This window comes from Nonomuraea harbinensis (assembly GCF_019396385.1).
GTDB lineage: Bacteria > Actinomycetota > Actinomycetes > Streptosporangiales > Streptosporangiaceae > Nonomuraea > Nonomuraea ferruginea.
This window is the reverse complement of sequence record NZ_JAHKRN010000026.1, coordinates 1-56,532: the sequence shown is the minus strand read 5'-3', so window position 1 is coordinate 56,532 and position 56,532 is coordinate 1. Positions and strand designations below refer to the sequence as shown.

General features: G+C 72.9%; 54 protein-coding genes and 1 riboswitch (1 of these 55 only partly in view). Of the genes, 28 read left to right on the top strand and 26 right to left on the bottom strand.

Translation table 11 applies throughout. The annotated features are described in order from the left end of the window. The 4 genes in view from KME79_RS25450 to KME79_RS25435 are tightly spaced (at most 32 nt apart) and all read left to right on the top strand, a layout consistent with a single transcriptional unit that may run on beyond the window. Positions 1-768, top strand: partial view of an extracellular solute-binding protein gene (locus tag KME79_RS25450; RefSeq protein WP_308249047.1) — the 3' portion only. 576 nt of this gene lie to the left of the window's left edge; only the last 768 of its 1,344 coding nucleotides appear in the window; its start codon lies off the left edge, out of view; its stop codon occupies positions 766-768. Continuing rightward, the gene (locus tag KME79_RS25445) at positions 765-1,694 is read left to right on the top strand and encodes a carbohydrate ABC transporter permease (RefSeq protein WP_261808536.1); all 930 of its coding nucleotides are present in this window, start codon (positions 765-767) and stop codon (positions 1,692-1,694) included. Before KME79_RS25450 ends, KME79_RS25445 begins: the two co-directional genes overlap by 4 nt. Before the next feature lies 1 nt (position 1,695). Beyond that, positions 1,696-2,592: a carbohydrate ABC transporter permease gene (locus KME79_RS25440; RefSeq protein WP_219546634.1), complete on the top strand. Its 897-nt coding sequence runs from the start codon at positions 1,696-1,698 to the stop codon at positions 2,590-2,592. A 32-nt stretch (positions 2,593-2,624) separates the two neighbouring features. After that, complete coding sequence (locus KME79_RS25435; protein ID WP_219546633.1) at positions 2,625-3,785, top strand: NAD(P)/FAD-dependent oxidoreductase; 1,161 nt, start codon at positions 2,625-2,627, stop codon at positions 3,783-3,785. Between the two features lie 19 nt (positions 3,786-3,804). Here the strand turns inward: KME79_RS25435 and KME79_RS25430 are convergent, their stop codons facing one another. Next, complete coding sequence (locus KME79_RS25430; protein WP_308249046.1) at positions 3,805-4,782, bottom strand: UbiA family prenyltransferase; 978 nt, start codon at positions 4,780-4,782, stop codon at positions 3,805-3,807. A gap of 307 nt (positions 4,783-5,089) precedes the next feature. Between KME79_RS25430 and KME79_RS25425 the strand changes: the two genes are divergently transcribed. The 8 genes from KME79_RS25425 to KME79_RS25390 all read left to right on the top strand — a co-directional run bounded on the left by KME79_RS25425 (position 5,090) and on the right by KME79_RS25390 (position 14,393). Beyond that, complete coding sequence (locus KME79_RS25425) at positions 5,090-6,133, top strand: type III polyketide synthase (protein ID WP_246640428.1); 1,044 nt, start codon at positions 5,090-5,092, stop codon at positions 6,131-6,133. Positions 6,134-6,137: 4 nt separating this feature from the next. Next, positions 6,138-6,665, top strand: a complete 528-nt coding sequence (locus KME79_RS25420) for an isoprenylcysteine carboxyl methyltransferase family protein (protein WP_219546631.1) — start codon at positions 6,138-6,140, stop codon at positions 6,663-6,665. After that, complete coding sequence (locus tag KME79_RS25415; protein ID WP_219546630.1) at positions 6,662-7,675, top strand: NAD(P)/FAD-dependent oxidoreductase; 1,014 nt, start codon at positions 6,662-6,664, stop codon at positions 7,673-7,675. Before KME79_RS25420 ends, KME79_RS25415 begins: the two co-directional genes overlap by 4 nt. 52 nt (positions 7,676-7,727) lie before the next feature. After that, a complete protein-coding gene (locus tag KME79_RS25410) occupies positions 7,728-10,106 on the top strand; it encodes an aminotransferase class V-fold PLP-dependent enzyme (RefSeq protein WP_219546629.1) in 2,379 nt (792 codons plus the stop codon). A gap of 11 nt (positions 10,107-10,117) precedes the next feature. Further along, entirely contained in the window at positions 10,118-10,909 is a 792-nt protein-coding gene (locus KME79_RS25405) for a carboxypeptidase-like regulatory domain-containing protein (RefSeq protein WP_219546628.1), read from the top strand. Between the two features lie 167 nt (positions 10,910-11,076). Then, the gene (locus KME79_RS46510; protein WP_219546627.1) at positions 11,077-11,403 is read left to right on the top strand and encodes an acyl-CoA thioesterase domain-containing protein; all 327 of its coding nucleotides are present in this window, start codon (positions 11,077-11,079) and stop codon (positions 11,401-11,403) included. Positions 11,404-11,411: 8 nt separating this feature from the next. After that, complete coding sequence (locus KME79_RS46505) at positions 11,412-11,681, top strand: thioesterase family protein (RefSeq protein WP_219546626.1); 270 nt, start codon at positions 11,412-11,414, stop codon at positions 11,679-11,681. A gap of 567 nt (positions 11,682-12,248) precedes the next feature. After that, positions 12,249-14,393 (top strand): hypothetical protein, encoded by a 2,145-nt coding sequence (locus KME79_RS25390; protein WP_219546625.1) that lies wholly within the window; start codon positions 12,249-12,251, stop codon positions 14,391-14,393. A gap of 49 nt (positions 14,394-14,442) precedes the next feature. Here KME79_RS25390 and KME79_RS25385 read toward each other — a convergent pair whose 3' ends face one another. Beyond that, positions 14,443-16,770: a rhamnogalacturonan lyase gene (locus KME79_RS25385; RefSeq protein ID WP_219546624.1), complete on the bottom strand. Its 2,328-nt coding sequence runs from the start codon at positions 16,768-16,770 to the stop codon at positions 14,443-14,445. Positions 16,771-16,888: 118 nt separating this feature from the next. Here KME79_RS25385 and KME79_RS25380 point away from each other — a divergent pair, with 118 nt between their 5' ends. From KME79_RS25380 to KME79_RS25365, 4 genes are read left to right on the top strand one after another with little or no spacing between them, the layout of a single operon-like run. Continuing rightward, positions 16,889-17,578, top strand: coding sequence for an ATP-binding cassette domain-containing protein (locus KME79_RS25380; RefSeq protein WP_219546623.1), 690 nt, complete (start codon positions 16,889-16,891; stop codon positions 17,576-17,578). Further along, positions 17,565-18,776 (top strand): hypothetical protein, encoded by a 1,212-nt coding sequence (locus KME79_RS25375; protein ID WP_219546622.1) that lies wholly within the window; start codon positions 17,565-17,567, stop codon positions 18,774-18,776. Before KME79_RS25380 ends, KME79_RS25375 begins: the two co-directional genes overlap by 14 nt. Then, positions 18,773-20,470 (top strand): ABC transporter permease subunit, encoded by a 1,698-nt coding sequence (locus tag KME79_RS25370; protein WP_219546621.1) that lies wholly within the window; start codon positions 18,773-18,775, stop codon positions 20,468-20,470. Before KME79_RS25375 ends, KME79_RS25370 begins: the two co-directional genes overlap by 4 nt. After that, a complete protein-coding gene (locus KME79_RS25365) occupies positions 20,467-22,911 on the top strand; it encodes a hypothetical protein (RefSeq protein ID WP_219546620.1) in 2,445 nt (814 codons plus the stop codon). Before KME79_RS25370 ends, KME79_RS25365 begins: the two co-directional genes overlap by 4 nt. A gap of 657 nt (positions 22,912-23,568) precedes the next feature. Here the strand turns inward: KME79_RS25365 and KME79_RS25360 are convergent. From KME79_RS25360 to KME79_RS25305, 14 genes are all read right to left on the bottom strand, one after another. Continuing rightward, positions 23,569-24,099 (bottom strand): OsmC family protein, encoded by a 531-nt coding sequence (locus KME79_RS25360; protein ID WP_219546619.1) that lies wholly within the window; start codon positions 24,097-24,099, stop codon positions 23,569-23,571. Between the two features lie 15 nt (positions 24,100-24,114). Further along, positions 24,115-24,729: a VOC family protein gene (locus tag KME79_RS25355; RefSeq protein ID WP_308249045.1), complete on the bottom strand. Its 615-nt coding sequence runs from the start codon at positions 24,727-24,729 to the stop codon at positions 24,115-24,117. Next, the gene (locus KME79_RS45275) at positions 24,726-25,292 is read right to left on the bottom strand and encodes an alkylhydroperoxidase domain protein (protein ID WP_308249044.1); all 567 of its coding nucleotides are present in this window, start codon (positions 25,290-25,292) and stop codon (positions 24,726-24,728) included. Before KME79_RS45275 ends, KME79_RS25355 begins: the two co-directional genes overlap by 4 nt. Continuing rightward, a complete protein-coding gene (locus tag KME79_RS45270; RefSeq protein ID WP_246640427.1) occupies positions 25,289-25,873 on the bottom strand; it encodes a CMD domain protein in 585 nt (194 codons plus the stop codon). The genes KME79_RS45275 and KME79_RS45270 overlap by 4 nt, the downstream gene beginning before the upstream one ends. After that, positions 25,870-26,862 (bottom strand): putative FMN-dependent luciferase-like monooxygenase, encoded by a 993-nt coding sequence (locus KME79_RS25345; RefSeq protein ID WP_219546618.1) that lies wholly within the window; start codon positions 26,860-26,862, stop codon positions 25,870-25,872. The genes KME79_RS45270 and KME79_RS25345 overlap by 4 nt, the downstream gene beginning before the upstream one ends. After that, positions 26,859-28,412 carry a dipeptide ABC transporter ATP-binding protein gene (locus tag KME79_RS25340; protein WP_219546617.1) on the bottom strand — a complete coding sequence of 518 codons (1,554 nt, stop codon included), beginning with the start codon at positions 28,410-28,412 and terminating at the stop codon, positions 26,859-26,861. The genes KME79_RS25345 and KME79_RS25340 overlap by 4 nt, the downstream gene beginning before the upstream one ends. Then, complete coding sequence (locus KME79_RS25335) at positions 28,409-29,206, bottom strand: ABC transporter permease (protein ID WP_148031493.1); 798 nt, start codon at positions 29,204-29,206, stop codon at positions 28,409-28,411. The genes KME79_RS25340 and KME79_RS25335 overlap by 4 nt, the downstream gene beginning before the upstream one ends. After that, positions 29,203-30,135: an ABC transporter permease gene (locus KME79_RS25330; protein ID WP_219546616.1), complete on the bottom strand. Its 933-nt coding sequence runs from the start codon at positions 30,133-30,135 to the stop codon at positions 29,203-29,205. Before KME79_RS25330 ends, KME79_RS25335 begins: the two co-directional genes overlap by 4 nt. Next, complete coding sequence (locus tag KME79_RS25325; protein ID WP_219546615.1) at positions 30,136-31,761, bottom strand: TIGR04028 family ABC transporter substrate-binding protein; 1,626 nt, start codon at positions 31,759-31,761, stop codon at positions 30,136-30,138. Positions 31,762-31,869: 108 nt separating this feature from the next. Continuing rightward, positions 31,870-32,256 carry an RrF2 family transcriptional regulator gene (locus KME79_RS25320; protein WP_219546614.1) on the bottom strand — a complete coding sequence of 129 codons (387 nt, stop codon included), beginning with the start codon at positions 32,254-32,256 and terminating at the stop codon, positions 31,870-31,872. A 72-nt stretch (positions 32,257-32,328) separates the two neighbouring features. Beyond that, positions 32,329-33,258 (bottom strand): sulfite exporter TauE/SafE family protein, encoded by a 930-nt coding sequence (locus KME79_RS25315; RefSeq protein WP_219546613.1) that lies wholly within the window; start codon positions 33,256-33,258, stop codon positions 32,329-32,331. 39 nt (positions 33,259-33,297) lie between these two features. Then, positions 33,298-33,852, bottom strand: coding sequence for an NADPH-dependent FMN reductase (locus tag KME79_RS25310; RefSeq protein WP_219546612.1), 555 nt, complete (start codon positions 33,850-33,852; stop codon positions 33,298-33,300). After that, positions 33,849-33,974, bottom strand: coding sequence for a hypothetical protein (locus KME79_RS46500; protein WP_271278875.1), 126 nt, complete (start codon positions 33,972-33,974; stop codon positions 33,849-33,851). The genes KME79_RS25310 and KME79_RS46500 overlap by 4 nt, the downstream gene beginning before the upstream one ends. Positions 33,975-34,008: 34 nt before the next feature. Beyond that, complete coding sequence (locus tag KME79_RS25305; RefSeq protein WP_308249043.1) at positions 34,009-35,325, bottom strand: lanthionine synthetase LanC family protein; 1,317 nt, start codon at positions 35,323-35,325, stop codon at positions 34,009-34,011. A 54-nt stretch (positions 35,326-35,379) separates the two neighbouring features. Between KME79_RS25305 and KME79_RS25300 the strand changes: the two genes are divergently transcribed. Continuing rightward, entirely contained in the window at positions 35,380-36,375 is a 996-nt protein-coding gene (locus tag KME79_RS25300; RefSeq protein ID WP_246640426.1) for a sulfotransferase family protein, read from the top strand. A gap of 22 nt (positions 36,376-36,397) precedes the next feature. On the opposite strand, the gene KME79_RS25295 is transcribed toward KME79_RS25300, so the two are convergent. The 4 genes from KME79_RS25295 to KME79_RS47490 form a co-directional block, all read right to left on the bottom strand. Continuing rightward, positions 36,398-37,306, bottom strand: a complete 909-nt coding sequence (locus KME79_RS25295; RefSeq protein WP_246640425.1) for a glycoside hydrolase family protein — start codon at positions 37,304-37,306, stop codon at positions 36,398-36,400. Between the two features lie 111 nt (positions 37,307-37,417). Further along, positions 37,418-38,086, bottom strand: coding sequence for a nitroreductase family protein (locus KME79_RS25290; protein ID WP_148031486.1), 669 nt, complete (start codon positions 38,084-38,086; stop codon positions 37,418-37,420). Positions 38,087-38,118: 32 nt separating this feature from the next. After that, positions 38,119-38,559 carry a hypothetical protein gene (locus KME79_RS47495; protein WP_372452468.1) on the bottom strand — a complete coding sequence of 147 codons (441 nt, stop codon included), beginning with the start codon at positions 38,557-38,559 and terminating at the stop codon, positions 38,119-38,121. Next, the gene (locus KME79_RS47490) at positions 38,556-38,810 is read right to left on the bottom strand and encodes a hypothetical protein (RefSeq protein WP_372452467.1); all 255 of its coding nucleotides are present in this window, start codon (positions 38,808-38,810) and stop codon (positions 38,556-38,558) included. Before KME79_RS47490 ends, KME79_RS47495 begins: the two co-directional genes overlap by 4 nt. A gap of 124 nt (positions 38,811-38,934) precedes the next feature. On the opposite strand from KME79_RS47490, the gene KME79_RS25280 reads away from it, so the two are divergent. The 3 genes from KME79_RS25280 (at position 38,935) to KME79_RS25270 (ending at position 42,937) form a co-directional block, all read left to right on the top strand. Further along, positions 38,935-39,531 carry a hypothetical protein gene (locus KME79_RS25280; RefSeq protein WP_219546610.1) on the top strand — a complete coding sequence of 199 codons (597 nt, stop codon included), beginning with the start codon at positions 38,935-38,937 and terminating at the stop codon, positions 39,529-39,531. Between the two features lie 173 nt (positions 39,532-39,704). Further along, entirely contained in the window at positions 39,705-41,798 is a 2,094-nt protein-coding gene (locus KME79_RS25275; protein WP_308249042.1) for a bifunctional polysaccharide deacetylase/glycosyltransferase family 2 protein, read from the top strand. A gap of 223 nt (positions 41,799-42,021) precedes the next feature. Next, positions 42,022-42,155: riboswitch (cyclic di-AMP (ydaO/yuaA leader) on the top strand. 11 nt (positions 42,156-42,166) lie between these two features. Further along, positions 42,167-42,937 (top strand): glycoside hydrolase family 25 protein, encoded by a 771-nt coding sequence (locus tag KME79_RS25270; RefSeq protein WP_219546609.1) that lies wholly within the window; start codon positions 42,167-42,169, stop codon positions 42,935-42,937. A 43-nt stretch (positions 42,938-42,980) separates the two neighbouring features. Here KME79_RS25270 and KME79_RS25265 read toward each other — a convergent pair whose 3' ends face one another. Beyond that, positions 42,981-43,358 carry a hypothetical protein gene (locus KME79_RS25265; RefSeq protein ID WP_219546608.1) on the bottom strand — a complete coding sequence of 126 codons (378 nt, stop codon included), beginning with the start codon at positions 43,356-43,358 and terminating at the stop codon, positions 42,981-42,983. Between the two features lie 71 nt (positions 43,359-43,429). Here KME79_RS25265 and KME79_RS46495 point away from each other — a divergent pair, with 71 nt between their 5' ends. Continuing rightward, positions 43,430-43,807 (top strand): MerR family transcriptional regulator, encoded by a 378-nt coding sequence (locus tag KME79_RS46495; protein ID WP_148031482.1) that lies wholly within the window; start codon positions 43,430-43,432, stop codon positions 43,805-43,807. On the opposite strand, the gene KME79_RS45255 is transcribed toward KME79_RS46495, so the two are convergent. Further along, a complete protein-coding gene (locus KME79_RS45255) occupies positions 43,804-44,184 on the bottom strand; it encodes a cupin domain-containing protein (protein ID WP_271279984.1) in 381 nt (126 codons plus the stop codon). The two genes, KME79_RS46495 and KME79_RS45255, sit on opposite strands and share 4 nt — an antisense overlap. A gap of 115 nt (positions 44,185-44,299) precedes the next feature. Here KME79_RS45255 and KME79_RS25250 point away from each other — a divergent pair, with 115 nt between their 5' ends. Beyond that, entirely contained in the window at positions 44,300-44,800 is a 501-nt protein-coding gene (locus KME79_RS25250) for a class I SAM-dependent methyltransferase (protein ID WP_219546606.1), read from the top strand. Here the strand turns inward: KME79_RS25250 and KME79_RS25245 are convergent. Beyond that, positions 44,790-47,156 (bottom strand): family 20 glycosylhydrolase, encoded by a 2,367-nt coding sequence (locus KME79_RS25245; protein WP_219546605.1) that lies wholly within the window; start codon positions 47,154-47,156, stop codon positions 44,790-44,792. The genes KME79_RS25250 and KME79_RS25245 overlap by 11 nt on opposite strands. 168 nt (positions 47,157-47,324) lie before the next feature. Here KME79_RS25245 and KME79_RS25240 point away from each other — a divergent pair, with 168 nt between their 5' ends. The 5 genes from KME79_RS25240 to KME79_RS25215 all read left to right on the top strand — a co-directional run bounded on the left by KME79_RS25240 (position 47,325) and on the right by KME79_RS25215 (position 52,934). Continuing rightward, positions 47,325-48,812: a sulfatase family protein gene (locus KME79_RS25240; RefSeq protein ID WP_261808527.1), complete on the top strand. Its 1,488-nt coding sequence runs from the start codon at positions 47,325-47,327 to the stop codon at positions 48,810-48,812. Positions 48,813-48,855: 43 nt separating this feature from the next. Further along, entirely contained in the window at positions 48,856-49,860 is a 1,005-nt protein-coding gene (locus tag KME79_RS25235) for an aliphatic sulfonate ABC transporter substrate-binding protein (RefSeq protein WP_148031478.1), read from the top strand. A gap of 48 nt (positions 49,861-49,908) precedes the next feature. After that, entirely contained in the window at positions 49,909-51,276 is a 1,368-nt protein-coding gene (locus tag KME79_RS45250; RefSeq protein ID WP_246640424.1) for an ROK family transcriptional regulator, read from the top strand. Between the two features lie 90 nt (positions 51,277-51,366). Beyond that, positions 51,367-52,167 carry an ABC transporter permease gene (locus KME79_RS25220; RefSeq protein ID WP_148031477.1) on the top strand — a complete coding sequence of 267 codons (801 nt, stop codon included), beginning with the start codon at positions 51,367-51,369 and terminating at the stop codon, positions 52,165-52,167. After that, positions 52,164-52,934: an ABC transporter ATP-binding protein gene (locus KME79_RS25215; RefSeq protein ID WP_148031476.1), complete on the top strand. Its 771-nt coding sequence runs from the start codon at positions 52,164-52,166 to the stop codon at positions 52,932-52,934. Before KME79_RS25220 ends, KME79_RS25215 begins: the two co-directional genes overlap by 4 nt. 39 nt (positions 52,935-52,973) lie before the next feature. Here KME79_RS25215 and KME79_RS25210 read toward each other — a convergent pair whose 3' ends face one another. From KME79_RS25210 to KME79_RS25200, 3 genes are read right to left on the bottom strand one after another with little or no spacing between them, the layout of a single operon-like run. Further along, complete coding sequence (locus KME79_RS25210; protein WP_219546604.1) at positions 52,974-53,579, bottom strand: TetR/AcrR family transcriptional regulator; 606 nt, start codon at positions 53,577-53,579, stop codon at positions 52,974-52,976. Positions 53,580-53,603: 24 nt separating this feature from the next. Continuing rightward, positions 53,604-54,329 (bottom strand): ABC transporter ATP-binding protein, encoded by a 726-nt coding sequence (locus tag KME79_RS25205; RefSeq protein ID WP_246640423.1) that lies wholly within the window; start codon positions 54,327-54,329, stop codon positions 53,604-53,606. Further along, positions 54,326-55,468, bottom strand: a complete 1,143-nt coding sequence (locus KME79_RS25200) for an ABC transporter permease (RefSeq protein WP_219546603.1) — start codon at positions 55,466-55,468, stop codon at positions 54,326-54,328. Before KME79_RS25200 ends, KME79_RS25205 begins: the two co-directional genes overlap by 4 nt. 227 nt (positions 55,469-55,695) lie before the next feature. Here KME79_RS25200 and KME79_RS25195 point away from each other — a divergent pair, with 227 nt between their 5' ends. Continuing rightward, a complete protein-coding gene (locus KME79_RS25195; protein ID WP_148031473.1) occupies positions 55,696-56,475 on the top strand; it encodes a sigma 54 modulation/S30EA ribosomal C-terminal domain-containing protein in 780 nt (259 codons plus the stop codon). Positions 56,476-56,532 lie beyond the last annotated feature (57 nt).

Here is a 56,532-nt window from a genome sequence, read left to right as displayed (position 1 = left end):
TTCAACGCCAAGGGCATCGCGCCGTTCTCGCTGGGCGGGCAGTCGCGCTGGACCAACATGATGTGGCTGGAGTTCCTCTTCGACCGCATGGGCGGCCCCGAGGTGTTCCAGGCCGTGTTCGACGCGGAGAAGGACGCCTGGTCCAACCCCGTCGCCATCGACGCGCTGACCAAGATGCAGGACCTGATCAAGGCCGACGGCTTCATCAAGGGCTTCTCCTCCATCACCGCCGACTCCAACGCCGACCAGGCGCTGCTCTACACCGGCAAGGCCGCGATGATGGTGCACGGCGGCTGGACGTACGGCAGCATGAAGCAGGACGGCGGCGACTTCGTCTCCAGCGGTAACCTCGGCTACATGAACTTCCCGCCGATCGACGGCGGCAAGGGCGACCCCGGCAACACCGTCGGCAACCCCGGCCAGTACATGTCGATCTCCGCCAAGGCCACGGCCGAGCAGAAGGAGATCGCCAAGAAGTTCTTCTCCACCGAGGTCGTCAGCGACAAGTCGGCCGAGGAGTGGGTGGGCACCGGCGCGGTTCCCGTGATCAAGGGCTCGGAGAAGTTCTTCACCGGCTCCGAGGACGCCGACTTCCTCAACTTCGTCGTCGGCATCGCCAACAACGCCAAGGTCTTCCAGCAGTCGTGGGACCAGGCGCTCAGCCCGACCGCCGCCGAGGTGCTGCTCGACAACATCGCCAAGCTGTTCCAGCTGTCGATCGGGCCGCAGGAGTTCGCCACCAACATGAACGCGGTCATCGGCAAGTGAGCACGATCGTCACCGTTCCACCCCGGGGGAGACCGCCCGCCGCCACCCGTGTGCGCGGCAGCGGCTCCCTGGTGTGGCTGGCCGTCCCCGCCCTGCTGGTCTTTCTCGCCTTCGGCGTGATCCCCCTGCTCGGGGTGCTCGCGCTGAGCTTCACCACGTGGGACGGGCTCAGCCAGGACATCTCCTTCAGCGGGCTCGCGAGCTGGAGCGCGGTGCTGAGCGATCCCGGGCTGCCGCACGCCCTGTGGGTGACGTTCCTCATCATGGCCCTGTCGTGGCTGGTGCAGACGCCGGCCAGCATCCTCATCGGGGTGTTCCTGGCGGGCCATCAGCGTTACCGCACGCTGATCGCCGTGCTGTACTTCATCCCGCTGCTGCTCAGCTCGGCCGCCATCGCGATCACGTACAAGGCGCTGCTCGACCCGAACTTCGGGCTCGGCGCCGGCCTGGGCCTGGACTTCCTGGCGCAGGACTGGCTCGGCGAGGGCCCTCTCGCCGTCGGCGTGGTGATCTTCGTGGTGTCCTGGCAGTTCATCCCGTTCCACTCGCTGCTCTACCAGGGCGGGGTGCGGCAGATCCCGCGCTCGATGTACGAGGCCGCGGAGCTCGACGGAGCCGGGCGGGTGCGCAAGTTCTTCAGCATCACCCTGCCTCAGCTGAAGTACACGATCATCACGTCCTCGACCCTCATGGTGGTCGGCTCGCTGACGCTCTTCGATCTGATCTTCGTGCTGACGGCGGGCGGGCCCGGCGACGCGACCAGGGTGCTCGCGCTCGACATGTACAAGCGGGGATACCAGGCCAACCTGATGGGCCCGGCCAGCGCCATCGCCGTCATCCTCGTCCTGGTGGGCCTGGCCCTGGCGCTCGTGCTGCGCAGGCTCGGCGGGCGCGACGCCAGTGCGAGCCAGCTTGAGGGGGCCTGACATGGCGACCACGCTGTCCGACAAGCCGGGCCGGACCGTGATACGGCCGTCCGGTCGCCGCCGCCGCAGGACGAGGCCGCGCGAGACCAAGAACTGGATCGGCGGGACGATCTCGTGGCTCTGGCTGGCGATCGTGATCATCCCGATCTACTGGGTGGTCATCACCAGCTTCAAGGCCCAGAGCGACTACTACCTGTCGAACCCGATGGCGCCGCCCACCGCGCCGACGCTGGACAACTACCAGCTGGTCATCGAGTCCGACTTCCCGCTGTACTTCCTCAACAGCCTCATCGTCGCCGTCGGCTCGGTGGTCCCGGCGGTGCTGTTCTCGTTCATGGCCGCGTACGCGATCGTGCGGGCGAGCACCAACCGCTTCCTGAAGTCGGTGAACTGGCTCTTCCTCATGGGCCTGGCCATCCCCCTGCAGGCGACGATCATCCCGATCTACCTGATCATCATCAGGCTGCATCTCTACGACAGCCTGCTGGCGCTCATCCTGCCGTCGATCGCGTTCGCGATCCCGCTGTCGGTGCTGGTCCTGGCCAACTTCATCCGGGACGTGCCGAAGGAGCTGTTCGAGTCGATGCGGCTCGACGGCGCGAGCGAGCAGACCACGCTCTGGCGCCTGGCCTTCCCGCTGACCCGGCCGGCCGTGGTGACGGTGTCGATCTACAACGCGCTGCAGATCTGGAACGGGTTCCTGCTGCCGGTGATCCTGACGCAGAGCCCCGACAAGCGGACGCTGCCGCTCGCGCTCTGGTCGTTCCAGGGGGAGTACAGCGTCAACGTGCCCGCGGTGCTCGCCTCGGTCGTGCTGACCACGCTGCCGATCCTGATCCTGTACGTGGTGGGCCGCCGCCAGTTGCTGAGCGGCCTGACGGCGGGGTTCGGCAAGTGATCTGAGTCCCGCGCCGGGGCAGGAGTCCTCCCATGGAGGACGTGTGGGATCTCGTGGTCGTGGGCGCCGGGCCCGCCGGTTCCGCGGCGGCGCTCGGCGCGCTGCGGCGGCGGCCCGGCGCGCGGGTGCTGGTGCTCGACAAGGCGGACTTCCCCCGGGACAAGGCGTGCGGCGACGGCATCGCGGCCCACGGGCGTGACGAGCTGGCCAGGCTGGGCGTGCCGGGGCTGATCGACGACTACCGGCCCACGCCCCGCCTGACCGTGGTCTCCCCCGGCGGCACGCGGGTGTCGGCGACCGCGGCGCGGCCCAACCACGTGGTGCCGCGCCGGGTCTTCGACGCCCGGCTGGTCGAGGCGGTCCGGGCGGCCGGGGGCGAGGTGCGGCGCCACCGGGTCAGGGAGCTGGCCGAGGCCGGGCCGGTGGTGGTGATCGACGGCCGGATCCGGGCGCGGGTCGTGGTCGCGGCCGACGGGGCCAACTCGGCGGTGCGGCGGCTGATCGGGCTCCCGGTCACGCCGGAGCGGCACACCGCCATCGCCGTGCGCGGGTACGCGGACGTGCCCGACGAGGACGACGTGCAGCTCATCGCCATGCAGCGGGCGGGCTGGCCCGCGTACGCGTGGTCGTTCCCCATCGGCGACGGCACCGCGAACGTGGGGTTCGGGATGCTGCTGCCCCGGCTGCACGCCACAGGGCTGCCGGGGCGGCAGGTGCTGCACGGCAGGCTCGCCGAGCTGCTGCCCGACCGGCCCGCCCGCGACCTGCGCGCCCACCACCTGCCGCTGTCCACCGGCCGGCCGGCTCCCGGTGCCGGGCGGGTGCTGCTCGCCGGGGACGCGGCGAGCCTGATCAACCCGCTGACCGGCGAGGGGATCTACTACGCGCTGCTGTCGGGGCGGCTGGCCGGCGAGGCGGCCTCGGACGCGCCCGGCGACCCGCTGCCGGTCTACCGGCGCGGCCTGCGCGCGGCCCTGGGGCGGCACCTGCGGACCACGGACGTGCTGGCCCGGCTGGCGCAGTCGCCGGGGTTCATCGACGCCGCCATCGCCACCGCCGCCCACCGCAAGGAGGTGTTCGACCTGCTGGTGGAGGTGGGGCTGGGATCGGGGACGGTGCCCGTCCCGCTGGCGTACGCGGTGGCCTCCCGCTGGCTGCGCGACACCGTCCGCCACCACCGACGCGGCCGTTGACAGGTGTATCCGCCCGCCATCAGCCGGTGAGGGAGGCGCCGCCGGTCAGCAGCAGCGCCACGTCCACGCCCGCCACCGCGATGGCCGCCGCGAACGGCACCCGGGGGTGGTTGCGGGCCAGCAGAAGCCCGGCAGCCGTCAGGACGACGGCCGTGGCCAGCGCGATCCAGCCCATCAAGCTCGTACGGGCGAGCCCGGCAAAAGCCGGACCGTCCGCTTCGTCGGCGGACGGATCCGTACCGGCCGGGGCCGATGGGGATGAGCCGTCCAGGAGCGCGGCGGAGTGGTCCGTGGCAGCCGGAGGTTCGGCGGTGGGAGGGGTCGTGGTGGAGGGGCCGAAGGCGAGCAGGCAGGTGGCGGCGAGGAGCGGGAGGGGGAGCAGGGCGCGCAGACGGGCGGCGCCGAGCCGCTGCGGCCAGCCGCGCACGCCGGTCACCAGGTCGTCCGCCAGGTCCGGCAGCACGTTGGCCAGGTGAGCCCCCACCCCGAGCAGGGCCGCCGCCGCCGTCGCCCACCAGGCGGGCCACGGCTCCCCCGGCAGCCCCAGCGTCACGAACGCGGGCAGCACCCCGAACCCCACCGCGTACGGCGCCCATGACAGCAGGGTCGCCTTCATCCCCAGGTCGTACGCCCAGGCCGCGAGCACCCCGGCGAGATGCGCGGAGCCGGCGAGCACCCCCGAGGCGAACGAGAGCGGCACACAGCACGCCAGCGCCACCGCCGCCGCGATCCAGAGGGCACGCGGCGTGATCGTGCCGTCCACCACCGGCTTGTCCGCACGCCCCGCCGCCACGTCGCGCCCGGCGTCGGCCGCGTCGTTGCACCAGCCGATGGACAGCTGGCCCGACAGCACCGCCAGGCCCACGAGCAGGCATCCGGCCGCGCCGTGTCCGGCGGCGGCGGCGAGCGCGGTGACCAGTGCCGTGACCGCCACGGTGGGCCCGGGATGGCAGCCGCGCGCCAGCCCGGCGATCATCCGGCGCCCGTCGTCCGTCACAGGCCGATGCTACTCGGGAGCTCCCCTCAGCAAGCGGATCAGCGGTCGCGACTTCGCGGAGCCGCCGGGCGAGCCCGGTCCTGCCCGCGACGGCTGACGACGACCCGCCGGCCGGCGAATTGACCGGGCCTGACCGGCCGATCTACAGGGAAGACCGTCCGCTGGGCTTAGCAGATCAACCTGGGGGGAACCGTGGCATCGACGAGTGTTTTCGGCCGCCCGCCCAGGGGAGCCCTCCATGACCCATATCGCCGCAGTTCGCTGCGCCTTTCCCCCGAATCGATACGCACAGGCCGAGTTGACCGACATGGCGGCCCGTGTCTGCCTGCCTCCGGACGCCGACCGCCGCCTGCTCGACCGGCTGCACCGCAGCGCCCGCGTCGAGTACCGCAATCTGGCCCTGCCGATCGAGGACTACGAGAAGCTCGACGGCTTCGGCGCGGCCAACGACGCGTACGTGACCGCCGCGGTCGAGCTGGGGCTGGAGAGCGTCCGCGCGGCGCTGGACGGCGCCGGGCTGGTCCCGTCCGACGTGGACATGATCATGTTCACCTCGGTGACCGGCATCGCCGTGCCGTCGATCGACGCCCGGCTGGTGGGCGCGCTGGGTCTGCGGCCCGACGTCAAGCGGCTGCCGGTCTTCGGGCTGGGCTGCGTCGCGGGCGCGGCCGGGATCGCCCGGCTGCACGACTACCTGCGCGGCTGGCCCGACCACGTGGCCGTGCTGCTGTCGGTGGAGCTGTGCTCGCTCACCGTGCAGCGCGGCGACGGCTCCCCCGCCGGCTTGGTGGCCAGCGCCCTGTTCGGTGACGGCGCCGCCGCCGTCGTGGCCTGCGGCGACCGCCGCACCACCGGCGACCCTCCGTACGAGACAGACGACCCGCCGAACGGCATGGCGAGTGACACGGCAGCGGCCGGGCCTGTCGTGGTGGCGACCCGCAGTCACCTGTATCCGGACTCGGAGCATGTGATGGGCTGGCAGGTGGGGGGCGACGGTCTGCGGGTGGTGCTGGACGCGGGCGTGCCGGAGGTGGTGCGCCGCTACCTGGCCGACGACGTGCACGCGTTCCTCGGCGATCACGGGGTGACGGCCGGCGAGGTGTCGGCCTGGGTGTGCCATCCGGGCGGCCCGAAGGTCCTGGAGGCCGTGTCGGACGTGCTGGACCTGCCGCCGGGCGCGCTCGACGTCACCTGGCGCTCGCTGGCGGACCACGGCAACCTGTCGTCGTCCTCGGTGCTGCACGTGCTGGGCGAGACGCTCGCCACGCGGCGGCCGGAGCCCGGCACGTGGGGGGTGCTCATCGCGATGGGCCCCGGTTTCTGTTCCGAACTCGTCCTGCTGCGCTGGTGACCCCATGACCTGGTATCTCGTCCTCATCCTGCTGGTCGGCCTGGAGCGCCTGGCCGAGCTGGTCGTCTCCAAGCGCAACGCCGCCTGGAGCATGGCGCGCGGCGGCGTCGAGACCGGCCGCGGCCACTACCCGTGGATGGTGCTCCTGCACACCGCGCTGCTGGCCGGGGCGCCGCTGGAGGTGTGGCTGGCCGGGCGGCCGTTCCTGCCGGAGCTCGGCTGGCCGATGCTCGTCCTGGTGGTGGCCGCGCAGGGGCTGCGCTGGTGGTGCATCACCGCGCTCGGGCCGCGCTGGAACACCAAGGTGATCGTGGTGCCGGGGCTGCCGCTGGTGACGCGCGGCCCGTACCGGCTGACCTGGTTGCGTCACCCGAACTACGTGGCGGTGGTCGTGGAGGGGTTCGCGCTGCCGCTGGTGCACACGGCGTGGGTGACGGCGCTGGTGTTCACCGTGCTGAACGCGGCGCTGCTGACGGTGCGCATCCGCACCGAGAACGCGGCGCTCATGCCGGCCGGGCGGCCCGCCACGTGATCGACGTGCTGGTCGCCGGTGGCGGCCCGGCGGGGCTGTCGACGGCCATCCACGCGGCGCTGCTGGGCATGGAGGCGGTCGTCGTCGAGCCGCGCGCCGGTCCGGTCGACAAGGCGTGCGGCGAGGGTGTCATGCCCGGCGGCGTGGCGGCGCTGGCCGCGATGGGGGTGACGGTGCCGGGGCGTCCGCTGCGCGGCATCCACTACCTCGACGACCGGCGCGGGGTCCGCGCGACGTTCGGCCCCGCCATGGGGCTGGGCGCACGGCGCGTCGCCCTGCACGCCGCGCTCGCCCAGCGGGCCGCCGACCTCGGCGTGAAGACCGTCACCGGCCGGATCGCGCACGCCGTCCAGGACCGCGACGGGGTCGAGGCCGCCGGGCTGCGGGCGCGCTGGCTGGTGGCCGCCGACGGGCTGCACTCGCCGCTGCGCCGGTCGCTCGGGCTGGACGCGCCGCCCGGCGGCGTGCGGCGGTACGGACTGCGCAGGCACTACCGGGTGGCGCCGTGGACCGACTTCGTGGAGGTGCACTGGTCGGGCCACAGCGAGGCGTACGTCACCCCGGTGGGCGACGAGCTGGTGGGCGTGGCGATCCTCAGCTCCGCGCGGCGCACGTACGACGAGCACCTGGCGGGGTTCGGCGCTCTGGCCGAGCGGCTGCGCGGGCCCGCCGTGACGCCGGTGCGCGGCGCGGGGCCGTTCCGCCAGCGGGCGCGGGCGCGGCGCGCCGGGCGCGTCCTGCTGGTGGGCGACGCGGCCGGGTACGTGGACGCGCTCACCGGTGAGGGGGTGTCGCTGGCCGTGCGTTCGGCGGAGATCCTGGCACGTTGCCTGGCGGAGGACCGGCCCGAGGAGTACGAGGGCGCGTGGCGGCGGTTGTCGCGCACCCACCGGCTGCTGACGGGCGCGCTGGTGCAGGTCGCGCGGCGGCCGGCCACGGCGCGGCTGGTGGTCCCGGCGGCGCGGGGGCTGCCGGGGGTGTTCACGTCAATCGTCCGGCTATTGGCCTGAAACCGGGTCGGTCCACCCTGCCCTTATGGCCGATATATGCACTTTTAGCGTTATGAGCCGGTTCTGTGGTCCTCCGGGGGTGGTGAACGGCGGATGGCTCTCCGGCCTGCTGGCGGGCGAGCTGGGCGCGGCGGGGCCGGTGGAGGTGACGCTGCGCGCCCCGGCGCCGGTCGACACGCCGTTACGGGTGGCGCACGCGCCGGACGGGCTCGGGCTCTTCGCGGGAGATCGGCTGCTGGCCGAGGCCAGACCCGCCGCCGGGGACCCGGTGCCGCCGCCCGCCGTGTCCCTGCGCGCCGCGGCGGAGGCCGAGCGGCGCTTCCCCGGCCATCGGAGCCACCCGTTCCCCGGCTGCTTCGTGTGCGGCCCGCGCGAGGACGGGCTGCGCGTCCATCCGGGCCCGACGGCCGACCCGGAGGTCTTCGCCGCGACCTGGTTCGCCGACCCGGAGCTGACCGGCGGGCAGGAGGTTCTGCCGCCCGCGTCGGTGTGGGCGGCGCTCGACTGCCCCACCGGCTGGACGCATCTCGCGCCGGGCGGCGCCGCGCTGCTCGGCAGGATGACCGCGCGGCTGCGCCGCCCGGTCAGGGCCGGCGTCACGTACGTGGTCGTCGCCCGCCGCGACGGCAGGGAGCGCCGCAAGCTGTTCGCCTCCGCCGGGCTGTACGAGCCGGACGGCACTCTGGTGGCCGCCTGCCGCACGACGTGGGTCGAGACCCGGGCCGCCCGCACCGGCGGCCAGGCCACGGGAACCGCCGTGGACCCGGGACTGCTGGAGCGCATCCGCAGCGGCGTCATCGGCGAGGACGAGGTCCTCGACGGCCCGTACGGGCCGCGCCGCATCACCTACGCCGACTACACCGCCTCCGGGCGGTCCCTGGGCTTCATCGAGGACTTCATCAGGGCCCGGGTGCTGCCGCGTTACGCCAACACGCACACCGAGAGCTCCGGCACCGGCCTGCAGACCACCCGGCTGCGGGAGGAGGCCCGGCGGATCATCCACGACGCCGTGGGCGCCGGCCCGGACGACGTGGTCCTGTTCTGCGGATCCGGCGCGACCGCGGCCGCCAACAAGCTCGTCGCCATCCTGGAGCTGCGCGATCGCGCCACCCGCGCGGGCGGCCGGCCGGTGGTGTTCGTCGGGCCGTACGAGCACCACTCCAACGAGCTGCCCTGGCGCGAGTCCGGGGCCGAGACCGTCGCCATCGGCCAGGACCACGACGGCCGCATCGATCTCGGCGAGCTCCGCGCCCAGCTGGTGCGGCACGCGGACCGGCCGCTGCTCATCGGCAGCTTCTCGGCCGCCTCCAACGTGACCGGCATCCTGTCCGACACCGAACCGGTCTCCGCGCTGCTGCACGAGTTCGGCGCGCTGTCGTTCTGGGACTACGCCGCGGCCGGGCCGTACGTGCCGATCCGGATGGCGGCGAGCGCGCCGGGGCGGGCCGACCACAAGGACGCGATCTTCCTGTCGCCGCACAAGTTCCCCGGCGGCCCGCAGACGCCGGGGGTGCTGGTCGTCCGGCGGGACCTGGTGCGCAACCGGGTGCCGACCACGCCGGGCGGCGGCACCGTGCGCTACGTGAGCCCCGGCGAGCACCGTTACCTGGACGATCCGGTCGCCAGGGAGGAGGGCGGCACGCCGGGGATCGTCGAGTCGATCCGCGCCGGGCTGGTCTTCGCGCTCAAGGAGGCCGTGGGCACCGGCCTCATCCAGGAGCGCGAGGAGCGCCTCCGGGAGCGGGCGCTGGAGCGGTGGCGGCGCAACCCGGACATCGAGATCCTCGGCGACGGGCCCGCGCGGAGGCTGCCGATCTTCTCGCTGCGCGTCCGCGCGGGAGACGGGCTCTACCTGCACCACAACTTCGTGGTCGCCGTGCTGAACGACCTGTTCGGCGTCCAGGCGCGCGGCGGCTGCTCCTGCGCGGGCCCGTACGGGCACCGGCTGCTGGGCATCGGCGCCGGCCGGTCGGCGGAGCTGCGCGACCAGATCGGGTACGGGTACGAAGGGGTCAAGCCCGGCTGGGCGCGGGTCACCTTCGCCTATTTCATGTCCGACACCGTGGCGGACTACGTCGTCGACGCCGTCGACCTGGTCGCCTCCCGGGGCCGGCGCCTGCTCCCCCACTACCGGTTCGACCTCCGTACCGGGCTGTGGCGGCACCGCGAGGCGGCCGAGCCCGCCGTCAGCCTGTCCGACCTGCTGTTCCACTCCGGCGAGCGGCCGGTCCCGGGTGCGCGGGCCGGGGAGGACGCGCTGGCCGGCTACCTGGCGCGGGCGCGCGAGCTGCTCGCGGCCCTTCCGGACGAGCCGGACGCGAGCCAGGCGCGGCTGCCCAGAGGCGCGGAGCGGCTGCGCTGGTTCGCGCTGCCCGCCGGGTGCGTGGCTCTGGAGGTGAGTTCCAAGTCGGTTGCAAGTCAGATGATCTAGGTTGGCCCGCCATGAGGAGATTGGTGCCGGCGGGCGCTCTGCTGGTGTGCCTGAGCGGCTGCGTGATCACACCCATGGCCCCGACGACCGCGGACACGCGGGCGGGAGAGCCGGTCGAGACCGCGCGGGAAGAGGGGGATCGCATGGGCGTCGAGCCGGGTGTGCTCAAGGGCAGGGTCGTGGGCGCCGACGGCAGGCCGGTCCAGGGCGCCAAGATCGTGGCCGACAACCAGTTGCTCTACAACAGCAACCTCATCGTGTCGACCGACGCCGACGGCCGCTACCGGGTCGAGACCGACATCGCGGCCACGTTCCACGTGACGGCCTCGATGACGGTCGAGCACAACGGCGCCTCGTACCAGGTCGACCTGTCGCCGGACGACGACTCCTCGTTCGCCGGCCCGACCGGCGCGATCAGGGACTTCACCTGGAAGCTCACCGGCGAGAAGGCCGACGGCCTGGGCCACTACGGCGGGTCGGTGCTGTTCCACCTGGACATGACCGACCCGCGGAATCCGGAAGCGTTCCTGGAGGACGAGAGGGTCGAGCTCACGCTCACGCCCGAGAGCACGCTGCTGGACGGCTCGCAGGGTCAGGTCATCACCCGCAGGGCGGTCCGCACCCCTGACGGGTCCGGTCTGGTGGACGTCCCCATCGCCCGTTACCGCGTCTCGGCGTCCTACGAGGGACGGCCGCTGCAGGTGCGGCTCCGCGGTCAGGAGGCGTACGCGGCCGAGATCGTCGCGGACTTCTCCCAGTACATCTCCAGCGTCTACTGGATCCAGCTCGAACTGAAGCTCTGACCTGTCACTTCCGGACTCCGCCCATGCCGGGGTCGGTGGTCATTTCACCTGAGGGCGCTTTACCTGCCAGGTCATCGACCGTGCGGGGAGTGCGCATGAAGATGGCCGAGGGAGCGATCACTACCGCTCGCGATGACCCGGCGCACCGCATGACCCCGGAGGAGACGATGACAGCACCATCCCTGTCCGCGTTCGATGTCGATTCCCGCACCGAGATCATCCGGACCGGGCGGCGTGCCGCCACGGGCCAGGTCGTGCTGTCGCAGGAGGGTAAGGAACGACTGCGGGCGACGGCCACCTTCGGCACCCTCGACCAGGCCGACGGGCGTACGCTCGTCACCGGCGAGCCGCCGGTGCTCCCGGACCCGGATGACTGCGTCGATCCGCTCGGCGGCAAGTCGCTGGACGGTGTCAGCAACACCGAACGTGTGGAGTTCCGGTTCGCCGAGGTGCCCGACTGGTGGCGGGGAAGCCCGCCGAGCATGCCGGAATAGAGTTCTGGATGCGCTTCCGGGACGGCCGCCACGCCGATCCAGACGCGTTGCCGTTGCTGCTGGATGCCGCACCTCCGGCCGTGCTGGCCGTCGGCGAGTTCGCTTCCGCCACGCTCGAGTTGACCGCGCATCTACGGGCCCGGCCCGCTCCTGGCTGGCTCGCCTGTCGCGCCACCACGCGTCACCTGATCAACGGATACCACGAAGAAGACTTCGAGATCTGGGACACCAAAGGCATTCTCGTCGCCCAGGGCCGGCAACTCGCCATGCTCCCGTAATCGGTGTCACGCATGCTGCTGCGTGCTTCTCCAGGGGCAGCCCCGCCGTCGGCGAGTTTCGCCAGCCCCCTCGCTCTCGGATCCGCCGGCGGCAATACATGGGGATGGCGTCACCTGAGTCGGCGTCGCTCATATTCGGGGACGGTCACCGCTACGGCGTGGCACATATCTGGCCGATATCCGCTATTTCCCATCCTGGATGGAGATCCAGCGATGTGGGGCGCCGTATCTCGCGCGCGCCCTTCACGTCCAGCCTTGACACAATTCGGATATATCAAGCATTTGCCACAATCACGATAAATCGGATGGTCACAAAACGACAACTTTCCGCCTGGAAGTGTCCGAAACTGGCCAGTGCGAGAACCCGTACAGAGGCGAGGGCGTCTCTTACTCGCGGCCGGATGACCATCCCCCGACATTCCACGTGCCGGGGATTCACCTGAGGAATTCCTCTATGAATGCAGGCGTGCGACACAGGACCTGTCGCGCATCCCGCGGACGCGTGGCCCTGGCGCCGACGATCGCCCATCTTCTCTACGGGGCGTGCCGCCGCCCGGGAGGAGGCTCGTGAACCGCTGTGTGATCCAGCTCGACCTGCGCTCCACCACCGGCGACGAGGCGGTCGCCAGGGCCGGGGCGCTGCTGTCGGACGAGGAGCAGCCCGATCTCCGGCTGCTCCTGCTGGTCGACGAGGCCCGGGCGCTGAAGGCGCATCAGCGCGCGTACGAGACGCTGACGTCCTCGGGGTACACGGACGAACTGCTGTGCGTCGCGGTCGGGCCGATCGACGGCAACCCCCCGAGACTGGAGGCGCCGGGCAGCCTCGCTCAGGGTGCGGGGATCATCTGGGTGCCGGACCCGTGCGGGATCGACTGGGAGCTCGCCGCCGCGGCTCCCGCCACGCGCAGGAAGCGGAGTCACGGGCCGGAGACCGAGCTGTTCCGGCTGCTCGACGTCCTGTCCCAGCCGGAGGTCTTCCACGGGACCCTCAGCCGCGTCCGGCGGACGCCGGACCTGATCGCCAACCCCGGCCTGCGGCTGGCGGGACCGAGCGGCGACGCGGGCGATCTCCAGCCGGCCATGGCCTCGGCCGCCGCCCGCATCCTGGCGCCGGGCAGAGGCCGGGCGCCGGAGCTCCCCGGCGGCGAGGAGCACGGGCAGAGCCGGCCGATCCGGCTCCGTTCCGGCGGGCCGCTGGCGGTCGCCGCCGACGAGGCCAGGACCGCCGTCGCCGAGGCCACCGCGGTGGCCGGCGAGCTGATCGACGGCGCCTCCTTGTTCACCGGCGCCCCCGGCGCCGAGGCGGTCGCGGCCGACGCCGGCCGCCACCTGAAAGCGCTGCGGGCGCGGCTCGAAGACCTTCTCTCCGCCGCGCACACCACCACGGGCCTCACCAGCCGTCAGCAGGAGTCGATCGAGCGGGCCGGCGTCGTCCTCCCCGGCTTCGAGGAGTTCGAGCCCGCGGTGGCGCGTGACGCCATCAGCCGCTACCTGACCCGCGGGCTGCGGGCGGGAGCGTCCCTGCCCGTGCTCATCGGCGGCCTGGACGGGTGGCAGGAGACGCTGACGCCGGCGGGCAGCGGAGCCCGTCTCCCCGACCTGCGCCGGGCCTGCCCCGACGAGCTCCTGACCCGGCTGCTCCGTCCTCTGCCGATGCCGGAGCCGCAGAGGTGGCTGCCGGTCATCGGGCTGGTGACGGCCGCGCTCGCGACGTTCACCCCCTTCGGCCCGGCCGGCGGGGTGCTGATGGCGGCGCTCTGGACCCTGCTGGTGGCGCTCACCGTGACGCGTGGTCCTGGCGGACGGCTCGGCGCCCGGGCCGACGCGCTCGTCGCGAACGCGACGGCGGGGGCGGCCGGGGTGGTATGCGGGACCGTGATCACCATCAGGGCGATTCCCGCGCCCCTGCCGCCGGCGATCTGGGCGCCGCTGCTCGTCGCGGCGCTGACCCTGGCGCTCGGGGCCGCGCGCGCCTCATGGCGGTCCAGAGCCGGCGCCTGGGCCCGGGATCGCGGGCTGGATTCGGCGGAGCGGGCGGTCGGCGACCTGCTCGCCGTCGCCACCGCCGCCGCCGGGGACTGGGCGCGGGCGGGGGCGCGGGCCGCCACCGCCGACGCGGCGGCCCGGATGGGCGCGGCGCTCGAACAGGTCTCCGCGGTGATCCGGAACCACGTCTCCTCGGCGCAGGTCATGCCCCGGCCGGACCCCCGGATCGAGCGCTGTCTCGCCGACCTGGTGGAGCGGGCGATGGCGCCGCGGGTGCGAGCCCTGGCGGCGGGTTCGACCGCCGAGCACGCCGAGTGCGCCCGCGTCGTGACCACCGAGTTGCTCGCCGTCTGGCACGCGCACGCGTCCGAGCACGGGGTGTACGCTCCACCGCCGTTCGCCCGCGAACGGGACGGGGAGGCGGCCGCCCTACCCGAGGAGGAACTGCCCGAGCTGATAGCGGCCGCCGGGGCCGACGCGCACGCGACCATGTGGCAGCTCTGCGCGGCCGAGGACCTGCCCCTGCTGGACCTCGGTTCGGCGCCCACCGCCGTGGTCCGGTTCGCGCCGCTGCGCGACCGCGCCGCCCTCGAAGACCTCCTGCCCGCCGGAACCGTGTGGACCCGGTCGGCCCGGCGTGCCGGCACCCTGCGCCTGGTCCCGGCACGGCCCGGTATCGCGTACCAGAGCCGGGCGGGCGAGGCGGAGCAGGAGGCCGGCCGCTGATGTCACCCCCCAGACGGCCGTCGCCAGGCCGGCGGAGGGGTCGCTTCCCCTACTTGCGCGGGGTGCGGATGCGCGGGATCGGCACCTTCGACCAGTCCATGTCCGAGGCGAGGTAGAAGCTCGGGTAGGCGGGCTGGTTGTAGGTGGTCTGCTGGCGCGCGACCTCGACGCGGTACTGCGGGTCGTGCATCAGCGTGTACAGCTTGCGGTCGGTGACCTCCGTGCTCAGGTAGATCCGTACGGCGGTGCTGTCGGCGGTGCGCACCAGCAGTTCCTCGCGCCAGTCGCCGAGCACGTCGGCGACCAGGCCGGGGTTGCCCTTGGTCCAGTTGTTGGTGAGCGTGCCCTCGGCGGTGAGCAGGGTGCCGCGCTTCCAGTCGTCGATGGTCGGCGTCTGCAGCACGGTGGTGGCGGTGCCGTTGACGACCTGGGTGGTCATGTCGGCCGCCCAGCGGATGCTCATGTTGGTGCCGGGCACGTTCCTGCCCAGGTGGTCGCCGCGGGCCGACCAGAGGCCGGCGTCGATGGCCTGGTCGGGCGGCATCGACGACCAGGCCTCCAGGCCGCGGACGGCGGGGTCGATGTCGCCGGCCATCCCGCGGCCGGTGTCGACGCCGCTGTAGCCGCCGAACAGCACCTCGCCGGTGGCGGCGGCGCGCATGGCCCAGCCGTACGGGGCCCACCGGCCGCCCTCGTGCACCGTCCAGATCTCCAGGCCCTCGCGGTCCGGGTCGAGGTCGGCGACGTGCATGGCGTCGCCGTGGCCGAGCCGCACGTTCTGACCGGGGACGGCGCTGCCGGGCGGGCCCTCGGCGAACGAGGAGTACAGCAGGCCGCCGTCGTGGTCGATGGTCGCGGCCCCGTACACGATCTCCTGCTTGCCGTCGCCGTCCACGTCGGCGGCGCTCAGCGAGTGGAAGCCCTGGGTGGTGAGGGTGGCGTACTCGGGGTCGGTGCCGTCGACGCCGTGCGGGGAGGCGTTGAACGGGTTGTCCATCGGCACGTGGCCGCTGTCGACGTACCAGGCCTCCTTGAGCCGCCTGCCGTCCCAGTCGTAGGCGACCAGCGTGGAGCGGGTGTAGTAGCCGCGGGCGAAGACCGCCGACGGGCGCTCGCCGTCGAGGTAGGCGACGGCGGACAGGAAGCGGTCGACGCGGTTGCCCGGCTCGACCCTGGCCATGGCGTAGTCGCCCCACAGGAGGCCGTCGTCGCCGCGGCCGGGCTTGTAGGGAATGGTCTGCAGTTCCCTGCCGGTGGCGCCGTCGAAGACGGAGAGGTATTCGGGGCCGGTGAGAATGAAGCCCTCGAATTCCCGCAACCGGTTGTTGCCACTGCGGGCGGGCGCGTACACGTCCACGAAGTAGGTCGCCAGGTCGGCGGCCGACTCGCGGGAGAGCGGGTAGGCGTGCCGGGGCTCGATGCCGAACGCCTGCTCCAGCGTGGCGGGCCAGCGTCCGGCCACCACCTCGGGGTGCTCGTGCCAGCCCTGGAACATCTCGACGAGGTGGTCGAAGTAGCCGGCGGCGCTCTTGCGGTAGTCGTCGGCGTGCGAGTATCCGGCCTTCACGTCCTTCTTGGGCATCGTGATGTGGCGCTCGGACAGCACGCGGCCGTCGCGGCCGTAGCGGGTGACCTTCGTGCCGGGCGCGGTCTTGAGCATGGCCTCCGAGCGGCCGTCGCCGTCGAAGTCGTAGACCAGGAACTGGGTGTAGTGGGCCCCCGCGCGGATGTTGACGCCCAGGTCGAGCCGCCAGAGCAGGGTGCCGTCGAGCTCGTAGGCGTCGATGTAGGCGTTGCCGGTGTAGCCGCGCTGCGAGACGTCCTTGGAGTTGGACGGGTCCCACTTGACGACGTACTCGTACTGGCCGTCCCCGTCGACGTCGCCGACGCTCAGGTCGTTGGCGGAGTAGGTGTACGCCTCGCCGGCCGGGGTGACGCCGTCGGCGGGCTTCTTCAAGGGAAGATCGTGAAACGATTCAACCCACGGCGTCACGGCAGGGCCGCGTGGCCCCTCCCGCCCCTTGACGATCGGGGCGATCCGGTAGGAGGACGTGGCGGTGCCCGCGCTGTCGAGATAGTTGGTGCTGTCGGTGACGGTGGCGATCGGCCGGCCGTCGCGGTAGACGCGGAAGTCGGTGCCGGTCATGCCCCACCGGCCGTGCCCGGTGACCTCGTCACCGAGCAACCGCCAGCTCAGGAACACGCCCTGACCTGTCGGGACCGCGACCAGGCCGCGGTCGAGGCGTTCGAGCTGGACGCCGCCGTGGCGGCCATGACCGTCGCGGCCCGCCTCGGCGGGCTGGGCGGCGAGGGTCAGCGAGAGCAGGGCGGCGGAGGCGGCCGCCAGGAACCGGCGGGCGCTGCTGGGGGGAGACATGCCCGGATTGAATCGATATAACAACCGTTTGTCAAGAGCGGGATTCCTCACGGCGACATTTCCGCAGGAATCGCTGTTCGGCTTCTCCATTGGATTTCGTTCGGGTAAATGTCAATTGGTGGACGGGACAGAGAGCAGTGCCCGGGAGCCGCTCGTACGGGTGAAAGGCCTTCACTGGGAGGCCGACGGCCGGCCGCGCGGCCTGACGCCCGACCCGCTGGCCGTGCGGTCCGGGCAGACGGCGGTGCTCGTCGCGCACGACGCCGAGGAGGCCGACCTGGTCGCCGACTTCCTGCTCGGCCTGTCCTGGGGCCACGACGGCGTGATCACCATCGGCGGCGAGCAGGTCACGCAGGCGACGTGGGAGCGCGAGATCGGGCTGGTGCCCGCCGGCGCGGGGCTGCTCCCCCACCTGACCGTCGAGAAGAACCTCGTGCTCACCTCCTTCGACGAGCGGGCCAGCGCCCGGGTCCAGGGCCGGGTCGCGTACATGGCCAGGCGGACGCAGATCGAGGGGTTCCTGCACGCCCGGCCGCACGAGCTGGCGCACGACGAGCGGCTCACCGTCGCACTGACCCGGGTGCTGTGCCGGCACCGCCCGGTCAAGGTGGTGGTGATCGAGGACCGTACCGGGTTCGGGCCGTGCCACGCGGCGGTGAGCGCCGCGCTGGGCGCCGACCCGGGGCTGGCGGTGCTGGTGATCACCGACGACCGCACCCGCGTGGCGAGCCTCGCGCCTCCCACGCTGTTCTGGGATGTCACCGACTGGGACGTGACCGACGAGGAGGTGGCGGGTGCTCAGCCGTAGACGGTTCCTCGCGGCGATCCCCGCCGCCGGGCTGGCCGCCGGGTGCGCCGGGACCAGGCCGCTGCGGGTCGCGGTGGTGTGGAGCGGCGACGAGTTACGCCGGTTCCTCACCGTGGCGCGCGACTACCCGCACCGGACGGTCACCGTCTACTCCGCGGGCGACAACATCGCCGCACTGCTGCGCGGGCCGTCGACGGAGGTCGCGCCGGACGTGGCCGTCATCCCCCGGCTCGGCATGCTGTACGAGCCCGGGATCCGGGCCGGGATCAGGCCCTTGGAGGACCCGCCGCCCCAGCCGGAGTTCTGGCGGCGGCTGGTGTCGCCGGTGCCGGGCCGGGTGCTCGGCGCCTGGTTCAAGATCGCGCACAAGTCGCTGGTGTGGCACCGCGACGACCATGGTCTCCCGCTTCCCGAGACGCTCGACGCGTGGACGCGGCCCCGGGGCACGCTGTCGATCGGCGCGGCCGACGGGTGGATGCTCAGCGACTGGTTCGAGAACGTGCTGCTGGCCCGCAGCCCCGGCACGTACCCCGAACTCGGCTCCCAGGCGGAGCTGTGGGGGTCCGCCGAGGTGACGGAGGCGCTGGAGCTGCTGGCGGCCGTCTGGCAGGCGGGCATGACCGCGGAGCAGGGCCGCCGGGCGCTGACCCTGCAGTTCCACGACTCGATCCTGGACGTGTTCACCTACCGCACCGCCGATCTGGTGGCCGCGCCCGACTTCGCCTGGCCGGTCATCGCCCGCTACGGCGCGGCGGGCGTGACGGCCGCGCACTTCCGCTTCCCCGCCGCCTCGGCCGCCGCCGGGCCGCCGCTGGTGGTGGGCGGGGACGTGGCGCTCGCGCTGAACGCGGGCGACCCGGACGCGGCCGCGTTCGTCACCTGGCTGACAGGCCCCGAACGGCCCGCTGCGCTGGAGGCGTGGGCCGGCGAGGGCGGGTTCCTCGCTCCGCACATCCCGCCGGAGGTGTCCCCGCCGGGGCTCCGGGGACCCGCGGGCGAGCTCGTCCAGGCGCGGAACGCGCGGTACGACCTGTCCGACCGGCTGACCGGCCCGCTCGCCGGGGGCGACGGGCGGGGGCTGTGGCTGATACTCACCGACCTGTTCACCGCGGCGACCGTGACGCGGGAGCGTCCGGCGGCGGCCGCCGCCGCGGCGGCCGCCCGGCTGGTGGCGACGGCCCGCAAGGGGGCGGCGTGAGCGAGGACGCGTTCCTGTACGAGGTGGCGCCGCACCACGACACCCGGGGCCCGGCGGCCCAGCACGGGATCGGCCGCTGGCGGGCGGCCCGCTACCTGCTCCTGGCGGTCCTGCTCGCGGCGGGGGTGCTGCTCGCGCCGCTGGCCGCCACGGTGCTGATCAGCCTGTCGGACGGGCTCGGCCACTACCGGGTGCTCACCGACCCCGACGTGCTGCGGGCGCTCGGCAACTCGCTGGTGTGGCTGGGGCTGGCCGTGCTCGTGTGCGCCGCCGGGTTCGGGCTCGCCTGGCTGGCACGCGACGTCGGCCCACGGCTCGGCGGCGTGCTCCGCGTCGTCCTGGTGCTGCCGGCGGTGGTCTCGCCGCTGACCACCGGCGCGATCTTCCGCCTGCTGTTCGACACCAACCCGCAGCGGGGCGCGGTCAACGCGGTGCTGGCGGCGTTCGGCGCCGACGTGGCCTTCCTCGGGCTCGGCTGGATCTGGCTGGTGCTGGGGCTGGCGTTCTTGTGGCAGTGGTCGGGAGTGGCGTTCCTGGTCTTCCACGAGGCGCTGGCCAGGATGCCGGCGAGCCTGCTGCGGATGGCGCAGGCGTTCGGGCTGGAGCGGCGCCGCCAGATCTGGTCGATCGTGCTGCCGTCGCTGGCCGGGGCGGCGTCGCTGGCGTACCTGCTGGCGGTGGTGGCCGCGGCCCGGGTGTTCGACCTGGTGCTGATGGGGGCGCCGGGCTCGATGCAGCCGTGGGTGGAGCCCGGCGGTCAGTTCTGGTGGCGGCACCACAGCGACCTGGGCACCGGGCCCGCCGCCGCGCTCGCCGTGCTGCTGTCGGTGCTGGTCGGGCTGCTCGCGCTGCCCGCGCTGGCCGGGCTGCGCCGGCAGGTGACCTGGCCGGAACAGCGGGCCGCCCCGCACGGGCGGCGCTCGCGCCGGCGGCTGCTGATGGGACCGCTGGCGGCGCTCTGGCTGCTGCCGTTCGTCGTGCTCGTGCTCACCTCGCTGCGCGCTCCGGAGGCGGCGGCCGTGTCGGGATGGTGGCACATCCAGGCCGACCTCCGCTCGTACGGGGACGCGCTCGCCGACAGCGGGTTCACCGGCGCGCTGCTGACGACGCTGGTGCGCACCGTGGTGGTGGTCGCGCTGGTGCTGCTGGCCGCGGTCCCGGCCGCGTACGTGCTCGCGCAGGAGCACCTGGTGCCCCGCAGGGCCTGGCGCCCGGTGCTCCTGGTGGCGGTGGCGCTGGCGGCGCTGCCGCCGCAGGCGTTCGCGGTGCCGCTGCAGGAGTCCCTCAGCCGGCTGGTCGGCTCCACCCTGGCGCTGGTCACCGTGCACGCGGCGCTGGTCATCCCGCTGGCCGTGCTGGTGCTGCACCGGGGGTTCGCGCGGGTGCGGGCGCCGGTGATGGCCCGGCACCGGTGGGCGCTCGTGCACGCGATGCGCGAGGGGTCTCCGTCGGTGGTGCTGGCCGGGGTGCTGGCGTTCGTGCTGGTGTGGAACGACACGCTGGTCGGGCTGCTGCTCAACTGGCCGGCGGGCGACCATCTGCCGCTGATCCTGCTGGAGCAGAATCGCCACTTCATGAGCACGGCCGGGACGCTGGCGGCCCAGTCGGTGATCGCGACCGCCGTGCCGGTGGCCCTGGTGATCGTCACCAGGCGCCTGTTGTACCGCGGGCTGACGGGCGGGGTGCGCGCATGACCGGGATGTCGCGCAAGGAGCGGCTGCGCTTCTGGCTGGACCGCACCTCCCGGCAGGCGCGGGCGCACCTGCCCGAGCTCGGCCTGTCCGGGCTGGTGACGGCCGGTGAGCTGGTGCTGCTCCTGCAGGACGAGTTACGCGGGAAGGCGATCGACGCCGTGGTGGCGGTGCTCCCCGCGCCGCTGCTCATCCCGCTCGCGATCGTCGCGCCCGTCGTGGCGGGGCTCGGCACGCACCTCACCCGGCGCCTGCGCGCCCGCGAGACGCCGCCGTCGCTGCCCGTCGGCGGGCAGATGTCCTTCCCGGACCGGGTGGAGCCGCTGCTCGGGCGGGGGGACAAGGTGCGCGAGGTGGTGGACCGGTCGCACGACAGCGGCGTCGTGGTGGTGCAGGGCGGGACCGGCACGGGCACGTCCACGCTGGCCGTGCACGCCGCCTGGGAGCTGGCCCCGGAGGAGAGCCGGCAGCGGTACGTGGACGTACGCGGCCCCGACCGGGACCGGCCGGAGACCGAGCTGAGCGTGGCCCAGCGGGTGCTGCGCGCCCTCGGCAGCCAGCCCGGCCTGATCCAGGAGCCGCACGACGCCGCGCCGCTGATCAAGGAGGCGCTCTCCGGCAGGGACCGGGTGCTGCTGCTCGACAACGTGAGCACCTGGAGCCAGGTCGCGTGGCTGCCGCCCCGGGTGCCGGACGCGCACATCGTGATCGCGGGCGAGCTGGCCGGAGAGCTGCCCCAGCACATCAAACCGGTCCAGGTGGGCCCGCTCTCTGCGGAGGACGGGGAGGCGCTGCTGGCCGCGCAGGTCCGCGACGACCGGGTGACCGGCGACCCTCTGGCGCTGCGGTCACTGGTGGAGGCGTGCGTGCGCAGCCCCGCCGAGATCGTCAAGCTCGGCCGGTGGCTGGCGCGGAACCCGGGCGTGACGCTCGCCGCCCTGGTCGACGACCTGAGCCGGCTGCCGGTGGACGAGAGGCTGGGGTTCGTGCTCCAGCGCAGCATGCAGGGGGTGGGCCCGGCCGCCAAGCGGCTGTTCGTGCTGCTGGCGGGCCTGCCGGTGGCCGAGGTCGACCACCGGGCGGCGGCCGCCCTGCTCGGCGTGCCGTCCGCGGACGACGCCATCGCCGAGCTGTCCGGGCGCGGCCTGGTGGAGAACGTGCGCATGACGCGCGTCCGGGTGATCGGCGCGTTCCACGACAGCGGCTCGGCCGACGACGCGGCCTGGCGGCGGCTGGTCGAGCACTTCGCCGCCCAGGCCGAGGCGTACGCCTCCCTGCTGCCCGACGATCCGGGCGCGGGCGCCTGGTTCGCCGCCGAGGACCGGGTGCTGCTGCAGGTGCTGGCCCGCGAGCAGCCCGTACGCAAGACCGCACGCGCGCTCGGCCGCATCGGCGCGGCGCTGGAGGCCTGGTTCGCGCTGGAGCAGCGGCACGAGGACCGGCTGCGGGCGGCCGCCCTGCTCGCCTGGGCGGCGTGGGAACTGGGCGACGAGCGCGTACGGGCGGCGGCCGAGCTGCGCCAGGCGAAGGCGCTGATCACGCTCGGCAATCCGGAGAAGGCCCGCCAGCACTTCAACCGGGCCGCGGCGGCGTGGGGCGCGGTGGAGGCGTGGCCGCCCGAGCTGCACCTGACGCACGCGACGATCCTGCTCGCCTCCGGCGACGAGTTCACCGCCGTGGAGTCCGCCCTGGTCCGGTACGGGCAGGCGCTCGCCCACGGTGACACGGCCGGCCACGCGATCAGGCTGGTCAACGTGGCCGCGCTGCTCCTGCGCCGCGCCCAGCCGCTGGACGGCGGTGAGGCGCGGCGCCTGTACGCGGACGCGCGGGCCGTCCTGTTCGAGGCGCTGCACCAGGCCGAGCAGAGCGCCGACGAGCGCACGCGGGCGCACGCCCACGAGCTGCTGGGGCTCGCCCACTGGCAGCTGGACCACGCTCGGGACGCCATGAAGCACTGGAAGGAGTCCGAGCGGCTGTACGAGCGGACGGCGGACGACATCGGCCGGGCCCGCTGCCGGGTGCAGCGGGCGACGGCCTGTGCGGCGGAAGCGGCCGCCCTGCCGGACCGGGCCGCGGCGCTGGCCGGGGAGGCGGCGCGGCTCAGACGGGAGGCGGCGGCGCACCCGGACCGGGCGGCGCGGCTGGAACGTGAGGCCGTGGCGGTGCTGGAGGAGGCGTCCGCCCTGCCGGCCCAGGCGGCCGCGCTGGAACGGGAGGCGGTCGCGCTCCTGCGGGAAGCCGAGCCGCGACTGCCACCGGAAGGCCTCACCACGGCACTCGCCCACCTGCAACTGGCCGCCCTCTGCCGCGCCGAGGCGGCCCAGCACCGCGCGGCGGGCCTGGCGGCGCTCGCGCCCTGGGACGGGATCGCCGAACCCCGGCAGGTGACCGAGATCCGCAACCGCCTCCAGCCACCCGAACCCCATCCGCCAGCCCCATCGTGACCTTCTACCGTCGCCGGATATCTGCGGGGACAGTTCGAGCGACCCCCACCACAGCCACAACCACCCGCGCACACCGGAAACCCGAGAGGACAGACCAAGCCAGCCCCACCACAACCACCCGCACACGCCGGAACCTCGATCGGGCCCCACGACAGCCACAACTGGCACAGGAGATCTGAGGAGGCAGACCGAGCGGGCGGCGTCCGTGAGCACCCGTGAGGGCTCGGCCCAGGCCGGACGCGCCTGATCCTCTGGATCAACAGGCGCCTGGAGGCGTGGTGGCACTCAGGAGCACGCCTGGTCCTCGTGACAGGCAGGCTCCCCCGCAGGCGAGGCAGATCGAGCGGTCGGCGTCCGCGAGCGCTTGCGAACGCTCGGCCCGGGCCGGGCGCGCCGGACCTTCGGGGCCGGCAAGCGCTTCCGCAGGCGCGGTGATGCTCGGAAACGCGCCTTAGCCCTCAGATCAGCAGGCGCGACTGGAGGCGCGGTCGCGCTCGGGAGCGCGTCTGATCCTCGGGATCAGCAGGCGCGGTCGCGTTCGGGAGCGCGTCTGGTCCTCTGGACCGGCAGGTGCTCCGGGGGCGTGGTCGGCGCTTGGGGGGCGCGGGTGCCGATCTCACGGTCGTGGGCCGCCCGGGTGAGGCGGCGTAGAGATGGTCATGCCGCCGCGGTGGGGTGTGATCGTACGATCGTGCCGGTGATCTGCTGTGGGGCGCGGAGCAGGTTGAGTATGGGGCACACGCGCTCCACCTCGGCGTGCAGCCGGTCCAGTTCCTCGTCGGAGGCGGGCGAGTCGATCAGCACCTCGTAGCGGAAGTCGTACGGGTGGACCGGGACACCGCTCTCGCCCGGTTGCTGGGCTCTGGGATCGTACGAGGCCCGTACGTCCACCTCCAGGGCGTCCAGAGGCACTTCCAGCTCGGCCGCCTTGATCAGGAAGATGTGCGTGACGCAACTGCCCAGCACGCCCGCCTGCAGCTCCGGTGACCCGGGGCCGAGGTCGTAGCCGGCGAAGTCGGGGCCGCTGTCGCTGAGGATCCGGTGGTCGCGGATGCGGATGCGCCGCACGCCGCTCCGGCCCTCGGCCGTGACGTGCGCGTGGAGGGGCACCGGGCCACTGGCCGGGGCGGCGCGGCGGGCCAGCAGGGCGGCGCGCTTCTGGGACAGGTACTCGCGAAGGGTGCTCATGCTCTCGTTTCCGGTTCAGTGCAGGGTGATGGGGCCGAGCGGGGTGGTGAGGACGGCGCGGAGCGCAGGCTCGGGGCCTTGTGTGACGTCGAGCGGGGCGCCGACGGCGGCGAGGTCGCGGCGGAGGGCGTCCGGGTCGGGGTGGGAGGCGGTCAGGGATTCCAGCTCCAGCTGTGGCAGCCCGGAGTCCGCCGGGTGCGGGGTGCCGCCCCAGTCGATGAGGAACGGCACCGGCCTGACCGCCGCCGGATCGTCCCGCCTGGTGAGCCGCCACTCCAGCAGGACGCCGCCGGGGGTGCGCCGGGACAGCGGCTGGACCTCGCCGGGGTCGTAACCCTTCTCGCGCGCCCTCCGGACGGCCTCGTCGAGGTCGTCCGGCCTGATCGCCCAGGCGGCCAGGCGGGGTTCACGCAGGTTCTCCAGGCCGAACGCGCGCGGCCGGGCGCCCGGCTGGTCCGGGTCGGGGCCGATGATCTCCAGGTAGCGGCCGGAGCCGAGGCCGACGAGGTGGTTGGCCGTGCCGCCGGGATGGCTGCCGCCCGCCACCGGTTCGACGCCGGTCAGCGCGGCGAAGGCGGCGACGCCCTCCTTCAGGTCGGGCACCGCGTAGACGAGGTGGTCGATGGTCACTGGTCCTCCTTGACGGGTTCGCCGAGCGAGAGCATGAGCCTGTTGGCCCAGTTGAAGAACGCGGCGGCGTGGATGACGTCGCTGATGGCCAGGTCGTCGAGGCCGGCCGCGCGCAGCGCCTCGACGTGGGCCGCGCCGAGCTCGCCCGGGGTGGCCGCGACCGCCACCGAGGCGTCGATGATCGCCCGCCATCTGCCGTCCTGCGGGGCGTGCACGCCCTCGTCGAGCAGCCGCCGCACGTCGTCCGGCCGCTTGGCGTAGTGGGCGGCGAACCGCGCGTGCACCGACGCGCAGAACACGCACCCGTTGCGGCGCGACGTGGCGGTGGCCGCCAGCTCACGCTCGGCCCGCGGCAGCCCGCCGTCGGTGTTGTGGAAGATGTCGTTGTCGGTGTGCGTGCGCGCCTGCAGCACGTGCGGGTCACGTGCGAGCAGCAGGAAGTACGGCGACGCGGCGCGCGCCCGGTCGACCAGCGCCTCATGGTGCTCGTCGGTCAGCTCCTCCGCGCTCAGCGGCGCCAGCCACGGCGCCCACCCGAGCCGCTCCAGCGTGAAACCGCTCACGCCGCCACCCCCGTACGGCCGAGCAGCCGCAGCCCGGCCGCTACCCGGATCTGGAAGCTGAGGAAGGCGACGAGCTGTGAGAGTGTCACGATGCCGGTGGTGCTCCAGCCCGCCTTCACCAGCGCGCCGAGCGCTTCCCGGCTCGCCTCGCGCGGCCGGAACACGAGCAGGTGGGTGTGCTCGAACGCCGCGGTGAGGCGGACACCCAGCGCGCCGGGGTTCCGTACGCGATAGCGGAGTCCCTCGGCGCCGTCGGCGGGCAGGGCGGGGTCGATCCCGTACGGTCCGGTGGTGAGTCCGGCCGCGGTCTCGGCCCGTACGGTGTCCGCCAGGCGAGGCGCCAGCTCGGCCAGGCGCTCGGCGTAGAAGCGGACGGCGGGGTCGTCACGGTGCAGCCCGGCCACGAAGGCCGCGACCGCGTCCCGTTCGACGAGCGTGACCTCGGTCTCCGAGCCGGGCGCGAACAGCGCGTCGAAGGAGCACTGGGCGTGCTCACGGGCGGCGGGCCGCCGGCGACGCAGCCCGTCGAGCGGCGACCCGGGCGCGACCCCGGCCAGATGGTCGATGACGTCGGCGGTCATGTGCGGCTCGCTTCCTGGGCGGGGGTCCAGCCGAGCGCCGGGGCGACCTCGGTCGCGAGGAGCTCGATGGAGCGGAGGATGAGAGGGTGCGGCGGGTCGACCGAGTGGACCTGGAGGACCAGGTCGGTCGCCCGGTCGAGGGTCGGGTCGGCGCGCAGGCTGTCGATGACGTCCTGCGGGGTGCCGACGTGCACGTCGAAGGCGGCGATCCGGGTGTCGAGGCCGCCGTCCGGCAGCTCGAACGGCAGCCTGCCGCGGCCGAGCCCGCGTTCGGCCCAGCGCAGCGCCTCGGCCCTGCTGTCGGCCACGAACGCGGTCCGTGACGCCATGATCCGCGGGACAACGCCGGGCGGCAGGTTGTCGTGGTACGCGTCGACGATGGGCCGCTGGATCTCCGCGAGGGTCGCCTGCGGCCGGTCGGCGGGCCTGGGCTGGGTGCGGGAGAGCATGAGCCCGTGCCCGGCCCGGCCCGCGCGGGCGCCGCCGGCGGCGGAGAACGTCGCCTCCCAGACCGCGCCGGGCAGTCGCGGCGCCGGCGGGTAGAGCCGGTTGCCGCCGCCCAGGTCCGCGCCGGACCAGGCGGCGATGAGCACGGCGAGGTGCTCGGCGTAGAGGGCGGCCCGGTCGGCGCTGTCGTGGCCGAACGGGGCGAACGACGTGGGCGTGCCGCCGCTGCCCACCCCGACCTCGAGCCGGCCGCCGGTCAGCTGGTCGAGCACGGCGGTGTCCTCGGCCACCCGCACCGGGTGTTCGAGCGGCAGCGTGATGATGCCGGTGCCGAGCCGGATGCGGCTGGTAGTGGCGGCCACGTGGCCGAGGAGGACCAGGGGCGCGGGCAGGCCGCCCTCGTCGCCGTCGAAGTGGTGCTGGGCGACCCAGGCGGTGTCGAAGCCGGCGGCCTCGGCGTGCCGGATCTGCTCGGCGGCGAGCCGGTAGCGCTCACCCGGCGGCACGTCGTCGAGCAGCCGGGTGAAGAATCCGAGCCTCATCGCACCGGCTCCGGGATCGCGGCGAGCAGCTCACGGGTGTAGGGGGCGCCGGGCTCGGTGAAGACCTGCCGGGTGGTGCCTGATTCCACGATTCGTCCTTCGCTCATGACGGAGACGGTGTGCGAGATCTGCCGCACGACGGCGAGGTCGTGCGAGATGAACAGGTAGGTCAGCCCCAGGTCCCGCTGGAGCTGTTCGAGCAGGTCGAGGATCTGGGCCTGCACGGTGACGTCGAGGGCGGAGACGGCCTCGTCGAGGACGAGCACGCCAGGCTCGACGGCCAGCGCGCGGGCGATGGCGACCCGCTGGCGCTGGCCGCCCGAGAGTTCCCTGGGCCGGCGCCCGGCCAGGTCGCGCGGCAGCGCCACCCGGTCCAGCAGCTCGGCGACCCGGGCAGCGCGGGCCGCGCGGTCGCCAAGCCGGAAGTTGCGCAGCGGCTCGGCGACGATCTCGGCCACGGACTGGCGCGGGTCGAGCGAGCCGTACGGGTTCTGGTGGACGAGCTGCACGTGGCGGCGGAACCGGCGGCCCTCGCCGGCTCCGGGGATCGTCACGGTGCCGGAGGTGGGCTCGGTGAAGCGCACCACCATGCGCGCCGTGGTGGTCTTGCCGGAACCGGACTCCCCCACCAGCGCGTGGGTGGTGCCGCGCGGCACCTCGAAGGAGACCCGGTCCACGGCGCGGAACGGCCGCCGGCCGAGCCGGAACTCCTTGACCAGGTCGTGGAGCACGATCGCGGGCTCGCGCGGGGCCGGCTCCGCCTCGCGGTACTCGCGTACGGACAGGGCGGGCGCGTCCCGCAGGAGCTTCGCCGTGTACGCGGCCTCGGGGGCGGCGAGGACGGCGGCCGTGTGGCCCTGCTCCTCGACGCGGCCGGCCTTCATGACGACGAGCCGGTCGGAGCGGGAGGCGGCCACGCCGAGGTCGTGCGTCACCAGCAGCACGGCCGTGCCGAACTCGGCGCGCAGGTCGTCGACGAGGTCCAGGATGCGCCGCTGCACGGTGGCGTCCAGCGCGCTGGTCGGCTCGTCGGCGATGACGAGCCTGGGCCGCAGGGCGATCGCGATGGCGATGAGCACCCGCTGGCGCATGCCGCCGGACAGCTCGTGCGGGTACTGGCGGGCCCGCGTCTCGGGGTCGGGCAGCCCGACGCGGGTGAGCAGCTCGACGACCTGCCGCCGGATCTCCCACCGGTCTCCCCGTCCGTGGATGCGCATGACCTCGCCGACCTGGGCGCCGATGGTCTTGACGGGGTTCAGCGAGTTGGCCGGGTCCTGCGGCACCAGGCCGATCTGGGCGCCGCGCAGCGCCTCCATCCGCCGCGCGGACCAGGTCGCCAGGTCGGCGTCGCCGAGCAGGATCCGCCCCCGGTCGACGGTGGCGTTGCCGGGCAGCAGGCCGATGACGGCGTGCGCGGTGGTCGACTTGCCGGAGCCCGACTCGCCGACGAGGGCCACGACCTCGCCCGGATCGACGGTGAACGAGATGCCCTCCACCGCGCGCCGCCCGTCGTAGGAGACGGCGAGATCGCGTACGTCGAGCAGGCTCATGGGGTGTCCTTCCCGATCGAGCGGCTGATCCGGCCGGCCGCGAGCACGACGGCGACCACGACGGCGCCCGGCAGCGTGGTCAGCCACCACGACGTCGCCAGGTAGTTGCGTCCTTCCGCGATGAGCAGCCCCCATTCGGGGGTGGGCGGCTCGGCGCCGTAGCCGAGGAAGCCGAGCGTGGAGATGGCGAGGATGGCCAGGCCGAACTGCAGCGCGGCCAGGGCGACGACCGGCCCGAGCGAGTTGGGCAGCACGTGCCGCCAGAGCACGGCCGGGTAGCGTCCGCCGCTGCCGAACGCGGCCTCCACATAGTCGGTGCGGCGCACCCGTACCACCTCGGACCGGGTGAGGCGGGCGAAGGCCGCGACCGATCCGACGCCGACCGCGATGGCCACGTTGACCGTGCCGGGACCGAGCAGGATGATCACCGTGAGCGCCAGGAGCAGGCCCGGGACCGACAGCAGGACGTCGACCAGCCGCATGATGGCGTCGTCGGCCAGCCCGCCGGCCGAGCCGGCCAGCACCCCGAGCAGGGTGCCGAGCAGGAGGCCGACGGCGACGGCGGTGAACGCTCCCGACAGCGAGTGCGCCGAGCCGTGCACCACGCGGGCGAACAGGTCACGGCCCACCGGGTCGGTGCCGAACAGGTGCGGTCCGCCCGGCGGCCGCAGCTTCTCGGCCGGCACGCCCGCGATCGGGTCGTAGCCGGTGAACAGTCCCGGGACGACGGCCCAGAGCAGCGCGACGGCGATCACCAGCCAGGCGGCGGCGAGCCCGAGGCCGACGCGGTTCACGGCGCCGCCTTCAGCCGCGGGTCGAGCACCGGGTAGAGCAGGTCGACGACCAGGTTGACGAGCACGAAAACGACGGCGGCGAGCACCACGACGGCGAGCATCACCGGCGTGTCCTGCGCGTTGACGGCCTGCTCGGTGAGCCGGCCGATGCCGTTGCGGCCGAACACCGTCTCGGTGACGACGGAGCCGGCGATGAGCTCGCCGAAGACGAGCCCCGCCATGGTGAGGGCGGGCAGTGTCGCGTTGCGTGCGACGTGCCGCCACAGGATCCACTGCCGCGAGGCGCCCTTGGCCGCCACCACGGGGACGAACGGCTGGGCCCTGACCTGGTCGACGGCGCGGGCGAGGACCTGGGCGATCGGCGCCGAGATGGGCACCGCGAGGGTCAGCACCGGCAGGATGAGCTGCTGGGCCGCGCTGCCGCCGATGACGGGCACCAGGCCGAGCCGGAACGAGAACACCTGGATGAGCAGGATGCCCAGCCAGAACACCGGCACGGACACGAACAGCGACGGCACCGACAGCAGCGCGCCCCTGATCCACGAGGACCTGCTGGAGGCGGCCGCGAAGGCGATGGCGACCGCGATGAGCACCGCCAGCCCGAATCCGGCGGAGGCCAGTTTGGCCGTCTCCGGCAGCGCCTCGGCCAGCCGCTCGGTCACCGGCGTGCCGGTGTCGATCGAGTAGCCGAGGCTGCCGCGCAGGAAGCCGGACAGGGTGTCGAGGTAGGTCGCCAGGGCGGAGGCGCCGCCGTCGTAGTGGGCGCGGATCTCCGCGATCTGCTGCGGCGACAGCCCCAGTTCGGGGTTCTGGAACTTGATCAGGATGGAGTCGCCGGGCAGCAGCCGCAGCAGGACGTACGCGGCGGTGAAGGCCGCCCACAGCACGAGGACCGCCTGACCTGCCCTGAACATGACGTATCTGGTCATCTAGCTTTTCCAGGTCGCGTAGAACCAGGGCCTGGCCACGGCCTCGAAGGCGATCCCGTGCACGTGCGGGGCGCCGCCGTAGACCTGCGGCTCCTCGAACAGGGGGATGGCGTAGGCCTGGTCGATCACGTAACGCTGGATCTCGCCCACCTTGGCGTTGCGCGCGGCGACGTCGGGCTCGGCGGACTGCTCGGCCAGCAGCCGGTCGAGCTTCTCGTCGTCGGACAGGATGGCGTCGCGGTTCTCGCTGTGGAAGTGGCTCTTGATGACGTCCTGGTCGGCGCGGCCCACCATGGAGTGCTGCAGGGGCGTCTTCTCGGCGTCCTTGATGTCGACGGCCTGGGTGCCGGCGTCGGCGGGGCGGATCTCCAGCTTGACCCCGAGCTCGGCCCACTGCTGGCCGATCAGCTCCAGCGTCTGCTTCGACAGCGGCTGCGGGCCGGCGACGAAGACGCCGAGCCGCAGCTTCCTGCCGTCCTTCTCGCGGACGCCGTCGGCGCCGCGGGCCCAGCCGGCCTTGTCGAGCAGCGCGTTGGCCTTGTCCGGGTCGTGGGCGAGCCGCGGCGACAGGTCCACGTAGCCCTGGGCGAGGTGGCTGAGCACCGAGGTGGCGACCGGGTAGCTCGGCGTGAACAGGGTGTCGACGACCTCGCGGGCGTCGGTGCCCGCCAGCAGGGCCTGGCGGACGTCGGGGTCCTTCAGGATGCTGTTGCCCGGCCGCAGGTAGAGGCCGTTGTTGACGCCTCTGGTGGGCTCGGCGTAGATGGTGAAGCCGGCGCTCTTGACGGTCTCCTCATCGTACGCCTGGACGTATCGCACGAAGTCGGCCTGCCCAGAGGTGAGGGCGCCGACGCGAACGTTGTCCTCCGGCGTCACGATTATCTTGATCTCGTCCAGGTACGCCCGGCCCTGGTGCTCGGAGGAGGGCGGCGCCCAGTCGTAGTCCTCGCGGGCGGCCAGGCGCACCTCCTTGTCGACGACCTGGTGCCTGACGGTGAAGGGGCCGGAGCCGGCGATGTTCTTGAGCTGGCACTGCTCCTCGTACGGCAGCGAGATGGTCTTCTTGGAGACCAGGCCCGCGCCGATGACGGAGGTGCCCTGGAGGAAGCCGGGCGAGGGCTTGGCGAAGTGGAACCGCACGGTCAGCCGGTCGACGACCTCGCTGCGCTCGTAGTTGTTGACGAACTCGGCCACCGGGAGCTTCAGCTTCTCGTCGCCGAGGCCGTACACGTCGAAGTTGGCCGCGACGGCCTCCGCGTCGAGCGGGGTGCCGTCGCTGAACGTCACGCCGTCGCGCAGGTGGAAGGTGTAGGAGGTGGCGTCCTCGCTCACCTCCCACCTGGTGGCGATCCACGGCTCGATCTCCAGGGTTTCCGGGTTCTGCCAGGTGAGCTTGTCGGTGATCTGGTTGAGGATGCCGCCGTTGGGATAGAAGCCCGCGGCCGGCAGGTAGAGGCAGGTCGGCGGCTGGTGCTCCAGGTAGGTGAGGGTGCCGCCGTAGACCGGCTCGCCCGCCGCCCTGGCCGCCCCGGCGGGGCCCGCACCGCCACAGGCGCCGAGCAGCCCCACGACGGCGAGCATGGCGGCGCCGGCCACGGCTGTGGATCGCAGTCTGGATCGTGACATGGGGAAATCGCCCTTCGAGGGAACGGAACGGGATAGAACCAAGTATAACCTACTGGAAAACCATGGAATAGCCACGGGGGTGCCCTCGGGTAAGTGGGCATGGCCGCTCTAGGAGGGCGCGGACCGGGCCATGACGTCCGCGAGGGTGACCTCGCTGAGCAGGGAGTTCTCGTGGTCGCGCAGGCGGGCCCAGATCGCGTCCAGGGGCGCGGCCGCCCGGGGGAACTGCCGGGTGGCCTGCTCGACCCCCTCGGTCACGCGGATGACGTCGGCCAGGGAGATCTCGGCGGCGGGCCGGGCGAGCCAGTAGCCGCCGTCGGGCCCGCGCTGACTGTGCAGCAGGCCGGCGCGGCGCAGCTGGAGCAGGATGTTGTCGCAGAACCTGCGGGGGATCTCCTGCGAGTCGGCGACCCGCTCGGCGTGCACCGGGCCGCCGGCCTCCGCGAGGGCGACCATGGCGGCGAGGGCGTACTGGGTGCGTGCGGAGATTCTCATGGATTCCCGTGCTGGTCGGAAAGGGCCCGGCTCCCGGAGGCGGGGGCCGGGCCCTGCGGGCGGTCCGGTGGGTCAGGCGGAGGCGGTGGGCTCCTCCTTGCGGAGCTCGGCCTCGTACGCGTCGACCGACTCGTTGGCCTTGTCCTTGCGGTACTCGCGCACCGAGTAGGTGATCGCGCCGGCCCAGAGGATGGCGATGGCCAGGAAGGCGACGGTCTGCACGCCGCCGGAGGCGTCGATCCAGTCGCTGCGCAGCAGCGTGCGCACGTTGGTCAGGATGATGAGGCCGCCCACCGCCGAGCCGAGGATGCGCGGCGGGATGTGGCGGACCAGCCACGCGGCGATCGGCGCGGCGATCACGCCGCCGGCCAGCAGCACGGCCACCCAGGCGAAGTCGATGTTCTCCGAGCCGATGCCGACGAGGAAGCCCACGCTGGCCGCGATCGCCACCAGGAACTCCGAGGCGTCGATCGACCCGATCACCTTGCGCGGCGCCAGCCGGCCGCTGGCCAGGATGGCGGGGGTGCCCACCGGGCCCCAGCCGCCGCCACCGGTCGAGTCCACGAACCCGGCGACCAGTCCGAGCGGGGCCAGGAACCGCTTGCGCAGCGGCTTGCCCAGGTTGCCCCGAGGCAGCCCGTAGGCGGTGAAGCGGACCAGGATGTAGACGCCCAGGGTCAGCAGGATGAGCGACATGACCGGGGCCGCCACCTCGGTCGAGAGGCTGGACAGGAACGTCGCGCCGGCGAACGCGCCGATCGCGCCCGGTACGCCGATCTTGCCGACGACCTTCCAGTCGATGTTGCCGAAGCGCCAATGGGAGATGCCCGAGGCCAGCGTGGTGCCGATCTCGGCCAGGTGCACGGTCGCCGAGGCCGCGGCGGGGTTGGTGCCGATCGCCAGAAGCAGTGTGGTGGAGGTGACGCCATAGGCCATGCCCAGGCTTCCGTCGACGAGCTGGGCCGCGAAACCGACCAGCCCGAGCAGGAGGAGTGCTCGCACGATCGACCCTTTCCGATAAATCCTACTTAACTTGTAGGGTTAATCCTGAAGCAGGGACGGGGCTCGGTCAAGCCCTAAATCCCTACTTTCTTGGACTGGATAACTGGCTTGGGGCGCGACCCGCTCCGCCCAGCCCGCGAGGATCTCCGGAAGATCGGGCAGCCGGGACTCCAGCACGGCCAGGCCAGGGGTGGGCACGGTGGCGCCCAGCTCCACCAGCAGCGGCCGCAGGTGGACCTCCACCGCCAGCGAGTGGGCCGGATCCCCCATGACCAGCAGCGGCAGCGCGACCGTGCCGGCCAGGGCCCGGGGCGGGAGCCGGTCCAGGAACGCCTTGAGCAGGCCGGTGTAGGTGCCCTTGTAGGTGGGACTGGCCACCACCAGCACGCTCGCCTCGGCGACCAGTTCCAGCGCCACCTCCACGTCGGCCGACGGGATCGGCGACAGCAGGTGCGGACCTAGTCCCGCCAGGTCGATGACGTCGTGCGGCGCCGGCAGGCCGACCCGCTCCCCGACCGCCAGCGCGGCCTCGACGGCCACGCCGCGCGTACGGGAGCCCTCCCGGGGGTTGCCGACCAGGACGACGAGGCTCATGCGGCCCTCCAGGGGATGAGGCGGCTCAGCCGGCTCCGGGGCGCGGGGGCCTCGTCGAGCTCCACTTCGTCGTCCGGCAGGTCGTACCAGTGGACGTCGCCGGGGTAGTCGTGCTCTGGCATGAGTTATTCCTATCTGAAATACATGAAATACGCGCTATAGGGCCGCGGGCGGCACCGGGATGGCGGGGAACGGGTTGTCGGGGAGGAGGATGACGCGCCGCGCGTGCTCGACGGCGTCCAGATGGAGCAGCGCGGCCCCGATGCCGGCCCCGCCGACCAGGTAACCGGTGTCGGCCGTCACCTCGGCGGGCCGCAGCCGCCGGTAGGCCTGATACCAGCGGTAGCCCCGCCCGTCGTGGTCGGTGGCCCGGCTGATCAGGTCGTCGGCCAGCGAGCGGGCGAAGGTCAGGTGCGCGCGCCGCCCGGTCGCCGCCCACAGGCCGACGAAGAGCTCGACCAGGCCCGCCGTGCCGCAGCACTGGCAGGCCACGTTCCAGTACCCGTCGGTGCGGCGGCGCGGCACTCCGCTCCGCACCACGCCGTTCGCGAGCCGCTCCACCCACTCCAGGTCGCCCGGGTCGCCGTCCACCCGGTGCAGCTCGTAGAACATCCGCGCCACGCCGGCCGACCCCGAGCAGAAGCCGAGGTAGTGCAGCTGCCTGGCCTGCGGCACGTGGTGCGGGACGACCGCGCACTGACCGGTCACGACGCTGAGCTCGCGGACGAAGCCGGCGCCCCGGCGCGCGGCCCGGAGGAAGACCTCCTCCCCCGTCACCCCGTACAGGCGGGCGAGCAGGAAGGCGGTGCCCGCGGTGCCGGCCAGGAAGCCCGGCGTGACCGCGTCCAGCGGCAGGTCGGCGCAGGCGCCGAAGCGGTGGCCCGGCACGGGCAGCGCGGCGATGCGCAGCCCGGCCTCGACGGCCGCCTCCTCGTACGCGGGCGCGCCGAAGTGGGCGGCGGCGCGCAGCAGGCCGAGGACGATGCCGCCGTCGCCGCGCTGGGCCGGCTCGCGGGACCAGCCGACGCCGTCGCCGCCTTCGCGCCCTCTGCGGACGAGTTCGTCGGCGATGGCCGCCGCCTCCACCTCGAACAGGTCGTCACCGAGCGCCCACCCGGCCTCCATGAGCGCGACCATGGTGCCGGTCAGCCCGTGGTACAGGGTGGGGTCGCGCTGCTCGCGCCAGGTGGCGGCGAGCCTGCGGGCGCCGGCCCGGGCGTCCTCCAGGTACGCCTCGTGCCCGGTGGCGGCGGCCAGTTCCAGGAAGAACAGCACGATGCCGGCCGCTCCCGAATAGAGGGAGGACGACTCCGGGGTGACGGCCGATCTGCCGCGCGCGTCGGGGTTGGCCAGCCAGTGCCTGCCGTGGCCGTCGTCCACGGCGGCGGAACGGATCCACCGGCCCGCCGAGATGGCGGCGGTCAGCGGGGAGTCGGCCCTGGTTCTCTGCGGGCGCATCTCATCCAGGCTCACGGCTAGATTATCCCATACTTTTGGTAGGAAAATAAGGTTACCGACGGAAGGACGATGACGATGCCCCTGCCGGACTTCCTGGTGATCGGCGCTCCGAAGGCCGGGACCACCGCCCTGCACGCCGCGCTCCGCGAGCACCCCGGGCTCTACCTGCCGCCCGTGAAGGAACCCAAGTTCTTCCTCACGGACGGCCCGCCGCCGGACCGCGGCGGGCCCGGCGACCAGCAGACCTACCGGGAGCACGTGTGGCGCAGAGCCGACTACGAGGCGCTGTTCGCCGCCGCGCCGCCGGGCGCGGCGCGCGGCGAGGCCACCCCCTTCTACCTCTACGACCTGGACGCGCAGCGCCGCATCCACGCGGCGATCCCGCACGCGCGGCTCATCGCGATCCTGCGCGACCCGGTGGAGCGGGCGCACTCCAACTGGACCCACCTGTGGTCGGCGGGGCTGGAGCCGATCGGCGACGTGGTGCGCGCGTGCGCCGCCGAGGAGCGGCGCGTCGCGGCCGGCTGGGCGCACTTCTGGCACTACGTCCGGCTGGGCAGGTACGGCGAGCAGCTCGCCCACCTGTTCACCCTGTTCCCGCGCGAGCAGGTGCTGGTCTTCCGCTACCGCGACCTGGTCGACCGGCCGGCGCACACGCTGGACCGCATCTGCGCCTTCCTCGGCGTGGAGCAGGGCCTGCTGACCGAGGCGCCGAGGGAGAACGTGACCGCGCACCCGGACGCGGGCGGCAGGCACCTGCTGCTCGCCGCGGCCCTGCGGGCGCTGGCCCGCACCGGCCGCGCGCTCCCCTACGGGCTGGCGCGGGCGCTGACGGAGCCGGTGGAGCACCTGCTGCAACGGCGGTCCGCCGCCCGCCGCCCGCTGACCTGGGAGCAGCGGCAGCAGCTCATCCCGCGCTTCGCCGACGACATCGAGCTGCTGCAGCGCGTCACCGGCGAGGACTTCGGCGACTGGGTGCGCCCCAGGGAGCGTTCGGGCGGGCAGGTCGGCGTGCGGCCGGACGGCCAGCGCCAGGCCCGCAACGGCCGCCCGGTGATCGGCTGATCACGGGCCGGTGCCACGCCGGTCAGCGCCGCAGCTCGGTGCGCAGCTCGTGCGCCCCGTCGGAGCGGGTGTACTCGTAGTAGAGGCGGACGCCGCCGTCCGGCAGGTCGACCACGTCCAGGTAGCGGAGCCCGCCGCCCGCGTACGGCGAGGCGGCGAACGGCGCGGACCCGAGCGGGGTGAGCGCCGCCGGGTCCGTCCCGGCCGCGATGCCGGTGCGCTCCTCGTAGTTCTCCGCCGCGCTCGCCCTCCCGTCGTAGAAGGCGAGCACGCCGTCATCGGTGAAACGGACCGCGCTCACCCGGACGCCGCGCGCGTCCCAGCAGCCGGGACGGCCGGTCAGCGCGGTGCCGTGCCAGGTCCAGGCCAGGCCGTCGGCACTGGTGGCGTAGTCGGTGACCATCCGGTCCTCCTCCCCCGGCCCGGTCAGCGGGTGGCAGGAGGCCCACAGGTGCCAGGTGCCGCCCCGGCGGACGATCACCGGGTCCTTGACCCCGGTCTTCGGGTCGCCGGGCAGCACCGTGGCGCGCAGCCGGGGGTCGAAGGCCGCCGGGGCCGCGGCCTCCAGCACCTCCACCCGCCAGTGCTTGCTCCCGTAGGTGGCACAGCTCAGGTAGAGCCGCCAGCGCCCGTCCTCCGTCGTCGTCAGCCACGGGCGCTCCAGGGACTCGGCGTCCATCTCGTCCCTGGTGATGGTCAGCAGGGTCTCGAACCGCTCGCCGCCTGCGGAGCGCGCCACCACGACGGCGTGGCCGCGCCCTTCCCCGACCGGCCTGCGCAGCCGGTAGGCGAGGTAGACGAACCCGTCGGCGGCCACCGCGCAGGGCGCGCCCGCCCAGTGGCCGTCGCCGGCGCCCGGCGGGACGACCGCGACCACCGAGCGGGCGGGATCGGGAAGCCAGGCCGCGGCGGCGTTCTCATCGATCGGCATGCGCCCGAGACTAGGCCCCGTACCGGAGGCGCTCATGTGGATCCACCCTCTCCTTGGCCAATCTATGTATTTCCGATTACTTTGCCATAGAACCGGCCGCGGAGCGCGGGATCAGGACGGCCCGGGACGCGACCAGCCGTCCAGATGGAGCACCTGGTCGAGCGGGACCCGGGGAGCGGGCTTGAAGGTGTCGCCGGTGTAGTAGGCGGTCGGGATGAGGGCGCCCTGCCGGACCTCCGCCGGCAGGCCGAGCAGCTCGGCGATCTCGCTCTCGTACGCCAGATGCAGGGTGGTCCAGGCGGTGCCGAGGCCGCGCGCCCGCGCCGCGAGCATGTAGCTCCACGCGGCGGGGAGCAGCGACCCCCACAGCCCCGCCTGGTTTCCCTCGGGGAACCCGCCGCCGGGCACCTCGATGCACGGGATGACCAGCACCGGCACCTCCCCCATGTGCTCACCCAGGTAGGCGGAGCTGTCGGAGATGCGCCGCTGCGTCGCCGCCCGGTCCGGGTCGTCCTGGAACAGCTTCCCGGCGGACGACCCCGACGCGTGGTAGGCGCGTACGGAACGCCCGTAGTAGTCGCCGATCCGGGCGCGCAGGCCGGGATCGGTCACCACGATCCAGTGCCAGCCCTGGCGGTTGCCGCCGCTCGGCGCCTGCAGGGCGATCTCCAGGCATTCGCGTACGAGCTCCGCCGGCACGGGCCGGCGCAGGTCGAGACGCTTGCGGACGCTGCGGGTGGTGGTGAGCAGCTCGTCGGGGCTCAGCGGCAGGATCGTCATGATCTCATCCTGTCAAAAACGACGTCCGCAGGTCATGCGAGCGCCTCCTGCCTGGCCGTGTAGCGGGAGGCGGGCCGGTCGAGGCCGTAGTGCAGCGCAGCGTGCGCCCCTCGTACTCGTGCCGGAACAGCCCTCTGGACCGCGGCTCGGGCACCACGTGGTCGACGAAGGAGGAGCCCGCGGACCGTGAGGCGCTCGCGCCTGGCCAGGTCGACGACGAGCCGCCGCCGGCTCCGCGCGCCCTCGGTGCCGGCCGGCACGTCGGGCAGCGGGCCGTCCAGGTCGTCCTCGGTCAGCTCGGTGCCGGTCATGGGGGAGACCTGGGTGAGCCCGTACGCGGGGATGACGAGGTCCTCCAGCTCCTTCTCCAGGCGCAGCGCCTCACGCTCGGTGGACCCGATGATCGGCGAGATTTCCGGCAGCACGAGGAGCTCGTCCGGCCGCCTGCCGTGACGGGCCGGCCTGCCCTTCACGTCGGCGTAGAACGCGCGCGCCTCCTCCAGCGTCTGCTGCGCGGTGAAGACGGCCTCGGCGTGGCGGGCGGCGAACTCCTGCCGTCCTCCGACGAGCCGGCCTGCACCAGCAGCGGGTGGCCCTGGAGCGGGCGCGGCGCGTTGAGCGGGCCGCGGACCGCGAAGTGCTCGCCCGTGTGGTCGACCTGGTGGATCTTGCCGGGGTCGGCGTACAGGCCGCGCACGCGGTCGCCCACGACAGCGTCGGTCAACTATTTCTCCTGGTTATACATGGATTGATTTTTACGAACTTGTGTTCGAGCATCAACTTGACGTCAGCATGATCGTCTATACATGATCAGCTGTCCACACCCCCCGGTTTCCCAGAAGCAGGCCATGTCGCCCCTCACCCCCGCCCGAGAGCAACCCTCGCCGCCCAGCGGCGCGGTCTTCGTCGACCACAGCGGCCGGCGGAGGAGGTGGTTCACGATGGGGGCGGTCCTGGTCAGCACGCTCACCCTGGCGGCGACGGTGACGCTCGTGGGCGCGGTGCTCGCGGACACGCCGCTGCCGGCCGGCGGCTGGCCGAGCCGGCACGCGAGCCCGCCGCCCGGCGGCACGCACTCCGACGACGCCGCTCCCGCCAGCGAGCAGGCCGAGCCTGAGCCGTCCCTTTCCCGGTCCAGGTCCCGGCGGGCGCCGACCCGGTCAGCGCCCACGCGCGCCTCCGGACGGCGCACCACCGCCGCGCCCTCCCGTACGCGAGCCAAGAGCCCGTCCGCCCGCCCCACCTCACCGTCCGCGCGGCCGTCCCGTACGTCCGAGCCCCCGGACACGGGCGCGGCCGTAGAACCCGAGTCGGCCCGCGACACCACACCCCCCGGCGAGACCACCCCCACCCAGCAACCGGAGCCCGCCGCGACCCCCTCCCCGGACCCCAGCGACGAGCCCTCCCAGACCCGGAACCCCACCACCCCCGGAACCCCCTCATGACCCCCCGCCGCAGACGCCCCGTCCCACAACCGGACAGCGCGCCCGCGCCCGGATGGGGGCAGGCACATGACCCGGGTCTCGGCAGGACGATCGGGCAGGCGGCGGATCGGGTGCCTGGTGCGGTGTACGGGCGTGAGGTCCGTCGGGGTGGGCGGCGGCGGGGCAGGAGGCGGGTGGCCGGGCGGGGTGTGGAGCCTTCGGGGCACTGGCTGATGTTGCTGGCCGGGGTGGCGCTGGCGGGGTGCGCGCTGACGCTCGACGGGTTCGTCAAGAACGTGGTCGGGGAGACCGGGCCCCAGCGAGGCGGCGGGGACCCGGCGTCGTGGCTGGAGCCGGTGCGCCGCAGCGGCCCGGTGCTCGACCTGACCGGGGACAAGCCGGCCGGCGCCCGCCCGAAGGCCCGCACGGTGGCGCTGACGTTCGACGACGGGCCCGACCCCGCGTGGACGCCGCTCGTGCTGGACGCGCTGAAGAAGCACGGGGCGAAGGCGACGTTCTTCACGGTCGGCTCGAAGATCGCCGCCCATCCGGAGCTGACCCGCCGGATCGTCGCCGAGGGCCACGAGATCGGCAACCACACCTACACCCATCCCGACCTGTCCGCCGTCCCCGCCTGGCGGGCCGAGCTGGAGCTGAACCTCACCCAGAAGGCGCTGGCCGGGGCGACGGGGCTGCACACGATGCTGGCCCGCCCGCCGTACTCCTCGACCCCTGACGCCATCACCGGCGAGCAGTGGGACACCCTGGCGATGCTCGGCCGCGAGGGCTACCTGATCGCGCTGGCCGACCTCGACACCGAGGACTGGAGCAGGCCGGGCGCGGCCGGCATCGCCAGGGCCGCGTTCCCGCGCGGCGGGCGCGGGGCGGTGGTGATGATGCACGACTCCGGCGGCGACCGCGCCCAGACGGTCGAGGCCGTCGGCCGCCTGCTCGACCGGCTGGACCGGGCCGGCTACCGCGCCGAGACGCTGACCTCCGCGCTCGGCATGCCGTCGGCGCACCGGCCAGCCGCGCAGCCGGAGCGGATCGCCGGCGCCGCGCTCGGCCTGGCGCAGCGCGCGGCGAACGCGTTCACGGACGCGCTGTGGTGGGTGCTGTTCGCCACCGGCGTGCTGACGCTGGCCCGGCTGCTGCTCCTGGTGGTGCTGGCCCGGGTGCACGCCCGGCGCTCCCGAGGTCCGGGACCGGCCCTGACCTGGGAACGGCCGCCAGGAGTGAGCGTGATCGTGCCCGCGTACAACGAGGAGGCGGGGATCGCCGCGACCGTGCGCTCGCTCGTCGCGACCGCGTACCCCGGGCCGGTGGAGGTGCTGGTGGTGGACGACGGTTCCACCGACCGCACCGCCGAGGCCGCCGCCGGGCCGCGGCTGCCGGGAGTACGGGTGATCAGGCAGGACAACGCCGGCAAGGCCGCCGCGCTCAACACCGGCATCCGGCACGCGCGCCACGAGTTCCTCGTCATGGTCGACGGTGACACGGTGTTCGAGCCGGATACGATCGGGCATCTCGTGCGCCGGCTCGCCGACCCCCGCGTGGGCGCGGTGAGCGGCAACACCAAGGTCGGCAACCGGCGCGGGCTCATCGGCCGCTGGCAGCACGTCGAGTACGTGATCGGCTTCAACCTGGACCGGCGCGCGTTCGAGCTGCTCGACTGCATGCCGACGGTGCCGGGGGCGATCGGCGCGTTCCGGCGCGGCGCGCTGGTCGGGCTCGGCGGGGTGAGCACCGACACGCTGGCCGAGGACACCGACCTGACGATGGCGCTGTGCCGGGCGGGCTGGCGGGTGGTGTACGAGGAGCGGGCGCTGGCGTGGACGGAGGCGCCCGGGACCCTGGGGCAGCTGTGGCGGCAGCGCTACCGCTGGTGCTACGGCACGATGCAGGCGATGTGGAAGCACCGCCGCGCGCTGGCCGAGCCGGGTCCGTTCGGCCGCCGCTGCCTGGGTTACCTGGCGCTGTTCCACGTGCTGCTGCCGCTGCTGGCGCCGGTGGTGGACCTGATGGCGGTCTATCACACGGCGGTCGGCGACCCGCTGCCGGCGGTGGCGGTGTGGGCCGGGTTCGTGGTGGTGCAGGCCGCGGCGGGCTGGTACGCGCTGCGGCTGGACCGGGAGCGGGTGTCGGCGCTGTGGGTGCTGCCGTTGCAGCAGCTGGTGTACCGGCAGCTGATGTATCTGGTGGTGTTCCAGTCGGTGGCGACCGCGCTGCTCGGGGTGCGGCTGCGCTGGCACACGGTGCGCAGGCAGGGCACTTTCGCGGCGCCGTGACGGCACCGGTGGGAGATTTTACCCGGAGGCCGGATTCCCTTACGTACAAGGGGTTTCGGGGGTGTTACCCCGGGTCCGAACCTCCAAACCGGATATGTCATACTTGCAATATTTTTGTCTGCATATATACCTTTTGCGTATTCGCGGTGATACCTCAACTCTGTTGCCGCATCGATTGACCGGACCGTGCGCTGTCCTGACGGTGTCCCCCTCACGCCAGGGCAGCGCACGGCCGCCGAATCCGCGTCTCGCGGAGCCGGGGACCCACTTCCTGGGGTGAATCGGACGCCCGCGTCCGTAGGGGACTTCCAACTCCGAACCCGTCAGCTAACCCGGTAGGCGGCATGGAAGCAAGGAGTCATTTCCTCATGCCCAAGCCTCAGCTTGCCGCTGCGCTGAAGTACCGTCCCAGCAACCGTCTCAAGTACGCCTTCGCCGGCGCGCTGCTGGCGGGGACCACCGCCGTCGCCAGCGTGACCGGCACCGCCATCGCCGCCACCGGCGGCGCCGCCGCCCCCGTCGAGCCGAACCCGGCCATCGCCCAGCAGCAGGCGGCCCAGCTCACGTACGGCCAGGACGTGTCGAACTACCAGCCCGACCACGACTGGGAGGCCAGCCCGGCCGAGTTCGGCATCATCAAGGCCACCGAGGGCACCGGCTTCACCGACAAGACCTTCGCCCGGCACTGGCAGGAGCTGGACAGGAAGGGCATCGTGCGCGGCGCGTACCACTACGCGCACCCGCGCAACAACCCGATCGCCGAGGCCGAGCACTTCCTCTCGGTGGTGAACTCCCAGCCCGCCAAGCCCGGCGACCTGCTGGTGCTGGACCTGGAGACGACCAACGGCAGGTCCGTCTCCGAGGTGAACGCCTGGGCCAAGGCCTGGCTGTCGCACGTCAAGGCCAAGACCGGCATCACGCCGCTGTTCTACAGCGGCTGGCACTTCGCCGACACCTACGGCGCGGGACTGTCGGAGTACCCGCTCTGGGTGGCCCACTACAGCAAGCCCAAGGGCGAGATCACCCCGCCGGCGGACTGGAAGTCGTGGACCATCCACCAGTACTCCGACAAGCCCATCGACCACAACGTCTCAGCCCTGACCCCCGACCAGCTCCGCAGCCTGGGCCGTCCGGCCTGACCCGCACTGTGACGCCTCCCGCGAGGGAGGCGTCACAGTCGTCTCAGCCCTGGTGGATCCTGAGCCCACGCTCCTCCATGCGCCGCAGCAGCTCGGCCGGACCCACCGCCGTCTCCGGCAGCAGGTAGAACTCCTCCAGGATCGGCCCCGCTTCATCGGGTGCGGCGGCGTCCCAGATCACCTCGTCACCCGGCGCCGTGACCTCGAAGGCGAAGAACGCGCAGCACGCCTTCTCCCGCGCGGCGAGATCCCGTACCCACTCCTCGACCCCGTCACCGGCGCGGAACCGGAACCGGATGCCCCCGGCGGTCCGCTCGCGCCCGGTGAGCGCCTCGCCGAACAGCCGCCGGTACTCGGCCAGCCGTTCCTCGGGAGTGTCGCGGGCGGTGGTCATGTCGCAGACGATCGGTGGGGTGTCCATGATGTGCTCTCCTTCCGTCACTTCCGGAGCGTAGAGTCTGGACCTAGGTCCAGAGTCAAGAGGAGAGCGGTGTGAAGATCGGCGAGGTGGCCCGCGAGGCCGGGGTCAGCGTGGACACGGTCCGCTTCTACGAGCGCCGCGGCGTGCTGCCGGCGGCGGGGCGCAGACCGTCGGGCTACCGGGTGTTCGACGCGTCGGCGGTGTCCAGGATCCGCGCCGCCAAGGCCCTGCAGGAGCTGGGTTTCACCCTGGACGAAGTGGCCGGCGCCCTGCGCTCCCACGACGCGGGCGGCGCGACCTGCGCGAGCGAGCGGTGGCGGCTGGAAGCGGTGGTGGAGCGCATCGACGCGAGGATCGCCGAGCTGGCCCGGGCCCGCGACCTCGCCGCCCGGAGCCTCGCCGACTGCCGCTCCGGCGACTGCCGCTTCCCGACCGGCCTGTCCTTCTAGCGCGAGCCCTCGCCGGACTCGGCCAGGTCGGCCTCTTCCTTGGTCTTGTGCACGGTGCCGTCGGCGTGCTCGGGCGGCCCGTACGCCGTGTGGAGCACGAGCGGCGCGGCGCCGGTGTTGACGAAGTTGTGCGGGGTGCCCGCCGGGACGGCGACCAGGTCGCCCGCCTTCACCGGACGGACCTCACCGCCGACACGGGCCTCTCCGGTCCCGGAGACGAAGGTGAGGATCTGGTCGGTGTCCTCGTGCACCTCCTCGCCGATCTCACCGCCCGGCGGGATGGTCATGGTGACGACCTGGACCTTCTCCCCGGTCCACAGGACCCGGCGGAAGTCGGTGCTCTCTTCGGCGACGGTGGCGATCGCGAAATGGTGCACGGTCGGCTCCTGTGTCTCGCGGTTCAAGCTGGCGTATGACTCTTGCCAGGACAAAAGCTGACATAAACGTAATGTCCGGCAGGCGGACACCGGGCGCGGTGCTAGTTTCGCCGTCATGAAGGTGCCGGAGAGGCTGCTGTGGGCCGTCGAGACCCTGGAGACGCGGCCGGGCGAGCGGGTTCTGGAGATCGGCTGCGGCCGCGGCGTCGCCGTCGGACTGCTCTGCGAGCGCTCCGCCTCCGTCACCGCGATCGACCGGTCGGCGACGGCGGTAAAAGCCGCACGCGAGCGCAACGCCCGCCACGTCGAGGCGGGCGCCGCGGTGATCGAGCAGGCGGAGCTCGACGGCGGCGGGCTGCCCGGCGGCCCGTACGACAAGGTGTTCGCCGTCAACGTGAACGTCTTCTGGACCCGCTCCCCCACCGCCGAGCTGGCGGCGGTCAAGCGGGCGCTCGCGCCCGGCGGCTCGCTCCACCTGTTCTACGAGCCGCCGGGCGCCGCCAAGGCGCAGGAGATCGCGGTCAAGGTCCGGGCCGCGCTCGCCGGGTCCGGCTTCACGTCCACCACCCTGACGCGCGGTCTCCTGCTGTGCCTGAAGGGTGGGCTCACCCCGTGACGGTGACCGTCAGGTCCCCGGTGACGGGCGCGCCGCCCGGCGTGCGGACCGTCAGCGTGCCGGTGTAGGTGCCGGGCCGGCTGAAGGTCCTGGCCGAGGTCACGGTGAAGGCGGCGTTGATCCGCATGCCGGGGATGCTTCCCTCCCTGGTGGTGGCCGGGGTCACGGGCTCCTGGACGCCGTCGCTCCAGGTGACGGCCGCCTCCAGGCCGGCGGCGGTGTGGCCGGGCGCGGTGAGGGTCCAGGAGGCGCCGGCGGGCCGGCCGGTGCGGGCGCTCACCGATCCGCCGAGGATCTCCAGCCGCCAGGGCACGTCGGCGGTCGGGAAGAAGTTCGTGCCCTGCACGGTCAGCCTGCCGCCCATCTTCGCCAGGCGGTTCTTGAAGTCGGCGTAGTCCCGCTGGTCCTGGGGTGTCCAGCCGACCTCGGCGGTGGCGATCAGACGCGGGTAGGCGTAGTACTGCGCCTGCTCGACGCGGCGGATGAACTCGCCCCACACCGCCGACTCCACACCGAGCACGCTGCTCTCCTGGATGCCGGGGATGTACGCGCCGGGGTCCCAGTTGTAGTGGCGGTCCAGGCCGCACGGCCCGCCGCACGCCCAGGTGCCGCCCTCGGGCTGGCGCGAATCCTGCTTCTGCGGCACGTACGCGTGCGCCGCCGGGGAGAGCACGACCTGGGCGCCGCGGTCGTTCACGGCGGCGGCCACGGCGTTCCGGTTGCCGTTCCAGAACTGCACCACCGCGTTGTCCCGCGGCAGCGCGGTGCCGGCGTACTCGTTCCAGCCCACGACGGTCTTGCCGAGGGCGCGCACGTTCCCGGTGAAGGCGTCGACCATCTTGACGTAGTCCGCGTGGCTGGTCGAGAACGCCTCGTCGCCGCCGATGTGCAGGTAGGGGCCCGGGGTCATGGCGGCGATCTCGGTGAGCACGTGCTCGGCGAACTCGTACGTGACCGAGCTGTGCGCGTCCAGGGAGGAGTAGCCGACGGCGCCGGTGCCGTTGTGCGGGACGGTGGTCTCGCCCGGCTTGAGTGCCGGCCGCGCGCCCGGGGTGTTGAGCTGCGGGATGGAGTGCAGCGCCGAGTTGACGTGGCCGGGCAGGTCGACCTCGGGGATGACGGTCATCCCGTGCTCGCCGGCGTAGCGGACGATCTCGGCGTAGTCGGCCTTGGTGTAGAAGCCGGTGATGCCGGGCTCGGTGCCCCGCTCGGTCATCGCGGTGGCGCCGCCGACCTCGGTGAGGGCGCCGTAGTCGATGCCGGACGGGTTGCTCGCCGGGTCGTCGAGAGCGATGCGCCAGCCCTGGTCGTCGGTCAGATGCAGGTGCAGGCGGTTGACCTTGAACTGGGCGGCGGCGTCGATGTAGGTCTTGACCTCGTCCACCGGGTAGAAGCTGCGGGCGACGTCGAGCATCATGCCGCGGTGCGCGAAGCGCGGGTAGTCGGTGATCTCCACGGCGGGCACCGTCCATTCGGCGCCGACGACCTCGCCCGACTCGGCCCACTGCGGGAAGAGCTGGCGGAGCGTCTGGACGCCGTGGAGCGCGCCGTTCGGGGTGGCGGCACGGATACGCACCTCGGCGGCGGTCACCGACAGCGTGTAACCCTCGGCCTCGTGGCCCTCGGGCGCCTTGCCGGCGCCGACCTCGATGACGATGGGCGCCGGGCCGCGACCGGCGGCGGCGACCGTCACGTTGTGGCCGGTGGCCCGGCGCAGCAGGCGGGCCAGGTGGTTCGCGGGCGCCTGGGCGCCGTCGCCGAGGGCCAGGACGCGGGTGTTGCGGTGCAGCGTGTACGGGGCGCCGCCGGTCTCGGTGAGCGACACCGGCTTGGGCAGCAGGCCGAGCGTGGGCTCGGGGGCGGCGGGCGGACCGTCCCAGATCTCGAACTCGGAGATCGAGTAACCGTACGCGGCCCAGCGCTGCTTCCCGTGCACGCGCACGTACGAGACCGGCTCGGCGGAGCGCACGTCGATCACGTCGGTGCGCGGGCAGGTGTCGCGCCGCAGCGAGGCGACGTCGGTCCAGGTCTGACCGTCGGCCGAGGTCTGCAGGACGAAGTCGCGCGCGCAGGCGTTCGGCCAGTGGAGTGTCACGTGGTCGACCTTGGCGGGTGCGGCGAGCTGGACCTGGACCCAGTTGTCGTCCTGGTACTTCGATGACCAGCGGGTGGCGGTGTCGCCGTCGTTGACGTGCGCGGCCACGAAGTCGGCGCGGTCCAGCTCGACGCTGGAGGCGGTGGCGGCGCCGGCGAGCGCGAGGTTGACGGGCCCGGCGGCGGCCTGGGCCGGTGCGGGGATGGTGAGTGCGGGAGTTAAGAGCGCGGCGGTCGCTAGGGCCACGAGGGAGCGGCGCATGGGACTCCTTATCGATGCGCGGTGGTTCGCACAGTGTGATCACCCTTGCCGATTAACGTCAAGAGAGCGGAAATAAAGTAGCGGTAACGCCCAGGTCGCCCCTCTTGCGGTCAGCGCTGGTCACCTTTAACGTAAACGCCCAGGAAAAAATGAGCGATCGGAGTACGGGTGACCAGTCCACGCAACGTCCTGTTCCTGATGACCGACCAGCATCGGGTGGACACTCTCGGCTGCTACGGCAACCCGGAGGTCCGCACGCCCGCGCTGGACGGCCTGGCGGCGGAGGGCACGCGCTTCGACCGGTTCTACACGCCGACCGCCATCTGCACCCCGGCGCGGGCCTCGCTCTTCACCGGCCTGCACCCGTTCAGGCACGGCATGCTCGTCAACCCGGAGCGCAACGGCGGCGGACGCGACGAGGTCGCCGCCGGCCAGCCGGTCATGTCCGAGCCCCTGCTGGCCGCCGGCTACAACATGGGCCACGTCGGCAAATGGCACATCGGCCGCGAACGGGGCCCCGAGTTCTACGGCATGGACGGCGAGCACCTGCCGGGCGCGCTGAACCCGTTCCACCACCCCTCCTACCAGAGCTGGCTGAAGGAGCACGGCCATCCCCCGTTCGCGGTGGAGCGGCCCGTCTTCGGCACGGCCCAGAACGGCACCGGCCGCGGCCACCTGATCGCCGGCCGCCTCAAGCAGCCCGCGGCGGCCACGGTGGAGACCTTCCTCGCCGACCGCACGCTGGAGCTGCTGGAGCGCTACGCCGGCGACTTCCACCGCGGCGACAGGCCGTTCGTGCTGTCCTGCCACTGGTACGGGCCGCACCTGCCGTACCTGATCCCGGACGAGTTCTACGACATGTACGACCCGGCGCGGGTGCCGCTGCCGGAGTCCATGGCCGAGACCTTCGACGGCAAACCCGAGGTGCAGCGCCGCTACTCCGAGTACTGGTCGGCCGACCACTTCGACGCCGACGCCTGGCGCGGGCTGATCGCCGCCTACTGGGGCTACGTGTCGCTGATCGACGCGCAGGTGGGGCGCCTGCTCTCCGCCCTGCGCGAGCTGGGTCTGTGGGACGACACGGCGGTGATCTTCACGGCCGACCACGGCGAGTTCACGGGCGCGCACCGGCTCAACGACAAGGGCCCCGCCATGTACGAGGACATCTACCGCATCCCGGGCATCGTCCGGGTGCCGGGCGCCCCGGCGCGGACCGTGGACGCCTTCGCCACGCTGATCGACCTCAACCCCACGATCCTCGACCTCGCCGGGCTGCCGCCGCAGGATCCGTGCGACGGCGCGAGCCTGCTCCCGCTGATCGGCGGCGAGCCGCCCGAGGGCCGCGACTCGGTGGTCACCGAGTTCCACGGCCACCACTTCCCCTACTCCCAGCGCATGATCCGGGACCACCGCCACAAGCTGGTGTTCAACCCCGAAGGCGTGCACGAGCTGTACGACCTGGACAGCGACCCGCACGAGCTGCGCAACGTCTACGCCGTGCCCGCCTACGCGGCGGTCCGGCGTGACATGACCGCGCGGCTCTACCAGGAGCTGCTGCGCCGCGGCGATCCCGCGTACAGCTGGATGAGCTACATGGCCGACATCGGCGAGGGCCGAGCCCCCGACGTGGACGGCGTCGCTGACGAGGTGGCCTGATGCCGCCCGTCACCCCACCCGTGAACCCAGAAAGGACCTCCTGATGAGGCGTCCTCGCATACTGGCCGCCGCCCTCGCGGCCCTGGCCATCCTGCTGCCCGTCACCGCGTGCGGCTCCTCCTCCGAGGAGGGCGGCGCCGAGCCCGCGAAGGTGCGCTTCGGCTACATCGCCGACTTCGCCGGCGCGGCGGTGCTCGCCGCCGCCGACAAGCAGGGCCTGTGGGCCAAGCACGGGCTGGAGCCTGAGCTGAAGGTGTTCACCAACGGCCCGCTGCAGATCCAGGCGCTCGGCTCGGGCGACATCGACTTCGGCTACATCGGCTCCGGCGCCACCTGGCTGCCCGCCAGCGGCAAGGCCAAGATCATCGCCCCGAACATGCTGGGCATGGCCGACCGCGTGATCGTCCACCCGGGCTCCGGCATCTCCTCGATCGCCGGCCTCAAGGGCAAGAAGATCGGCGTGCCCGAGGGCACCTCCGGCGACATGATCCTCGAACTGGCGCTGAAGGAGGCCGGGCTGACGGGCAAGGACGTCGAGAAGGTCAACATGGACCCCAGCACGGTCGTGACCGCCTTCAGCGGCAAGCAGATCGACGCGGCGGCCATCTGGTACCCGCTGATCGACACCATCAAGAAGAACGTGCCCGACCTGGTGGAGCTGACCAAGAGCGAGGACTACTATCCCGCGCTCAGCTTCCCCAGCTCCTTCGTGGCCCGCAACGAGCTGGTCGCCGAGGACGCCGCGACCGTCACCAAGGTGCTCAAGGTGCTGCAGGAGGGCAACGACTGGGTGGCGGCCAACACGGCCGAGGCCGAGACGCTGACGGCCACGTTCCTGAAGGCGCCCGGGGAGCAGTTCAAGGGCGCCTCGGCGGTGACGAAGATCGTGCCGACGGCGGAGCTGCGGAAGATGGCCGAGGACGGCTCGGTGGCCGGATGGTACAAGGGCCTGGCCGACATCTTCGTCACCATGGGCAAGCTGACCGAGTCACCCGACCCCGCCACGTACTTCACCGCCGACCTGTACGCGTCGGCGGCCGCGGGCTGATTTTTCGCGAGAAGATGACAGAAATCCGTCGCCCACCATCATGGTGCCATGTCGACCCCCACTGACGCGCTGCAGCGGCTGCGGCGGGTGCACGAGGACGCCGTGCTGTCCGCGCTGCGCTCGGCGGGCGCGCTGAGCCGCGCCCAGCTCACCGAGCGCACCGGACTGTCGCGTACGACCTTGTTCGCCATCATCTCCGACCTGATGGAAAGGGATGCGGTGATCGAGACCGAGGCGGTGCCTGCCGAGCCGCGCGGCCGGGGCAGGCCCGCCGCGCTGGTCTCGCTCAACCCGGCCGCCGGCCTGCTCCTGGGCCTCGACCTGGGGCGGGGCCGGGTACGGCTGGCCGTGGCCAACGCCGCCCACCAGGTCGTCGCCACCGCCTCGGCCGCCCTGCGCGAGGACGCCGGTCCGGCGGAGCAGGCGGAGGCGGCGGTGCGGCTCGTCCGCGAGGTCGCCGCGGAGCGCGGGATCAGCCTCGGCGCGCTGGAGGCGGTCGGCCTCGGCCTCGTCGGGGTGCTCGACGACCACCTCCCCGCCCCCACCCCGGCACCGACCACACCCGCCCTCTCGGAACCCACGCACGCACCGTCCAGCCCCTCGGAATCCGCGGACGCGGCCGGACCTCCGGGACCCCACGCGCGGTCCGGCAATGCCGGACCGGCGGGCGTGGCCGGACCCTTGGGATCTCGCGCTGGTTCCGGCGAGCGTGCAGGGCTGCCGGAAGGGGTGCCCGCGCGCTACCTGCCGCTCGCCCTGCGGGTCGCCGAGGAGTTCGGCGTGCGGGTGGCGGTGGACAACAACGCCAGGCTGGCGGCGCTGGCCGAGGCCACCTGGGGGGTGGCCAGGCCGGTCCGGGACATGGTGTACGTGCGCTGGTCCGTCGGCGTGGGCGGCGGGTTCCTGGCCGGCGGCAGGCTGCTGCGCGGCGCGCACGGCGCGGGCGGCGAGGTGGGCCACGTCTCGCTCGACCCCGGGGGCCCGCCCTGCCACTGCGGCGGCCGGGGGTGCCTGGAGGGCCGCATCGGCGGTCAGCGCCTGCTGGACGCCTGCGCCGCGCGCGGGGTGCCGCTGGCGGGCCTGGACGAGCTGGTCACCGCCGCGCAGGACCGGGTGCCCGCGGTGTGCGAGGTGGTCGCCTCGGCGGCGGCCGACCTGGGCCGGGTGCTGGCGGGCACGGTCACCCAGCTCGACCCCGCGCTGGTCGTGGTGGGCGGCGAGCTGGCCGCGCTGGGCAGCCTGGTCCTCGACCCCATCCGCGACGCGATCTCCCGTCAGGCGCTGCCCCGGTCGCCCCGCCAGATCGAGGTCACCCAGGCCGACCTCGGCGTGAACGCCTCGGCGATGGGCGCGATCGCGCTCCTGCTGCACGAGGAGCCGTCGATCCCCGCCCACCTCCGTCCCGCACTACCGTGATTTGTCCGAAAAAAGCCCAATATTTCATGACCCTGTGGGCTATTGCGCCACCGAAGAGGATCTCCACTGAGCCATGAAGAGTCCCAGAACATGACCGCCGTGAGCGTGACCGACCCTCCGCCCTCCCCCGGCCGCCGGCTCCGGCGGCCGGGCCGCACCCTCGTCCTGAACGTGGTCGCCGTCCTGGCGGGCCTGGGCGCGTGGACGGCGCTGTCGATGTCCGGCATCACGGGCCTGACCGGCCCCGTCGAGGTGGCCGCGCGCGGCGTCGAGCTGGTCGCCGACGGCACCCTGACCAACGACATGCTGGCCAGCCTGCGCCGCGTGTTCACCGGCTTCGCGCTGGGCACCCTGCTCGCCATCCCGGTCGGCTTCCTGATGGGCTGGTACGCCACCGCGCGTGCCCTGATCGAGCCGTACGTGCAGTTCTTCCGTACGATCCCGCCCCTGGCGATCATCCCGCTGGCCATCCTGCTGATGGGCATCGGCGAGACGCCGAAGGTGTTCGTCATCTTCCTGGCGGCGTTCCTGTCGAGCGTGGTCTCGACGTTCCAGGGCGTGCTCGACGTCGACAAGACGCTCATCAACGCCGCCCGGGTGCTGGGCGCCTCGGACCGGACCATCTTCCTGAAGGTCGTGGTGCCGGCCTCGACGCCGTTCATCATCGTGGGCATGCGGATCGGGCTAGGCGCGGCCTGGGGGACGCTGGTGGCGGCCGAGCTGATCGCCGCCCAGGAAGGGCTGGGCTACCGGATGCAGCAGGCGCAGCTCTACTACGACCTGCCCACGATCTTCGTGGGTCTGATCAGCATCGGCGTGCTCGGCCTGATCATGGACCGGCTGCTGCTGCTGGCCGAGCGCCGATTCACCGGATGGCAGGAACGCCGATGAACACCAAGATCTCTTTCCAGGGCGTGTCGAAGACGTTCGAGCTCAAGGGCGGCCGGTTCCTCGCCCTCGACCGGGTGGACCTGGACATCGCCGACCGTGAGTTCGTCACCGTCGTGGGCCCGTCGGGGTGCGGCAAGAGCACGCTGATGGGCATGGCGGCCGGGCTGGTCGAACCCGGGACGGGCCGGATCCTGCTGGATGGCGCGCCGGTCACCGGACCGGGGCCGGACCGCGGGGTGATCTTCCAGCAGTACGCGCTGTTCCCGTGGCTGACCGTGCGCAAGAACGTCGAGTTCGGGCTCAGGCTCCAGCCGATCTCCGCCGAGGAGCGGCACCGCCGCGCCCAGCACGCGATCGATCTGGTGGGGCTGACGGACTTCGCCGACGCGCTGCCCAAGACGCTGTCGGGTGGGATGAAGCAGCGCTGCGCGATCGCCCGCGCCTACGCGGTCGGGCCGCAGGTGCTGCTCATGGACGAGCCGTTCGGCGCGCTGGACGCGCTCACCCGCGTGCAGTTGCAGGATCAGCTGCTGGACACGTGGAGCCGGGAGCGGCGCACGGTCATGTTCATCACGCACGACGTGGACGAGGCCGTCTATCTGGCCAACCGGGTCGTCGTCATGGCGGCGCGGCCGGGCCGCATCCACCGGATCATCGACGTGGACCTGCCGTACCCGCGCACCGAGGAGGTGCGGCTGTCACCGGAGTTCTCCCGCATCCGCAACGAGGTGTGGCACTCGGTCTACCACCAGGCCCCCGCGGCCTGACCCGTACGCGGGGGGCGGGCGCCCCCGGCCGGCCGGCGGTCACGTCGCCTCGGGAGGGGCCGCGCCCGTGCCGGTCGCGCGCAGGAACGGCTCCAGCAGGGCCCTGGCCGACTCCCAGACGGTCCCCAGGTCGGTGCCGGACTCGATCAGCCGGGACCCGGCGAACACGATGGCGTTGATCATCTCCGCCGTCTCGGGCACCGCGGGGACGCCGAGGCTGTGCAGCGTCTCTACGAGCGGCTCCAGGAGCTGCTGGTGCATGCTGCGGCTCTGCTCGGCGACCGTGTCGCCCGGCGCGACCTCCGCGAGGACGGTGGCCAGCGCGTGCTCGCCCTCGGTGATGAGCTCGAAGTTGGTCAGCACGTACGCGAGCACGCGGTCGGCCGGGGTCGCGGCGGCGTCCATCGCGGCGGCGACCCGGGCCGACCAGCGGGGGAAGACGTCCTCCACCACCGCGTTGAGCAGGTCCTCCGATGACCGGAAGTACTGGTAGAGGCTGGGCCGGGCCAGCCCGGCGCGCGCCGCGACCCGGCTCAGCGTGGGAGGCCGGCCGGTCTCCGCGAGGATCTCCCTGGCCGCGTCGAGCAGCGCCCGATGCTGGGCGGCCCGATGCTCGGCGACGGTCGACGCCCGGATGCGCGGCACGTGCCCTCCTCCACCATGGTCGGCCTACTCCGACAGTCTCCCATCGACCATCGACAGGACGCGGTCGCAGTGGCCGAGCACGTCGTGATCGTGGGTGACCATGATCGTCGCGACGGCGGATTCGTGCGTCTCGTGCGCGAGCAACGTGACGATGTCGTCGCTGCGGGCGCGGTCGAGCGCGGCGGTCGGCTCGTCCACCAGCAACACCGCCGGGCGGGTGACGAGTGCGCGGGCGATGCCCACGCGCTGCCGCTCGCCGCCGGACAGTTGATGGGGCCGGTGTCCCGCGCGGTGACCCATGCCGACCCGGTCGAGCAGCTCTCGCGGGTCGTGACCGTCACCCGCGCGCCTGCCCGCCACGTCGAGCGCGAAGCGGAGCTGGTCCAGCGCGGTGAGGGCCGGGATGAGGTTGCCGGACTGGAAGACGAACCCGATCCGTTCGCGGCGGTGGCGCGCCTTCTCCCGGGAGCTCGCCCGGGAGATGTCGACGCCGTCGAGCAGGACCCGGCCGGTGTCGGGCGTGGTGAGCGCGCCGGCGACCGCGAGCAGGCTCGACTTGCCGGAACCGGAGGGCCCGACGACGGCGACGAACTCGCCGGACGCCACGTGGAGGTGGACGTCGTCGAGCGCGGTGACGGTGGCGTCGCCGTCGCCGAGGGCCAGGGTGACGCCCTCCACCCGCAGGCCGCCGCGTTCCTCGGCGCCGGTCCGGCGGGAGTCCGGGCGCGGGGACGTGTGGCTGGTGGTCATCTCTGCCCTCCCAGGGCTGCGAGCGGGTCGACTCGGACGATGCGGCCCACGGCCGCCGCGGCGCCGGCGAGGCCGAGGCCGACGAGCAGCAGGGCTGCGACGACGAGCGGGCCCGCCTCCAGGGCGAACGGCATGGGGGTGGTGGTGAGCAGCGCGCCGCCGCCCACTCCCATCAGGAAGCCCACGGCGGTGGACACGGTCAGGATGACGGTCGCCTGGATCATCGTGTCGCGCATGAGGTAGCCGGTCGAGGCGCCCATGGCCCGTACGACGGCGAGTTCGTGTTTGCGCTGGATCGTCCACACGGTGAAGAACGTCCCGACGACGAGCGCGGAGATGGCGTACAGGAAGACCTGGATGAGCGTGAGCGTGGAGATCTCGGCGGTGTAGCCGGGGGAGGCGCCGAAGGAGTCCTCCAGCGTCATGCTCGTGGTGCCCGCCGCGGCGTCGCCGCCGGACAGGTCGATCTCGTTCCCGTCCCGGGCGCGCAGGGCGATGGCCGTGGCCTCCTCGTACGCCCCCTCGCGCGCCTCGTCACCCGGCCCGGCGCCCGCGTGCACCTGCTGCCAGGTGCGCAACGGCAGGTACGCCACGTCGACATGGCCGAAGGTGCGCTGGTCGCCGGTGGTGCCGATGACCTTGAGCCGGGTGCCCAGGCGGTCGATGACGACGGTGTCGCCGATGGCCACGCCGTCGTCCAGGACGGTCTGGCTGACCACGATCCCGTCGGGGTCGCCGAGTCCGGCGCCGTCGGACACGGCGGGTGCGAGGAACGAGCCGGGGTCGACGCCGAACAGAGCCAGGTCGATCGGCGTCTGGGCGCCCGCGGCGGTCGTGACCTTGGCGTTGACCAGCATGTTGCCGAACGGGACGGCGTCGCCGACGTCGTCGCGGCCCTTCCACGTCCTGGCCTGGTTCACGTTGACGGTGCTGCGGGAGAAGGCGGAGTCGGTCTTGGTCCCCTCGGCGAAGGCGAACGCGGTGACGGGCAACCGCTGGAGCCCGGAGACACCGTCGTTGACGAGCCCGGAGGAGAGACCGGACAGCAGGACGACGAGGATCGCTATGAGGGCGACGACTCCGCCCATCAGGCCGAAACGTGCGCGGGCGAAGACCAGCTCGCGCCAGGCCAGGAACATGGCACTCCTTCACAGGAAGGGATTTCACGGGACGGACGAGCGCCCCGACTTCCCGACGCGCCGTTGGCAAGATACCAACACTGCGTCGGAAAGACGCAACCGGCGAGGTCGCAACCGATGAGACGCGTAGGGCTGAAGGTCACTTTCCGATGGTCTTTCTCCTCTACCGGCGTCCTGGCGTTCCGCGGTTGGCTGAGCTCGCAAGGAACGGCAGAAGGAGGCACGACATGAGACGCCGGAACGCGCCGGTCGCCATCGACCCCGCCGACGTTCGGGTCGAGACACGTGGCCCGGTCCGCCAGGGAGCCGTCGAGCACGCCAGGGAGGCCGTCGCCGCGCTCACCCGGCTGGCCGGCGAGCCCGTGCTGTTCGCGCGGGTCAAGCTGACCGCCCCGGACGCTCCCGACGCGAAGCGGCCGTACACCGCGCAGGCCAACCTCGACGTCAACGGGCGCCTGATCCGCGCCCAGGCCGCCGGCCCGTCCATGTACCAAGCACTCGACCTGCTGGAGGACCGGGCGCGTACCCGGTTGCGGCGCACCGCCAGGCACTGGGAGGAGACGCGCGGACGCTACTCGCCGGAGCGGCGGGAGTCCTCGCTGCCGGTCCTGCCGCGCCCGGCGGACGCCGAGCGGGAGATCGTCCGCCGCAAGACGCTGGCCGCCTACCGGGCCACCCCGGACGAGGCCGCCTTCGACATGGAGCAGCTCGACTTCGGCTTCTACCTGTTCACCGAGGCCGGCAGCGGTCAGGACAGCGTCCTGTACCGGGCCGAGGAGGGCTACCGGATGGCCCAGGTGGAGCCGCGGCCGGAAGCCCTCGGCGAGGTGGCGGTGCCGCTCGCGATCGATCCGGGCCCGGCGCCCCGGCTGACCACCGCCGAGGCGGTGGACCGGCTGGAGGTCAGCGGGCGGGCGTTCGAGTTCTACGCCGACGCCGACACCGGCCGCGGCCGGCTGATCTACCACCGTTACGACGGCGGCTACGGGCTGATCACCATCGACTGACCGGCCGCCCACCGACCGGCGCCGGGACCTCAGCCCCCTGAGAGATCGGGAGAGGGG

Coding starts and splice junctions, on each gene's coding strand:
- KME79_RS25425 (WP_246640428.1), top strand. CDS start 5,090: ATGGCGGCCCGTGTCTGCCTGCCTCCGGACGCCGACCGCCGCCTGCTC.
- KME79_RS25295 (WP_246640425.1), bottom strand. CDS start 37,306: ATGCCGATCGATGAGAACGCCGCCGCGGCCTGGCTTCCCGATCCCGCC.
- KME79_RS25235 (WP_148031478.1), top strand. CDS start 48,856: ATGAGGCGTCCTCGCATACTGGCCGCCGCCCTCGCGGCCCTGGCCATC.
- KME79_RS25290 (WP_148031486.1), bottom strand. CDS start 38,086: ATGACGATCCTGCCGCTGAGCCCCGACGAGCTGCTCACCACCACCCGC.
- KME79_RS46505 (WP_219546626.1), top strand. CDS start 11,412: ATGCGCTTCCGGGACGGCCGCCACGCCGATCCAGACGCGTTGCCGTTG.
- KME79_RS25410 (WP_219546629.1), top strand. CDS start 7,728: ATGAGCCGGTTCTGTGGTCCTCCGGGGGTGGTGAACGGCGGATGGCTC.
- KME79_RS25320 (WP_219546614.1), bottom strand. CDS start 32,256: ATGAGAATCTCCGCACGCACCCAGTACGCCCTCGCCGCCATGGTCGCC.
- KME79_RS25330 (WP_219546616.1), bottom strand. CDS start 30,135: ATGACCAGATACGTCATGTTCAGGGCAGGTCAGGCGGTCCTCGTGCTG.
- KME79_RS25220 (WP_148031477.1), top strand. CDS start 51,367: ATGACCGCCGTGAGCGTGACCGACCCTCCGCCCTCCCCCGGCCGCCGG.
- KME79_RS25265 (WP_219546608.1), bottom strand. CDS start 43,358: ATGGACACCCCACCGATCGTCTGCGACATGACCACCGCCCGCGACACT.
- KME79_RS45270 (WP_246640427.1), bottom strand. CDS start 25,873: ATGACCGCCGACGTCATCGACCATCTGGCCGGGGTCGCGCCCGGGTCG.
- KME79_RS25385 (WP_219546624.1), bottom strand. CDS start 16,770: ATGTCTCCCCCCAGCAGCGCCCGCCGGTTCCTGGCGGCCGCCTCCGCC.
- KME79_RS25440 (WP_219546634.1), top strand. CDS start 1,696: ATGGCGACCACGCTGTCCGACAAGCCGGGCCGGACCGTGATACGGCCG.
- KME79_RS25300 (WP_246640426.1), top strand. CDS start 35,380: ATGACGATGCCCCTGCCGGACTTCCTGGTGATCGGCGCTCCGAAGGCC.
- KME79_RS25280 (WP_219546610.1), top strand. CDS start 38,935: ATGTCGCCCCTCACCCCCGCCCGAGAGCAACCCTCGCCGCCCAGCGGC.
- KME79_RS25420 (WP_219546631.1), top strand. CDS start 6,138: ATGACCTGGTATCTCGTCCTCATCCTGCTGGTCGGCCTGGAGCGCCTG.
- KME79_RS25250 (WP_219546606.1), top strand. CDS start 44,300: ATGAAGGTGCCGGAGAGGCTGCTGTGGGCCGTCGAGACCCTGGAGACG.
- KME79_RS25435 (WP_219546633.1), top strand. CDS start 2,625: ATGGAGGACGTGTGGGATCTCGTGGTCGTGGGCGCCGGGCCCGCCGGT.
- KME79_RS25270 (WP_219546609.1), top strand. CDS start 42,167: ATGCCCAAGCCTCAGCTTGCCGCTGCGCTGAAGTACCGTCCCAGCAAC.
- KME79_RS25345 (WP_219546618.1), bottom strand. CDS start 26,862: ATGAGGCTCGGATTCTTCACCCGGCTGCTCGACGACGTGCCGCCGGGT.
- KME79_RS46510 (WP_219546627.1), top strand. CDS start 11,077: ATGACAGCACCATCCCTGTCCGCGTTCGATGTCGATTCCCGCACCGAG.
- KME79_RS25205 (WP_246640423.1), bottom strand. CDS start 54,329: ATGACCACCAGCCACACGTCCCCGCGCCCGGACTCCCGCCGGACCGGC.
- KME79_RS25360 (WP_219546619.1), bottom strand. CDS start 24,099: ATGAGCACCCTTCGCGAGTACCTGTCCCAGAAGCGCGCCGCCCTGCTG.
- KME79_RS25340 (WP_219546617.1), bottom strand. CDS start 28,412: ATGAGCCTGCTCGACGTACGCGATCTCGCCGTCTCCTACGACGGGCGG.
- KME79_RS25310 (WP_219546612.1), bottom strand. CDS start 33,852: ATGAGCCTCGTCGTCCTGGTCGGCAACCCCCGGGAGGGCTCCCGTACG.
- KME79_RS46500 (WP_271278875.1), bottom strand. CDS start 33,974: ATGCCAGAGCACGACTACCCCGGCGACGTCCACTGGTACGACCTGCCG.
- KME79_RS25245 (WP_219546605.1), bottom strand. CDS start 47,156: ATGCGCCGCTCCCTCGTGGCCCTAGCGACCGCCGCGCTCTTAACTCCC.
- KME79_RS25325 (WP_219546615.1), bottom strand. CDS start 31,761: ATGTCACGATCCAGACTGCGATCCACAGCCGTGGCCGGCGCCGCCATG.
- KME79_RS45250 (WP_246640424.1), top strand. CDS start 49,909: ATGTCGACCCCCACTGACGCGCTGCAGCGGCTGCGGCGGGTGCACGAG.
- KME79_RS25365 (WP_219546620.1), top strand. CDS start 20,467: ATGACCGGGATGTCGCGCAAGGAGCGGCTGCGCTTCTGGCTGGACCGC.
- KME79_RS25200 (WP_219546603.1), bottom strand. CDS start 55,468: ATGTTCCTGGCCTGGCGCGAGCTGGTCTTCGCCCGCGCACGTTTCGGC.
- KME79_RS25195 (WP_148031473.1), top strand. CDS start 55,696: ATGAGACGCCGGAACGCGCCGGTCGCCATCGACCCCGCCGACGTTCGG.
- KME79_RS25405 (WP_219546628.1), top strand. CDS start 10,118: ATGAGGAGATTGGTGCCGGCGGGCGCTCTGCTGGTGTGCCTGAGCGGC.
- KME79_RS25215 (WP_148031476.1), top strand. CDS start 52,164: ATGAACACCAAGATCTCTTTCCAGGGCGTGTCGAAGACGTTCGAGCTC.